This is a genomic window from Leptospira ryugenii (assembly GCF_003114855.1).
Taxonomy (GTDB): domain Bacteria; phylum Spirochaetota; class Leptospiria; order Leptospirales; family Leptospiraceae; genus Leptospira_A; species Leptospira_A ryugenii.
This window is the reverse complement of record NZ_BFBB01000008.1, coordinates 633,770-691,440: the sequence shown is the minus strand read 5'-3', so window position 1 is coordinate 691,440 and position 57,671 is coordinate 633,770. Positions and strand designations below refer to the sequence as shown.

Annotated in this window: 50 protein-coding genes (2 of these 50 running past the window's edge); 26 read left to right on the top strand and 24 right to left on the bottom strand. The window is 39.4% G+C overall.

Annotation, left to right across the window (positions count from 1 at the left end; genetic code table 11):
- The 3 genes from DI060_RS16000 to omp85 form a co-directional block, all read left to right on the top strand.
- Positions 1-991 carry the 3' portion of a hypothetical protein gene (locus tag DI060_RS16000; RefSeq protein ID WP_108977923.1) on the top strand. The gene continues 626 nt to the left of window position 1, outside the view, so the window shows 991 of its 1,617 coding nt (coding positions 627-1,617); its start codon lies off the left edge, out of view; it ends in the stop codon at positions 989-991.
- A gap of 86 nt (positions 992-1,077) precedes the next feature.
- On the top strand, positions 1,078-3,042 hold the full coding sequence (locus DI060_RS19085; RefSeq protein WP_209452058.1) for a SpoIIE family protein phosphatase: 1,965 nt from the start codon (positions 1,078-1,080) through the stop codon (positions 3,040-3,042).
- 66 nt (positions 3,043-3,108) lie between these two features.
- Positions 3,109-4,638 carry an Omp85 family outer membrane protein gene (omp85, locus tag DI060_RS15990; protein WP_209452057.1) on the top strand — a complete coding sequence of 510 codons (1,530 nt, stop codon included), beginning with the start codon at positions 3,109-3,111 and terminating at the stop codon, positions 4,636-4,638.
- A gap of 43 nt (positions 4,639-4,681) precedes the next feature.
- On the opposite strand, the gene DI060_RS15985 is transcribed toward omp85, so the two are convergent.
- Entirely contained in the window at positions 4,682-6,760 is a 2,079-nt protein-coding gene (locus DI060_RS15985) for a cellulase family glycosylhydrolase (protein ID WP_108977922.1), read from the bottom strand.
- A gap of 256 nt (positions 6,761-7,016) precedes the next feature.
- Between DI060_RS15985 and DI060_RS15980 the strand changes: the two genes are divergently transcribed.
- The 4 genes from DI060_RS15980 to DI060_RS15960 all read left to right on the top strand — a co-directional run bounded on the left by DI060_RS15980 (position 7,017) and on the right by DI060_RS15960 (position 12,099).
- Entirely contained in the window at positions 7,017-9,176 is a 2,160-nt protein-coding gene (locus DI060_RS15980; protein WP_108977921.1) for a neutral/alkaline ceramidase, read from the top strand.
- A 78-nt stretch (positions 9,177-9,254) separates the two neighbouring features.
- A complete protein-coding gene (locus DI060_RS15975; RefSeq protein WP_108977920.1) occupies positions 9,255-9,899 on the top strand; it encodes a TetR/AcrR family transcriptional regulator in 645 nt (214 codons plus the stop codon).
- Between the two features lie 323 nt (positions 9,900-10,222).
- Positions 10,223-11,173 carry a sensor histidine kinase gene (locus DI060_RS15965; protein WP_108977919.1) on the top strand — a complete coding sequence of 317 codons (951 nt, stop codon included), beginning with the start codon at positions 10,223-10,225 and terminating at the stop codon, positions 11,171-11,173.
- A 107-nt stretch (positions 11,174-11,280) separates the two neighbouring features.
- Entirely contained in the window at positions 11,281-12,099 is an 819-nt protein-coding gene (locus DI060_RS15960; protein WP_108977918.1) for a type 1 glutamine amidotransferase domain-containing protein, read from the top strand.
- On the opposite strand, the gene DI060_RS15955 is transcribed toward DI060_RS15960, so the two are convergent.
- Entirely contained in the window at positions 12,100-13,215 is a 1,116-nt protein-coding gene (locus DI060_RS15955) for a helix-turn-helix domain-containing protein (protein WP_108978184.1), read from the bottom strand.
- Positions 13,216-13,382: 167 nt separating this feature from the next.
- Between DI060_RS15955 and DI060_RS15950 the strand changes: the two genes are divergently transcribed.
- The gene (locus DI060_RS15950; RefSeq protein WP_108977917.1) at positions 13,383-15,107 is read left to right on the top strand and encodes an alpha/beta fold hydrolase; all 1,725 of its coding nucleotides are present in this window, start codon (positions 13,383-13,385) and stop codon (positions 15,105-15,107) included.
- A 78-nt stretch (positions 15,108-15,185) separates the two neighbouring features.
- On the opposite strand, the gene DI060_RS15945 is transcribed toward DI060_RS15950, so the two are convergent.
- On the bottom strand, positions 15,186-15,803 hold the full coding sequence (locus tag DI060_RS15945; protein WP_135355076.1) for a hypothetical protein: 618 nt from the start codon (positions 15,801-15,803) through the stop codon (positions 15,186-15,188).
- 170 nt (positions 15,804-15,973) lie between these two features.
- Here DI060_RS15945 and DI060_RS15940 point away from each other — a divergent pair, with 170 nt between their 5' ends.
- From DI060_RS15940 to DI060_RS15930, 3 genes are read left to right on the top strand one after another with little or no spacing between them, the layout of a single operon-like run.
- Positions 15,974-17,485, top strand: coding sequence for a parallel beta-helix domain-containing protein (locus tag DI060_RS15940; protein WP_108977915.1), 1,512 nt, complete (start codon positions 15,974-15,976; stop codon positions 17,483-17,485).
- Between the two features lie 24 nt (positions 17,486-17,509).
- Entirely contained in the window at positions 17,510-18,598 is a 1,089-nt protein-coding gene (locus tag DI060_RS15935; RefSeq protein WP_108977914.1) for an SO2930 family diheme c-type cytochrome, read from the top strand.
- 52 nt (positions 18,599-18,650) lie between these two features.
- The gene (locus tag DI060_RS15930) at positions 18,651-19,388 is read left to right on the top strand and encodes a lysoplasmalogenase family protein (RefSeq protein WP_108977913.1); all 738 of its coding nucleotides are present in this window, start codon (positions 18,651-18,653) and stop codon (positions 19,386-19,388) included.
- Here the strand turns inward: DI060_RS15930 and DI060_RS15925 are convergent.
- From DI060_RS15925 to DI060_RS15915, 3 genes are all read right to left on the bottom strand, one after another.
- Positions 19,385-19,990 carry an alpha-ketoglutarate-dependent dioxygenase AlkB family protein gene (locus DI060_RS15925; protein ID WP_108977912.1) on the bottom strand — a complete coding sequence of 202 codons (606 nt, stop codon included), beginning with the start codon at positions 19,988-19,990 and terminating at the stop codon, positions 19,385-19,387. The two genes, DI060_RS15930 and DI060_RS15925, sit on opposite strands and share 4 nt — an antisense overlap.
- A gap of 73 nt (positions 19,991-20,063) precedes the next feature.
- Entirely contained in the window at positions 20,064-20,750 is a 687-nt protein-coding gene (locus DI060_RS15920; protein WP_108977911.1) for a 2OG-Fe(II) oxygenase, read from the bottom strand.
- Between the two features lie 4 nt (positions 20,751-20,754).
- On the bottom strand, positions 20,755-21,633 hold the full coding sequence (locus tag DI060_RS15915) for a methylated-DNA--[protein]-cysteine S-methyltransferase (RefSeq protein WP_439956929.1): 879 nt from the start codon (positions 21,631-21,633) through the stop codon (positions 20,755-20,757).
- A gap of 58 nt (positions 21,634-21,691) precedes the next feature.
- Between DI060_RS15915 and DI060_RS15910 the strand changes: the two genes are divergently transcribed.
- Genes DI060_RS15910 through DI060_RS15900 form a run of 3 tightly spaced genes read left to right on the top strand, consistent with a single transcriptional unit; the run spans position 21,692 to position 23,747 of the window.
- Entirely contained in the window at positions 21,692-21,967 is a 276-nt protein-coding gene (locus DI060_RS15910) for a hypothetical protein (protein WP_244594451.1), read from the top strand.
- Positions 21,967-23,109, top strand: coding sequence for a suppressor of fused domain protein (locus DI060_RS15905; RefSeq protein WP_108977909.1), 1,143 nt, complete (start codon positions 21,967-21,969; stop codon positions 23,107-23,109). Before DI060_RS15910 ends, DI060_RS15905 begins: the two co-directional genes overlap by 1 nt.
- 56 nt (positions 23,110-23,165) lie before the next feature.
- Positions 23,166-23,747 (top strand): hypothetical protein, encoded by a 582-nt coding sequence (locus DI060_RS15900; protein WP_108977908.1) that lies wholly within the window; start codon positions 23,166-23,168, stop codon positions 23,745-23,747.
- Positions 23,748-24,065: 318 nt separating this feature from the next.
- On the opposite strand, the gene DI060_RS15890 is transcribed toward DI060_RS15900, so the two are convergent.
- Positions 24,066-25,085 carry a synaptic vesicle VAT-1 family membrane protein gene (locus DI060_RS15890; RefSeq protein ID WP_108977907.1) on the bottom strand — a complete coding sequence of 340 codons (1,020 nt, stop codon included), beginning with the start codon at positions 25,083-25,085 and terminating at the stop codon, positions 24,066-24,068.
- A 48-nt stretch (positions 25,086-25,133) separates the two neighbouring features.
- On the opposite strand from DI060_RS15890, the gene gcvT reads away from it, so the two are divergent.
- From gcvT to DI060_RS15865, 5 genes are read left to right on the top strand one after another with little or no spacing between them, the layout of a single operon-like run.
- The gene (gene gcvT / locus DI060_RS15885) at positions 25,134-26,291 is read left to right on the top strand and encodes a glycine cleavage system aminomethyltransferase GcvT (RefSeq protein ID WP_108978182.1); all 1,158 of its coding nucleotides are present in this window, start codon (positions 25,134-25,136) and stop codon (positions 26,289-26,291) included.
- Positions 26,292-26,308: 17 nt separating this feature from the next.
- Positions 26,309-26,701 carry a glycine cleavage system protein GcvH gene (gene gcvH / locus DI060_RS15880; RefSeq protein WP_108977906.1) on the top strand — a complete coding sequence of 131 codons (393 nt, stop codon included), beginning with the start codon at positions 26,309-26,311 and terminating at the stop codon, positions 26,699-26,701.
- Positions 26,702-26,719: 18 nt separating this feature from the next.
- On the top strand, positions 26,720-29,632 hold the full coding sequence (gene gcvP / locus DI060_RS15875) for an aminomethyl-transferring glycine dehydrogenase (RefSeq protein ID WP_108977905.1): 2,913 nt from the start codon (positions 26,720-26,722) through the stop codon (positions 29,630-29,632).
- Between the two features lie 3 nt (positions 29,633-29,635).
- Positions 29,636-29,971, top strand: a complete 336-nt coding sequence (locus DI060_RS15870) for a (2Fe-2S) ferredoxin domain-containing protein (protein WP_108977904.1) — start codon at positions 29,636-29,638, stop codon at positions 29,969-29,971.
- Between the two features lie 2 nt (positions 29,972-29,973).
- Positions 29,974-31,242: an adenylate/guanylate cyclase domain-containing protein gene (locus tag DI060_RS15865; protein WP_108977903.1), complete on the top strand. Its 1,269-nt coding sequence runs from the start codon at positions 29,974-29,976 to the stop codon at positions 31,240-31,242.
- Here the strand turns inward: DI060_RS15865 and DI060_RS15860 are convergent.
- From DI060_RS15860 to DI060_RS15850, 3 genes are all read right to left on the bottom strand, one after another.
- Complete coding sequence (locus tag DI060_RS15860; RefSeq protein ID WP_108977902.1) at positions 31,235-32,935, bottom strand: hypothetical protein; 1,701 nt, start codon at positions 32,933-32,935, stop codon at positions 31,235-31,237. The genes DI060_RS15865 and DI060_RS15860 overlap by 8 nt on opposite strands.
- Before the next feature lie 11 nt (positions 32,936-32,946).
- Positions 32,947-36,315, bottom strand: a complete 3,369-nt coding sequence (locus tag DI060_RS15855) for a methylmalonyl-CoA mutase family protein (RefSeq protein WP_209452075.1) — start codon at positions 36,313-36,315, stop codon at positions 32,947-32,949.
- A 96-nt stretch (positions 36,316-36,411) separates the two neighbouring features.
- The gene (locus DI060_RS15850) at positions 36,412-37,224 is read right to left on the bottom strand and encodes a lysophospholipid acyltransferase family protein (protein ID WP_108977900.1); all 813 of its coding nucleotides are present in this window, start codon (positions 37,222-37,224) and stop codon (positions 36,412-36,414) included.
- Positions 37,225-37,299: 75 nt separating this feature from the next.
- On the opposite strand from DI060_RS15850, the gene DI060_RS15845 reads away from it, so the two are divergent.
- Together DI060_RS15845 and DI060_RS15840 are read left to right on the top strand one after the other, a co-directional pair.
- The gene (locus DI060_RS15845) at positions 37,300-38,301 is read left to right on the top strand and encodes a phosphatase PAP2 family protein (RefSeq protein WP_244594450.1); all 1,002 of its coding nucleotides are present in this window, start codon (positions 37,300-37,302) and stop codon (positions 38,299-38,301) included.
- Positions 38,288-39,565, top strand: coding sequence for an oligosaccharide flippase family protein (locus DI060_RS15840; RefSeq protein WP_108977898.1), 1,278 nt, complete (start codon positions 38,288-38,290; stop codon positions 39,563-39,565). Before DI060_RS15845 ends, DI060_RS15840 begins: the two co-directional genes overlap by 14 nt.
- Here DI060_RS15840 and DI060_RS15835 read toward each other — a convergent pair whose 3' ends face one another.
- Positions 39,566-40,192, bottom strand: a complete 627-nt coding sequence (locus tag DI060_RS15835) for a hypothetical protein (RefSeq protein WP_108977897.1) — start codon at positions 40,190-40,192, stop codon at positions 39,566-39,568. It abuts the gene before it with no gap.
- On the opposite strand from DI060_RS15835, the gene DI060_RS15830 reads away from it, so the two are divergent.
- A complete protein-coding gene (locus tag DI060_RS15830; RefSeq protein WP_135355075.1) occupies positions 40,152-41,624 on the top strand; it encodes a hypothetical protein in 1,473 nt (490 codons plus the stop codon). The genes DI060_RS15835 and DI060_RS15830 overlap by 41 nt on opposite strands.
- A gap of 2 nt (positions 41,625-41,626) precedes the next feature.
- On the opposite strand, the gene DI060_RS15825 is transcribed toward DI060_RS15830, so the two are convergent.
- The 4 genes from DI060_RS15825 to DI060_RS15810 all read right to left on the bottom strand — a co-directional run bounded on the left by DI060_RS15825 (position 41,627) and on the right by DI060_RS15810 (position 46,228).
- On the bottom strand, positions 41,627-42,505 hold the full coding sequence (locus tag DI060_RS15825; RefSeq protein ID WP_108977895.1) for an ATP-binding response regulator: 879 nt from the start codon (positions 42,503-42,505) through the stop codon (positions 41,627-41,629).
- Positions 42,506-42,575: 70 nt separating this feature from the next.
- Positions 42,576-43,946, bottom strand: coding sequence for a PDZ domain-containing protein (locus DI060_RS15820; RefSeq protein ID WP_244594449.1), 1,371 nt, complete (start codon positions 43,944-43,946; stop codon positions 42,576-42,578).
- Positions 43,933-45,384, bottom strand: a complete 1,452-nt coding sequence (locus DI060_RS15815) for a S1C family serine protease (RefSeq protein ID WP_108978180.1) — start codon at positions 45,382-45,384, stop codon at positions 43,933-43,935. Before DI060_RS15815 ends, DI060_RS15820 begins: the two co-directional genes overlap by 14 nt.
- The gene (locus DI060_RS15810; protein WP_135355074.1) at positions 45,377-46,228 is read right to left on the bottom strand and encodes an LIC11113 family protein; all 852 of its coding nucleotides are present in this window, start codon (positions 46,226-46,228) and stop codon (positions 45,377-45,379) included. Before DI060_RS15810 ends, DI060_RS15815 begins: the two co-directional genes overlap by 8 nt.
- A 154-nt stretch (positions 46,229-46,382) precedes the next feature.
- On the opposite strand from DI060_RS15810, the gene DI060_RS15805 reads away from it, so the two are divergent.
- From DI060_RS15805 to DI060_RS15795, 3 genes are read left to right on the top strand one after another with little or no spacing between them, the layout of a single operon-like run.
- Complete coding sequence (locus DI060_RS15805) at positions 46,383-47,252, top strand: sulfurtransferase (RefSeq protein WP_167837025.1); 870 nt, start codon at positions 46,383-46,385, stop codon at positions 47,250-47,252.
- Between the two features lie 60 nt (positions 47,253-47,312).
- Positions 47,313-49,571 (top strand): alpha-glucosidase, encoded by a 2,259-nt coding sequence (locus tag DI060_RS15800; RefSeq protein ID WP_244594448.1) that lies wholly within the window; start codon positions 47,313-47,315, stop codon positions 49,569-49,571.
- Positions 49,568-50,416, top strand: coding sequence for a metallophosphoesterase (locus DI060_RS15795; RefSeq protein WP_108977893.1), 849 nt, complete (start codon positions 49,568-49,570; stop codon positions 50,414-50,416). Before DI060_RS15800 ends, DI060_RS15795 begins: the two co-directional genes overlap by 4 nt.
- On the opposite strand, the gene DI060_RS15790 is transcribed toward DI060_RS15795, so the two are convergent.
- From DI060_RS15790 to flgN, 8 genes are read right to left on the bottom strand one after another with little or no spacing between them, the layout of a single operon-like run.
- Positions 50,413-51,654, bottom strand: a complete 1,242-nt coding sequence (locus DI060_RS15790; protein ID WP_108977892.1) for an adenylate/guanylate cyclase domain-containing protein — start codon at positions 51,652-51,654, stop codon at positions 50,413-50,415. The two genes, DI060_RS15795 and DI060_RS15790, sit on opposite strands and share 4 nt — an antisense overlap.
- Positions 51,655-51,660: 6 nt before the next feature.
- Complete coding sequence (locus tag DI060_RS15785) at positions 51,661-52,068, bottom strand: OsmC family protein (protein WP_108978177.1); 408 nt, start codon at positions 52,066-52,068, stop codon at positions 51,661-51,663.
- A gap of 36 nt (positions 52,069-52,104) precedes the next feature.
- Complete coding sequence (locus DI060_RS15780) at positions 52,105-52,776, bottom strand: lysophospholipid acyltransferase family protein (protein ID WP_108977891.1); 672 nt, start codon at positions 52,774-52,776, stop codon at positions 52,105-52,107.
- Positions 52,777-52,804: 28 nt separating this feature from the next.
- Positions 52,805-53,053 (bottom strand): carbon storage regulator CsrA, encoded by a 249-nt coding sequence (csrA, locus tag DI060_RS15775; RefSeq protein ID WP_108977890.1) that lies wholly within the window; start codon positions 53,051-53,053, stop codon positions 52,805-52,807.
- A 3-nt stretch (positions 53,054-53,056) separates the two neighbouring features.
- Positions 53,057-53,518: a flagellar assembly protein FliW gene (gene fliW, locus DI060_RS15770; protein WP_108977889.1), complete on the bottom strand. Its 462-nt coding sequence runs from the start codon at positions 53,516-53,518 to the stop codon at positions 53,057-53,059.
- A gap of 8 nt (positions 53,519-53,526) precedes the next feature.
- Positions 53,527-54,792, bottom strand: a complete 1,266-nt coding sequence (locus tag DI060_RS15765) for a flagellar hook-associated protein 3 (protein WP_244594476.1) — start codon at positions 54,790-54,792, stop codon at positions 53,527-53,529.
- Between the two features lie 5 nt (positions 54,793-54,797).
- Positions 54,798-56,711 (bottom strand): flagellar hook-associated protein FlgK, encoded by a 1,914-nt coding sequence (gene flgK / locus DI060_RS15760; RefSeq protein ID WP_108977887.1) that lies wholly within the window; start codon positions 56,709-56,711, stop codon positions 54,798-54,800.
- A gap of 10 nt (positions 56,712-56,721) precedes the next feature.
- Positions 56,722-57,234, bottom strand: a complete 513-nt coding sequence (flgN, locus tag DI060_RS15755) for a flagellar export chaperone FlgN (RefSeq protein WP_108977886.1) — start codon at positions 57,232-57,234, stop codon at positions 56,722-56,724.
- 85 nt (positions 57,235-57,319) lie between these two features.
- Here flgN and DI060_RS15750 point away from each other — a divergent pair, with 85 nt between their 5' ends.
- The gene (locus DI060_RS15750; protein ID WP_108977885.1) at positions 57,320-57,493 is read left to right on the top strand and encodes a DUF1289 domain-containing protein; all 174 of its coding nucleotides are present in this window, start codon (positions 57,320-57,322) and stop codon (positions 57,491-57,493) included.
- Between the two features lie 32 nt (positions 57,494-57,525).
- Here the strand turns inward: DI060_RS15750 and DI060_RS15745 are convergent, their stop codons facing one another.
- Positions 57,526-57,671: the 3' portion of an LIC10235 family protein gene (locus tag DI060_RS15745; protein ID WP_108977884.1), read on the bottom strand. 139 nt of this gene lie beyond the right edge of the window; the window shows 146 of its 285 coding nt (coding positions 140-285); its start codon lies beyond the right edge, outside the window — the gene reads right to left on this strand; its stop codon occupies positions 57,526-57,528.

The window sequence follows — 57,671 nt, the reverse complement described above, 5'->3', positions numbered from 1 at the left end:
CGATGCTATCTACCACGAGTATGCACATTTAATTACAGGAAAGTATATGGGAGAAAACTCTATCGGCAGATCATTGAGTGAAGGCCTTTCCGATTATTTTGCTGCGAGTTTTTTGGATTACCCTAGCCTATATGATGCACGTACCTGTCCTGAAGTGAAACGCCAACTCTTTGTTAGAGGTTTTCAACTACAAAACGCACTGGGTCTATACAATCCAAATATAGAATCCAATTTTAAATCTGACTTCCACTTTATTCCAAGTCTACTTTGGAAGTACCGATTATTTGTAGGAAAGGAGATGGCTGACAAAACAATCCTTAAAGCCGTCCAGAAATCTGATCCAAGCACAAGATTTTATCCAGAATTTGTAGACAATCTCAGCAAATCACTGTTTGAGGAAATGATCAAAACAAAAGGTGAGAGTTTCACAAAAGAATACATATCTTTTATCGAGCGTGATCTCTTCATTCCACATGGTCTAATCACTCAGGTAAGTTATGAGAATTCTGTATTTTCCCAAACGCCAAATCAAACGATTCACTTACCTAACATTGATGACAGATCAAAATCAATATGTAAAGGACCCAATGAGTGGGAAATCCATACAGAGGATTTTTCTACAAAAGATCCAAGCGTACGACTGAAATGGAAATGTGATTCTGTTTCGATCGCATTGATCGTTGATTTTTCAAATAATGTACCAACGCAATTTTTGTTAGACCAACCCCAAACATTCTTAACTGGGAACCTGAAATTTGCAAGTATCAGTCCCAATGTCCCACCAACTGGTTATTCCCATGCAGAAAAGACTCAGTATGGAAAGATGTTTCAGTTTATAAAAAGTAAATATCTTTTTTACAGAACCCAAGAGCAGGATATGAGATTGTACTACAAAAGAGATCCTATACTAGACCGTTATCAACTCTCCTTAGAGTTTGCCTACCCTGGCATTGGCAATCGAGAATTTGCCATTCCGCTGTCTGGTTTTTAAGAACTCATTTTTAATCGAAATTCAAAAATTTATGCATAAATTTTTTTCTTTCCAAAGAACTGAGAGATCGTGTAGAGTCTTTGCCTATGAAATGGCTTTTTTTCCTATGCCTTACCCTTATCTGCTCCTGTCATGCGGAGTCAGAATTCCAGCAGGCAAAGGCTGTTCGTGGACGTTTTGACCTATCACAATTCGATTTAAATTCCCTGGTATCGCTAGATGGTGAATGGATCTTTCGCTGGAATTCAAAACTCTCTACCCAAGAGACAGAGAGCCTGAGTTATATGTTTGTTCCTGGAACCTGGACGGAACGTTACCCTTTGGCGGGACGAGCGCTCTACTCCTTACAGCTCCACTCCCTTCCAAAGACAGGTATCTATGGAATCAAAGTTTTTGAGTTCCCACAAGCTTACCGCTTATATGTTGATGGTATTTTGGTCCATGAAAACGGGCGTTATGGGGAAGATCTAAATGATACAACAAGATCTCTCGTTCGTCCTACTCTATTCTTCGCTATCGATAAAAATGAATTTGAAATCGCCATAGAGGTGGCAAACAAAGATGAAATCAAACCAGGACCAAGAAAGTCGATTCTTTTTGGCACATCAGAGAGTATCCTCAGCCTCCAATCGAGACAACATTTTACAGACTTTGTTTCTCTAGGTATCCTTGGTATCATGTTTCTTTACCATTTGGTATTATTTCTCCAAAGAAAAAAAGAACTGGGTAGCCTAATATTCGCTATTTTTTGCGCTGTCATGTTTTCTAGAATTTTAGTCACTGAAGAACATTATCTTTTGAAATTAATTCCAAATTTTCCAGTCACCTTGGAGTGGTACTTAGATGTGGGTTCCTTTATGGTTTTGACCCCCATCCTTGCTAGTTTATTTTATTTTAACTTTACACATCTATTTCGAAAGAAGATTCACCAAAGCATTTATCTATTTTTCAGTTTCTTCTCATTATCCTATTTCATTTTTAAGATAGAATGGATTTTTAACTTATTACTTGTTGGCTCTTTTTTGTCAGGAGTTTATTTTTTCCTCGTCCTAATCAAAGCTGTATTTATTCAAATGCCTGGTGCGAGGATTTTCCTAACGGGATGGACACTCTTTTTGATCACTTCTGCTTTTGATATGTTAGCCTACAATCAAATCTTTAGAACAAACTACATCAGTCATTTAGGGTTTATTTTTTATATCTTTAGCCAAGCATACTTTCTTTCGATCAAATTCAATAGAGCATTGCAAGTCTCCGAAGATTTATCAGAATCTTTAGAGCTAAAAGTTGCTGAAAGAACAGAACAATTGAATGACTCTTTAAATCTAATCCATGCTGATCTAAACCTTGCTAAGAAATTGCAAGAATCCCTTATCATGACACAAAACAAAGAGTATACTGGTTTACTCTTTGATTACCTCTACCTTCCGCAGGCTGAAGTCGGTGGAGACTTTTTTGATTATCGGAGGATCTCTGATGATAAGTACCGTGTCTTTCTAGCTGATGCGACCGGACATGGTGTACAAGCAGCGATGGTAACGATGATCATGAAAAGTGAATGTGATCGTTTTTTATCCCGAAGTCAGTCAATTTCAGATATCATGTTCCAAATCAATCAACTGTTTGTGCAAAGGTATTTGAGCGTAAGAATGTTATTCTCTGCTATTTTAGTTGAAATTGACCTGACAGAAAATCGGATTAGTTTCGTTTCCGCTGGCCACCCTGCTCAATTTTTGATTAGAAATTCCAAAGTAGAAAGCATCAAACCAAAGGGAAGAATCATTGGATGGGCAAGTAACGAAACCTTTCAGGAGGAAACAAGAGCCTTTGCAAAAGGAGATAAAGTCTGCCTATTCAGTGACGGAGTCTATGAAGATTTCAATCAAGGATCTGAAATGTATGGTGAAGAAAGATGGATACAATCAGTACAAAAGTCTTATTCTTTGTCCCCAAAAGAGATGATTGATAGGCTTTGGAAAGAAAGATTCGAATTCACCAAAAAGGAAGCAGTAGACGATGATTCCACTTTAATCGTGATGGAACGCACCTAAAAAAATGAGTGACTGCTCATTTTTGGCTTGACGACTTTTTGTCCCGACTTAGTTTCCTGAGAGCCTATGCGACGCCAAAGGAAACGTACATTCCGAACTCTTTTTACTTTTGTATTTTTTTCTATTACCTTATTCATACAATCGCTACAAGCACAGGAATTCTCTCCCCAATCTGGATGTGAAAAAGACCCACCTCCCAAATTCCTCCCCTTCCCCATGGATCCCTCCAAACAACTTTGCAAAAAGGACATCGAAGATAAAAAGGAAGGGTATTACCTCACTGGTCTCCCATTGGTAAATTCTGACCCAAATGAAGGCATAGGATATGGAGCACGTGCTTATTTGTACAATAACGGACCCAAAACGGACGGTTTGTACTTCTTTACTCCGTATCGCACTCGTCTATTTGGACAATACTTCAACACAAACAAAAATGCACAATACCACCAGATTAGTTTGGATATGCCATTTGTAGCAGATACGCAATGGAGACTCAGAGCAGATGCTTTTTTGACCATTACTCCGACTACATTGTACTTCGGAATTGGGGAGAATAGTATGTCTCCCTTGAGTTATCTTGATAGAAATCAACCTGATGGAAGAAAATTCTCAAATTCCAAGTACATTGACCAGGAAACAAATTTAACCTATTACAGACCTGGTACCTCAGCTGATCCCATTTATTTTGGAGGACAAACTCTTACTGGTCTACAATCAGGCCCAGGTTTTGTTACAACTGACCGTATGTACAATCGTTATACGATTGAAACTCCGATGGCTACTGTTAGTGGAGAACGGTCATATGTAGGAGGGACTGTCCGTCTAGTAGCAGGACTGAAAATTTCAGACAATATCATTCGAACTTACGATGGGAGAAAGGTTCGCGGCACAGATCCCCTGTATGACCAACTGACAGCCGATGTTCCAAACGCGAAAACAAGGCTCACAGAAGATAATGAGGCCGGGAAAATTTTAGGTTACCACGGTGGATATGTTAACTCTCTTCGATTGGGATTTGTGTATGATACAAGAGATTTTGAGCCAGATCCTAATTCCGGAATTTTTGCTGAAGTGACGTATGAAAAACATGCGAGAACCTTAGGTTCCGATTTCGAATTCAACAAATACTTTGCACAAATCAAACATTTCTGGAGTCCTTTCCCTAAGATCTTTGATAAGTTAGTCGTAGCCAATCGATTTGGATTGGGTCTAACAGATGGTGAGGCTCCCTTCTTCGAATACCGCAATCTCTGGGGAACAGAAGGTTTGGTTGGAGGTCTGGGAGGACTTCGGACTTTACGAGGATACAAACAGGATCGTTTTGTAGGTCGGACTATGGGATGGGGCAATACAGAAATCCGCTGGAAATTCGCCGAAGCAAAGTTAGGTTCCGAGTTTTTTACGTTTAATTTGGTTCCATTTTTAGATTATGGAAGAGTTTGGGATGATGAGCATAAGCTTAATCTAAAAAATTATTTTTACTCACAAGGGCTTGGGCTTAGAATTGCATGGAACCAAGCAACTATCATTATGATTGATTATGCCAAATCCCGTGAAGATGAGCAGCTATTTGTAAATTTTAGCCATGTGTTTTAATCTTCAGAGCCCTATACCTTTTATCAAGATATAGGGCACCAGATTACTGTGCAGGATATCCAGAGGGAGTCATTTTTCCGATCAAATAGACGGGACTCTTTTTTTCTAAAATGATTCTTTGTGTTAATTTAGTCTGCAAGGTACTTAATTGAGCATCTGAGAGGTTCAGTCCATTTCCATCCACTAACAAGGCATAATGGATAGAATCTCCTGTTTCAAGTTCATTTGGGTCATCCCAGATAAATACTAAATTTCCAGAGTCGGCAACACGATTTGGTTCAACTGACCATATAGCTTCATCCACCTTTTGTTGTATGGTTGAACCAAGTGTTTTATTATATACCTGGTTCTCCGTAAGTAGAATCAGTTGGTTTGGATTTATATGAGGTGGAAGGTAAACTTCGGTAGGTAAACTGGAATTTCTACCTCTCCAAATAATGATCAAAAATCTACGGTCTCCAAAATATTGGCTCTCTGAATTGCCAGGTTTAATTGCTCCCCAAGAAAAAACTTTATTCCAGGAATCGGACCCTACTGCATTATAATAGGTGCTCATTATTCTTCCTTGCGACTTTCTTACATATGCTCTTTGGATGACATACTTATCCAAGTTAAACTCTGTTCCATAATTTCCAACAACTGAAAAGTCCTCTCCGTTCCAAGCATCCTTACCTGTGATGAGCTTCGAGGGATTCCCATTCATATATTCTGAATGTTTATCATAATAAAAATCCCAGTGCCATTGTGTTGCCGAAACAGGGTTCGAATAAAAATCAACAAACCTTGATTTTGGATTTTCGCCTATGTCTGAAACTTCTAAAGCTTGGTATACGGCATTGATCATTCTCGCTGTATCTTTTGCGCCCGTTCCTTTCAGCCACATTCCAAACTCACTCAAAAAAGCAGGAATTTGCATAAATCGGGATTCTTTGCGTATATCATCCAGATAACGGAAATAAGTTGCATTGTCAATTCCTGTTAGATCGATACCCATCCTAGCGGCATCATAAAAATGCGAGTTAAAAACAAATTTCTGCCCTGGAGGATATTCTAAATACCCTCCTCCAGTCGCAGGAGTTATCGCTTGGCCAATATTTGTATTCCAGTAAACAAGAGGTTCTGCAAAGATCTTCTTATTTTGCCACCCATTTTGATCTAAGCTGATTCGCAATTTTTGGTAGAGTGGCCATAATTTTTGATTGTCCCACTGTGCAGGCGTTAATCCTTCCATACCTCCATCAACAGGTTCATTGATTGGATCTAAACCCAATACAAAGGAAAACTCTTCATCACTTAACTTTGATTTTATGTAGGATACAGATTTTCCAATTTGCCATATAAACTCGTCTTGCATACGTCTTGTTCCAGCTTGCGTACTAAGCGGTGCATTGTTCCAAAAATTTCGGAATGCCCTTCTGATTGCCTCATTTGTTAATGCATTCTGACTCCAGTTGGCACATACAATTCCGCAATACTCCTTTGGATAAGTCCCACCTTGTGTAATCCATTTGGGCGCACCATTACCTGTATGCCACGAATCTTTGTTAAATAAATGCCGAGAGAATAGATCTTGGTGATAATCGAGAAGTATATAGAATCGATTGTTAATCGCTTTTTTTAATTGAGATACTACTGAATCTAGATAATTATAATCAATAGTGTCTACTGCGGGATGAACTCCCTCCCAGGCTATCGTGTAACGGATGATATTTGAACCTGTCGTCTTGCCTAATCTTTGAAAAGCTAACTCAGCGTCCGATTCATTTGCAAAAGGTTTATAACCATGTTGAGCCAATTTGACATTTCCAGATATGTTAAACCCTCTGAATAGAAATTCTCTGCCAGTTCCATCTACAAAGATCCTATCATTTGTCTGGAGATAGGATTTCGCCGTATCAAAAACCTCTCTTTCCGCCAAACTGTTTCCATTTGGTAGCTCATGAAAGATTGAGCCGGCGGTCGACCGATGGTTAGCGTTCTCGGCAGAGTTGAGATCGATCGTTGTTTGAGTACCCTCTATGAGACCAAGGAAGGGAGCGGGACTTCGATTCGCTTGGCAGGAAAAAAATAGTAGAAAGCCGAGAAAAAACGCAAGTTTCCTTCGGAAAAAAATTAAAGCCATGTCAATTCACCTCAAATTTTGTGCTTTTTCCTTCGGAAAATCAAGAAAATGAATCCAATTTCCCAAGGAAGCTCCAAACACGGGAAAATATTCGGCATTTGTCGATTATTTTTTTCTAAATTAATAAACGGCGTTCAATAAAAACTCGACAGAAGTCGATAAATTTGCTTGTCAATATTTTCACTACGGGAAAGCTCTAGCCGTTTCCTTCATTTAGACATAAAATTCTCAAGCGGAGGGAAAAGGGGAAAATAGTATGATAGAGAAATTCAAACAAGACTTCTGTCGGCTGGGATTTTTAGTTCTCTGCTTAAGTCTGTTCACATGCGGAAAAAAAGAAACAAATTCAGCACCTATTTTAAGTTTGGTGGGAATTGAAAATTCAAATGCAAATATTGTTTCGAATGATGAATGGACTGAAAGCTCTGTCAGATCTACGGAGAGTCCTAGCTTAGGAAATTCTCCTTATCTTGTCGGTGCTGGAATCTTTGATATCACAGGTCCTGCTGCTGAAGTGGGCATGATGGGATTTGCAGACCCTGACCAAAAAACAGAAGGAATATATATGCGACTTTGGTCTAGGGCTTTTATCGTTGGCAATTCACAACAGCGTGTTGTATTTGTCAGCGCAGATTTAGGACAAGTCTTTCAGTCAGTCAAACAAGGTGTATCAAAAAAAATAGCATCTGATCCGAATTTGGCGCCATACTACAACGATCGTAATGTTTTGATCTCTGCAACCCACACCCATAGCGGTCCAGGAGGTTCTTCCCATTATTTTCTCTACAATGCTACGACGGCAGGATTCATAAAAGAAAATTACGATATTATTGTAGATGGTATTTATCAATCTATCAAACGTGCGCATCAAAATTTAGTTCCTGGAAAAATTTTGATCAACGAAGGTGATTTAACTAATGCAAGTATGAATCGCTCAATTGTCGCATATGAAAAAAACCCAATCTCAGAGCGGAACTTTTATAATTCAAGCGTAGATACCAAAATGACTCTTTTGAAATTTGTGGCTGAAGATGGTCGCGAATTAGGGACAATCAACTGGTTTGCAGTTCACCCAACAAGTATAGGCCCTACGAATAAGTTAATTGGTGGCGACCATAAAGGCTTAGCATCTTATCTCTTCGAAAAAAGTAAAAGTACAAATTATTCTGCTACCTCTACTTTTGTTGCTGCATTTGCCCAATCAAATGCAGGGGATGTTACCCCTAATCTTTGGGGACCAGCAGATGGTATCAATGACTACCCGAGACAAAACCTAATTGCTGATCGCCAATTGCAAAGAGCGCAAAGCCTATACCAAAATGCAACGACCCCAATTTTAGGTTCTGTCGATTTTCGTCATACTTACGTTAACTTCTCAAACTTATTTGTGAGTAGCGTGGGTAAGGCAACATGTCCTGCTGGAATGGGCGCTTCCTTTGCTGCAGGCAGTACGGAAGACAATTCAGTAATCGTTGATTTTTTTAACGAAGGAGTCACAGTTAACTCATTGGATTGGAATGACAATGCACGTGAGACATTTATTTCTAGCTTTTTTGGTGGCGTATTGGGTGTTTTTTGGCCTTCTTCGGTAAGCGAGGCATACAAACTATGCCATGAAGAGAAACCTGTCTTAATTCCTACCGGTGTTGCAAGTTTTGATGGAAATCCTTGGACTCCTCCGATTGTCCCATTACAAATTTTCAAAATTGGAAATTTGGCGATTGTTGCTGTGCCAGCAGAGGTCTCAACAATGGCGGGACGAAGGCTTCGCGCTATCGTGAAAAATATTCTCCAAACTGACTATATTGTTCTTTCCTCTTTAGCAAATACATACACATCCTATGTGACAACAAAAGAAGAGTACTCTTCTCAACAATACGAAGGTGCCTCGACCCAATTTGGACCGAACACTTTGTTAGCGTATGAACAAGAGTTTTCGAAACTTGCCATATCATTGAAGAATGGCTCGAATGTCTCGACAGGACCCATTCCACCAGATTTGAGTAAGTTCCAAGCGACCTTCCAAACAGGTGTGGTTTTTGATGATGTGCCTTGGTTCAAAAGTTTTGGATCCGTAGAAACACAACCGGCGGCTACTTATGCAGTAGGTGCACCTGTTTCCGTAGTTTTTTGGGGAGCCCATCCAAAAAACAATGCCTTAATTGGGAGCTCTTATTTGGATGTGGAACAGTGGACTGGTAGCAATTGGAAAGTGGTTGCACGTGATTTTGATCCTTCTACAACTTATCATTGGAAACGTGATGGAATCGCCTACTCAAAGATAACCATCAAGTGGGATACACAATCGTTTCCGAAGGGGACATACCGCATTCGTCATAGGGGACATTGGAAATCGGGTTGGACTGGTGCCATCAGTTCGTACCAAGGGCTAAGCAACTCATTCGTTCTCAATTAACTGATTCAACTAAGAATGTCCTTCATTTGGTAAGGACATCTGGATTGACTTTTGTTCGATTCATGCCACATTCGCTGTATGAATCGAATTGTAGATGCCTCCTTATCACCCGACCTTTCGCCTCGCCAATTCAAATTCACTAGCAAACAAGGCCGAAACAGAAGGACAAAATTATTAACAGTGACTTTGGAAGCCTTACGCTCCCGTCCCCCGGAAGAGATTAAATTCATTGAAATCTGTAAATTGGCAAACATACCGAGAGCATCTGCCTACCATTTTTTTCCAAATATCGAAGCCATCTTTCATGGCATCCGACTTCTACATGCGGAAACCATCATTGAGCGATTCGAAGCCTTGCAAGAGGAAAAGCTTATCTCTTGGAAGGAGTTCATTGAAAGGTTTATAGATGTAGCTGTGGAGGTGACAAAGTCAGAACCAGCCTTTCCTCGATTGATCTATGAATACCGAGTAACAAATCCTGAGATTAGAACAGTCGGAAGAGAACTAGATGCAAAACTTTCCAAACTAGCTTTAAAAGGGATTCAAGATCGCTTTTCATTGCCAAAAGGAGAGAATTGGGAACAAATCTTTGGATTTGCTTTCACAATCGCCGATGCACTTTTAAAGTTTGCCCAAAGAAATTTTGGAGATTTTACCCCTGAGCTCGTGCAAGAAAGTAAAAAAGCTACCATTGCATACCTCAGTCTCTATTTAAAGAACTAGAATCAATTTATTTCTTATTTTATGCTTTCAAAATTCCTTTTTGAAGTTTAGAAAGATTCTCGTGGTGCAAAATATTGAAATCAGTGAAATATTGAATTTATTTTTCAGCTTTATAGGTTCACTTATCTTATTTCGATTTTTAAAGCGAAAATACTTCCCTAAATTTAAATTTTTCCTCTTAAGTTTCTTCTTTGTTTTTTTAAGTACAATTTGTACTGTTACAGAAGGATTTTTTTTCCACGACCTGTTCAACGTTGCTGAACATCTTTTCTTAATGTTATCGGTTGTTTCTTTGTATCTAAGCATTAAAAGGGAAATTCTCAGTGCAAACCTTCCAAATTAATGAGATTTCCATAATAGATTTGATTGGGCTCGTTTTTTGTACTTTAGCTCTCATTGAAATAGTTTCCTATATCTTTCAAAAAAAACTACAGAATGTTGATTTCGTTATTCTGTCCGCCTATACATTTTCGATAACATTCGTATTTATATCGAATATATTTGAACATGGTTTTCTTTGGAATTTTTTAGACGAATACGAGGGTTTTTTTAAAGATCTACATACGTTATTCTTTTTAGTGTTTTTATATATCCAAACTATGAATCGAATTCAATCGGAAAGGATTCAACATGAAAAGCTAATCCAAGAAGGTCTTGAAATCAAAACAAAACTTTTAATGGAAATTCACCATAGAGTCAATAACAACCTTCAGATGATTTCCGGCTTAATCACTCTTCAAAAAAATTCTATCCAGGATCAAAAAATTATCAAAGCATTTGAATTTATCTATAACAGAATTTTTACGATCGCCTCCGTACATCGCCTTGTTTACCAATCCAAAGACATTCTGCGATGCCATTTAAGACCAATCATTGAATCTATACTTGAACAATTAAAAATGACATTTATGTTCCAACAAAACATTATTTCTTTGCATATGGATGTTGATGCTGATTTAACGATTGATTTGGATAGAGCCATTATTCTCGGCCTAATCTTAAATGAGTTAATTTGTAATTCTTTCCAACATGCCTTTGCTCCTGAACAGGAGGGAATCGTGGAGGTTCGATTGCAAATCAGTGCAGAAATATATGAATTAAATGTGTATGACAATGGAATTGGCTGGAGAGCAGATTCCGAATCAACTTCTGGAATCGGTCTGGTATTGGTATCAAACCTTGTTTCTCAATTAAATGGAAACTTAGAAACAACTTTTGAAAATGGAACAAATATCAAAATAATATTTCCTTCTAGAAATATAGTTACTGTTTAGTTAGTATATTACCTAAGCATGATGTATATCCTTTTTCGGTAGATCCTGACTGGAGAATGTCTTGTTACAGAATGATTATTCTGTAAAAGGTATCTAGGAGAAAAAGTATGAAAACAAAGTTCATCTTAACATCTATTTTCATTTTTAGCATTCTATCGTGTTCAGGAAAGGTTGAAGAGATTACCGAATATGTCCATCCACACGGATCAAATCCGAAAGGAAAAATACTGATGGTTGTGAGTTCACCTTCGGTATCTCAGCAGACAGGATGGCCTATAGGCTTTTGGGCTGCAGAACTCACGCATCCTTTATTTGTTTTCCAAGAAGCTGGTTATGCTGTAGAAGTTGTTTCGACGGAAGGTGGCAAACTATATATGGATGCCTATTCTGACCCAACAGATAAGAGTGGTTATTCGGCTCATGATATCATCTCACTTGGATACTTGCAGAAAAAATCATTCCAAGAACTTTTACAAAATACTAAAAAATTTACAGATGTAAACCCGTCAGAATATGATGCGATTTTTTTAGTGGGAGGACAAGGTCCTATGTATACCTTTAAAGGAAATGTTGCATTACAAAATCTATTTGCTTCTTTTTATGAAGCAGGGAAACCGTCTGCTGCTGTCTGCCATTCCACCACTTTACTGTTGGAAACCAAATTGAAAAATGGAGACCTCCTCGTAAAAGGAAAAACATGGACCGGTTTCGCAGATGCAGAAGAAGAATATGCAGACAAAGCTGTAGGCCAAAAGATCCAACCCTACCGAATTGAAACAGAGGCAAAGAAAATTGCTGGCACAAACTTTAAGGTTGCCGCTCCTTTTTCTTCTTATGCGATCAAAGACGGAAATTTGATTACTGGACAACAGCAAAATTCAGGGGCATCTGCTGCGAAACTATTGGTTCATTCCCTAAAAAAATAATCACTTTCTCTTAGCCACTTTAACAGATGTAAGTGGCTTTTTTATTCCCTTTGCATATTCACTTGGAGTCATTTTCTTAACTGACTTAAATGCAATATTAAAATTTGCTTTCGAATTGAAACCAACTTGGTAAGCCAGATGTAACAAATTTACCTTTGGTTGCTCCTCTATTTTTTTACAAACTTCTTCAATTCGGTACTCATTTAAAAATCGATTAAAGTTCATTCCCAAATAGGCATTGATGTATTCACTCAATTGGTAATCTTTTATCCTTAGCCGCTCAGCAAAATTAGCTAGGTTTAAATTTTCTTCCTGGTAGACTTTTTCTTCCACCATAAGTCTCTGGATCTTTGTATGTAGCTCGTCTAGGTCTAAGTTCAAAATCCTGGATGTTTGGTAGGATTGCCGCAGGCCTGGTAGTATTTCACTAAATAAGTTGGGTTGTGCTTGTGAACGTAAAAAGGCAATCACTGCCATTAAAGTTGCAAGGAAAGCCGCGGAATACAAGCCTTCTGTCCAGCGAAAGAGGATGCTTACCAAGATCAAAACAGCAAACACAATATTTCCGTTGATGATCATACTCAATATCCGTACACCCATTGCGGCTGCTGGATTGGGATTATGAAAGAGGATCTTTCTGTAGGAATGGATCATCTTTAGAAATGTAAAAATCCAATAGAGACAGCCAAGTGTAGCAAAGTACTCTGGTAAAGAAAGAAAACCATTATTGAAATTTGTGTGCAGTGGACTTGATCCAATATTTGGATCGATTGTTTGCAACCCAAGGAAGACAATCAGTGAGAGAAAGAAGGGTAAGAATCGATACCATTTCTTGAAATCCACAAACTCATTCGATAGGAATTGTTCGATCGTATATTGCATGCTAGCTGGGATCAGGAAGATTGCAAAGAGATAGCCATGATTTAGAAATGCATTTCCCAGAGATAATTTTTTAAAGACCAAGTATGCATAAACGATCAGAATAGACGCTGCAATGGCAGAAATAGAGGCAAAGGGAAATCCCTTAGATTTACCATGTTTTGTATACAGGTGTAAGGCAAGGAGCAGGTGAAACCAAGCACCGAACAACAACCAAGATCCTAAGAATTCAAGCATTGCCTTACCCAACAAAATGGCTTACAGTGCGAAAGCCTTTACGGACTTTTTGTACGGAAAAAAGGGAAAAAATGATCATTTTGGACTCAAAAAAACGACTAAAATTCTCATTTTAGACGCATGCAAGCCATATTTATGATAAATAGGAGGCAAAGCGGAGACAATTTATGAAAAACTACCAAACAAAAATTGCTTTGAGCTGCCTGGCGATTTCCCTAACACTTGCCTGCGGACCAAGCGAAAACAAAAACCCTTCTTCAGTTCCCATATTGGGCTTACTTGGTTCTGTCCAAGAAACAGGAACCTCGTCCAGTGCCGAACAGTTAGCACTCTCAAATGCTTCGCAAAGAAGTCAAATCGATGCTGCCTTTGCAGCTGAAAACGACGGGAGCTTTACCTTTAATGACCAAGTTTCCTTCACATCCTATGATGGCACGAAGATAACAGGAAATATCTTTCAACCAAAATCGGGTGTAGGACCGTATCCAGCGATCATCTTTGTCAATAGCTGGGCCTTAAACGAATATGAATACATTGTGCCGGCGGCAAAATTAGCGAAAAAAGGATATGTAGTACTTAGCTATAACACAAGAGGATTTGGTACTTCTGAAGGAAAGATCAATGTAGCGGGTCCCAAGGATATGGAAGATCTTTCCAGTGCGATTGATTATCTGCAAAGAGTTTCCCCAGTGAATGAAAACATTGGGATTGCTGGTATCTCCTATGGCGCAGGTATCTCCCTTCTCGGTGCCACCAAAGAACCAAGAATTAAAACTGCAGTAGCTATGAGTGGATGGGGAAGTTTGCCAGACTCGTTGTATGGCAACCAGACCCCAAGACTTGTTTGGGGATTGCTTTTGATAGCTTCTGGATATCTCACAGGAAGAATGGATCCCATTATTGCAGAAAATTTTCAAAAACTTTTGGATAACCGAGATGTACAATCCGTTCTCAATTGGGCAGGAGATCGTTCACCTAGCAGCTTTGTTTCAGCATTGAACGCAACAGGTAAACCAGTATATATATCTAGTAACTCCCAAGACAATCTTTTCCAGCCAAATCAAATTTTGGATTATTTTCAAAGGTTAACAGTTCCGAAAAAATTAGACCTCAACAATGGTATCCATGCGACGGCAGAGATTGGAGGAGTACTAGGCTTACAAAACTATGTTTGGACAAATGCATATGATTGGTTTGATTATTGGTTAAAAGGAATTCCCAATGGGATCATGTCAAAACCAAGAGTCAGTATCCAAAAAAGACATGTTAGTGAACGTGTTTTTTATAGCAATTGGCCAATCCAAAACCAAGTGAGTCGCATTTACCATCTTAGACCTATGGGTATGTTTAACTTAACACCTGGTTCAATCAGTACCTCTAACAATACAAGTAACACATCAAATACGATCATTGCGGGAGCGACAGCGGCCACTACAGGGGTGCCCTTGGTATCTGAGATTTTAGATGGTGCAGTCTCTGTTCCAGTCAAAACAAATGTAAACTTAATTGACCGAAGCAATGCCATGGTGTATTTATCAGACTCCTTACCGAGTATCTTAAAAGTAAGAGGAAAGATAACCTATAAAGCTAGAATTAATTCTGCAGTCAGTCGTCCTCACTCTGTTGTTTACTTATATGAAGTTGATTCTTGGGGAACTGGAACACTGATAACCCACGGAACCAGTACACTGGCTACTAGCAGCGGTCGGGATACAGATCTTGTTTTGGATTTACAAGCTGTAGCGCACGATTTCCCTAAAGGCACTCGTCTTGGGCTTGCCATCGACAACGTCGATCCAATGTATGCAAATCCATACCCACTCTTAACCTATGTAAATCAATTTAGACATAGCTCACAAACAAGCTCAACCTTGACCATCCAATCAGAGTGATTGGATGATGGTTTGGGGGCATGGCCCCCTTTTTTTTGAAACTTAATTTGTTTACTAACCTAAAGAACAGCTAAATAGCTATTCAGACCAGGCATAGGATTCGCGATCGGGGTCATACAATACCGCACGTCCGTTGATGAATCCTTTATGAAATATGAAGTCTTGTTTTGAATCGTCGTAACGTAAGACAAGCTTGCTTGTATCAATGGCTTCGGTGATGGAAGATTCAATTTTGATTAACTTGGAACTTTGGTTAGCGATTAACTCTTTATTATCTCCAGAGCAGTTCAGATTTCCCGAATTGACAATGATGTAATTTGCTCCTGACATCTTACCGATTTGTGCAGTTTGACCAGAAGTTAATCCAGATTTTTGTATTTTGATTTCTTCCAGTAAATAGGAAAAACTATCCCGATCCACCAAATGAAAGTTAGTATTTTTACCATGAAACTTTAAGAGCTGAGATTCCATTTGGATGTTCGACTGTTTTAGCACACCCAAAAATACTTCCTCAGAAAAGGAACAATTCGTAGAAGAAAGTTCTCGAGGAACCAGAACCAAAAGATTCACAGTCTCCCTTTTCATGATTTCATTTAATTTTGAATCAATATTTGTATCTTGAACACCCAGATATTGTTTTGGGGTAGAGAGGCAGGACAAGAGGACAAAAACCAACGAAACTATAGCTTTATTCACAAATTCACCCGCTCCATCCCAGCACAAAATCTTTCCCTTTTCTAGCCAAAAAGACCTATTTTGGTGGTTTCACGATCGACACCTGTCCACAATTTTACCTTGCCAGGCGGTAGAATCTTCTCTATTCTGGTCACGTTTCTCCTCGGTTCACGAGGGAACTGAGGATTGGTATGGCAAAAATAAATCGATTGGTCTTGGTCGTTCTGGTAGTGTTTCTTCTACCTCTATTCTATTTGGGTTTTCTGTATATTTCTAGGCAGGAAAAAAGAACCAATCCTGTTTTCCCCTCGCAGTTTGTTGATTCCGAAACCTACTGCCAAGGCAAAGAACAAAAACGTTATGCGTTTACACCAGGGGACACACAAAAACTCCAAACAAAATTAAACTCTCTCGAAGAATGCACAACGATTGAACTCTCTGCCGGCAAGTTTATCTTTAACAACTCACTTTCTATTTCAGGAACAAATGGGATTGTGCTCAGAGGAGCAGGGAAAAAGAAAACAACCATCCAATTTGTAAATGCAGGAAATGTCAATGGCGTAGACATTGAAGCTTCTCACAACTTTACCATTCGAGACCTACAAATTCTAGATAGCCCAAAGAATGGCTTGGAAATCAGGCTTTCCGAAAATATCCTTATAGATTCCATTGAAGTTACTTGGTCGGCTCGGTTTGGCGAAGATAAAAAGAAAAACGGTGCCTATGGAGTTTATCCTGTAAATGTTGTAAATGTTTTATTACAAAATACGGACACTTCGTACGCATCTGACGCTGGTCTCTACGTAGGCCAATGTATCAACGCTCTCGTAAGAAACAACCGTGCCGAACATAATGTGATGGGTTTAGAAATTGAAAACACTGTGAATGCAGATGTTTATGACAACATAGTTACAAATAATACGGGTGGCTTTTTGGCTTATGACCTAAACAAAAATACCATTGTTTCTCGAAACATCCGAGTCCACCGAAACCAAATCTTTGGAAATAACAATCCCAACTTCGCAAGCACAGGAATCGTAAAAACGGTGCCTGCGGGTGTTGGTATGGTTCTTACTTCCATTCGCGATATTGAAATCTTTGATAATACCTTTGGTGATAACAATACAGCAGATATCGGAATCATGAATGGTCTCGTTTCTGAGACGCCAAATTTCTCCGAATGGCCAATGAACAATTGGAGAGCACATAATATCTACTTACACGACAATATATTCCAAGATGGATCAGGGAAGGCTGTTGACAATGGGCAAACAGATGAAAAGAGTAGACCCTTGGGTTTGCTCGTTAAACTAGTTGCCGATGCACTCAATGAATTCCAAGTAAGCCAAGGAAAAGCGGCAGAACCTGTTCCGAACATTGTGTATGATGGTGTCGAACCAGGTTTTACAATCCTTGTCATGACAACTTGGTTTGGAAACCAAGCAGGCAATGCGAATCACATTTGTTTAAAAAATAATAATAAAGGAAAGATCCAACCAAGTTTACTTGATCTAAATTTGCCTGCCTTACTCAACAATTCTGAAGACCCAACCAAAGATTCGATCAAGAATGCTGTCACAAGGGGTGAAACAAAAATTTACCGCGCCTCCGACTCCCCATCTTATGGTGGGAGTCCTGAAGCAGGATTTGATTGTGAAGGCTTTCAGTTTGAAGGTCTACCCGTACAATTCCCAAAAAGCTAATGCATAGAAAATGAGGGACATGACATGAGAATCTTTTCCTTTAGTTGTTTACTATTTACCGTATGTTCATTTGCCTTTTGTTCAAAAAAAGCAAATCTAAACTCGGAAGGAACAGAGGTAAAGATCCAAGAGTCTCTTTCTCAATACAAAATTTTTGCTTCCATCAAAAATGAAGGACTAGTCCCGATTCCAAATGGATTTCGTTATGATTTGAATACGGCACTATTTTCAGATTATGCAACGAAAGATAGAGTGATCTTCCTACCGGACGGAACCAATATGGAATATGACTCTGAAAAGGAGTTCAAATTTCCTATTGGTAGTATCATTTCCAAAACGTTCTCACTTCCTGCAAACTTTAGTACTTCTTCAGGGCAAAGTGGCAAACGAATCGAGACAAGACTTTTGATTCATCAACCCAAAGGTTGGTTTGCTGTGTCATATGTTTGGAATGAGGATAATACTGAGGCTTTCATTTCATACGCGGGTGAGTCTATCCCAGTTACCTTTCAAAATGAAAAAGGGGAAAAGGATTCATTTTTTTATACCGTTCCTTCCCGAAACCAATGTGCCTCTTGCCACCAAGCCTATGAAGGTAGAACCCAGACTATTGTACCAATTGGAATCAAAGCAAGGCATTTAAACAAAACCTATTCATTTGAAGGTAGTACTGAAAACCAGCTAAAGCTTATGGAAACAAAAGGTCTATTAGTTGGCTTGCCAATGTTTGGTGTTCCCAAAGTAGCCAATGCTTTTGATCCAAAAGAGACTATTGAAGATCGGGCACGTGCCTACTTGGATATCAATTGTGCCCATTGCCACCAAACAAGAGCAGCTGGTGGTATAAATTCCAAACTCATTTTATCTTACGATGAGACTGATCGCTCTCACTTCGGTGTATGTAAAACGCCAGGTTCTGCCGGCAAGGGTGGTGGTGGATTGCGCTATGACGTAGTGCCAGGCCATCCAGAAGATTCGATCTTACATTACCGTATGGCGACAAAAGATCCAGGTGCTATGATGCCACAAATCGGAAGAGCACTCGTCCATAAAGAGGGAGTTCAATTGATCTATGATTGGATTCGAGAAATGCCTTCCCAAGATTGCCCTTAATCTAAGAAATTTCGTATTGTCAGAGGAGACAAATGAACGAATGTAGTGGCTTATGAGTTACTATGCAGTTTTGGTTTGTATCCCTCTCTCCATTTGTGTCGCTTTTTTAATCCATTGGTATACCTTACGACCCATCCAAAACTCAAAAAATAGATTGGAGGTTTCGCGAGGAACCTACCTTGGTTTCTCTATACAAATATTGTTATTTGCATTTTTACTTTTCTATCTAGGCGGATCCGTATTTTTAGCACCAGTATTTGCAATCATCTTTTCTTTCTTAGGTGATTGGTTTAACCTGCAATTCCCTATCGCTCTTAAAAATAATGGCGAACCATTGATTGGAGGTATTGTTAGTTTTGCGATGGCTCAGCTCTTTTACATATCTGCCTTTTTTCAGATTCTGCCTTGGTCAATGCTATATTCAGGAATCGTGCCATATTTACTTAGTCTAAGTTTTTTAATTTTAACTGGCGTTATCTTTTATTTTAGAGTATATGAACCTAAACGATCAAAACCTATAATGATATCTGCTCTTATCTACGGATTGCTTTTGTCATTTTTTGTCTCTCTAACGGCAAATGCATACATTCAATTCGGTGGTGTTTGGTTGTTTCTTTTGCTGGGTGGTCTATTTTTTATTGCATCCGATGCTATTATGGGTGAGACAACAATCAATGGAACAAGACACCCTGTTTGGGAATACCAAGTTCCTTGGATTACTTATCTTTTGGCTCAAGGATTATTATTGATCGGTTTCTTTTTGGTTTCGCATACAAAGATGGTTCATTAATTTAACTTAAATTGTCGGTAAGTAAGATTGATTCTGGGAGTTTGTATCCTTTTCATTTTTGGCAATGCATGTAGCCAATTAGTTTGCGTTTCTCCTCTCATCAAGAGTAAACTACCTGGTTCCAAATCAATTGCGATTGTCTCTTTCGTTTTTTTGTGTCTAAAATAAAATTTTCTCTCTGTTCCTAAACTGACTGAAGCGATGGTTGTTCTCTCCCCCAATGACTTTTCATCATCCGAATGCCAGGCCATACCTTCGTTACCTGAATGGTATAAATTCAATAGACATGAATTGAATTTTGCTCGTGACTTTTCTTCCACGAGTGTCTTCATCGAATATAAAACATCAGTCCATGGAAGTGCCTTCTTTGCTGTGCCAGAGTATATATATTCAAAGTCATCATCACCATACCAGGCAACTTTTCTTTTTGTAATGATGTGCTTTGCAAATATCTTTGCTTCATCGTGTTTCCAAGCAGAGGAGGAGAATATAGCGTCAAAGTAGTCACTCGCCTCCTTAGGCTTCAGAAAGGGACCTAAGTATTCTACAATCCCATCATAAGGCAAAAGATTTTCTCTTTCGTTTCGTTTAAATAAATCCATTTTTCTATTTTAAGTATTCAGATAGCATACAATGTCCACATATTGGAAAGCCTAGCTCTTTGTGAAAAATAAATTAGCTGACTGCGTCATGAAAGATAATCCCTAAACTAAATCTCTCTCCAGCATGTATAGTACTTACACCATGTTTTACCGTTGACATTGAATATCCTTTTTTTCCTAAAATTGGTCGAAAGTTTGTTGTGATTACCAAAAGGTCTCCTTTATCCGCAGAGATAACCTTAGCTCTTGATTGTGCTCTGTATTGGCTTTCTGTAATAACAAATTCTCCACCAGAAAAATCTTGGTTTACCTTGCTTAAGCAAAGAACGATTTGGAATGGAAAAAAGATTTTACCATAAATATCTTGATGTAAGGTATTGAATCCACCTCTTTCATATCTTAAAATCAATGCTGTAGGCAATGTTTGGTTTACTTCTTTACATTGCTTAGTGAAGTCATCAAGTGAATTAGGATAAACTATATCTTTTTTAAGAATCAGCATCCAATGATTTGCGATATTTACCAAATAAGGATAAATTTCTTGTTTTATCTTTTCAATAGCTTTCGGCAAAGGATAGTGGAAATATTTATAGTCGCCTTTGCCAAAACGGTATCTTTCCATTGAAACTACCTTTCGAAAAAGAGATTCTTTTTCAAATAGTTCTTTGATTTCATCACATTCAATTGGAGTTCGATAGTTTTTTATTAAACTATAGCCATCTCGATTTAGGTCCTCTTCTAACATTGATATATTAATCATAGTCTTACCTACTAAGGGCAAGTTGGGATGCTTCCCATCCAATCATCGCAATCTTTCGCGTTTCTCCCCAATGGTATTGCCCGAATGTTCCTCCAGATTGGATCACTCGATGGCATGGAATCAAGTAAGCAACAGGGTTGTCACCTACAGCCGAGCCTACAGCACGCGCTGCTTTCGGGAGAGAGAGTTGTTCGGCAATGTTTCCATAACTCGTCAATCCTCCACTGGGAATTTTCAATAAGGCTTCCCACACCTTCAATTGAAAGTGAGTTCCTTTTAAATGAAGTTTGATTTGGTCCAACTGATTCCACTTTTGATAAAAAATCTGAAGGGCACTCTCCTGCAAGGGATCCATAGCCTGGCGGTACTTTGCATTTGGAAATGTGTCCATTAAAGAAGAAAGTGCAATTGTTTCCTCTTCCACAAAACTTAGATGGCAGATTCCTTTTTTCGTAGAAGCACAAAGCACATTGCCAAAGGGACTTTCTGAAAAACTATATTGAATCTCTAATTGTTCCCCACCATTTTTATATTCACCGGGGGTCATTCCTTCTATTTGAATGAATAGGTCGTGTAATCTACCCGTACCTGAGAGTCCCACATCCATTGCTGCACCAAACAAAGTTACATTTCTCGTTTTCAATCTTTCCTTAGCATATGTAATGGTTGTGTATTGTAAAAATTTTTTGGGGCTCACACCAGCCCATTCCGTAAAGAGTTTTTGGAAATGGAAAGGGCTTAGGTTTACTTGCTCTGCCACTTGGTCTAAATCGGGCTGCCATTGGAAGTTCTCTCGGATATAGCGAATGGCAGTTTCGATTCTTTTGAAATTTTCTGATTTGGCTAGGTCCATAGGAAAAATGATACTCTGCTTGGAATCCATAGAAAACCCGATTCTTGCGATCCCTATCAATTTTATCTGATTTGGCTTGAATTTTTTGTTGGAAGAGATCAAAAGCTCACAAAACCTATACGTTAGTATGACACCCACTCGCACAGTACAATCATTTTTGGATGCTAAGAAGAAGGGATCGCCGATCCCTGAAGAGGTTTGGAAATCCTTACACGGCTATCGAAAATGGGATGAACCAGATTTGATTGGATTGCGAAATGCATCTGCCTATGCTCCTGAAATTCTCTTTGAAGAAGGTATGGACGCAGAAATCGAAAGGTTGCTTGCGGAGTTTAAAAAGAAAATCGTACCGCATAAATTTTAATGAATTCTCAACCAGCACAAGTTCTCTACCAAGAAACAAACCCCTACGGTTCTTTTACAGCCTTCCTAGAGGATGATGGTAGAACCATTTATCTATACCTACAGTCACATAACAACCCTGATTGGAAGATGAAATCCTTATGGATTCGCAATTTAATTGATGCACCGAAGGAAAGGGATCCAGAAGATTTTGAAAGAGGCCTTGCGCCGGTTCTCACCGAATCGGAAGTGGTGAATCCGAAGGCAATGCCAAAGCTATCGGAAAGTGAAATCCATTTCATCTGGTCCGAAGAAGGTGATTCCCTCGCTCTCTTTGTAAACGAAGAATTGTATGCATACCTCCCACCTTGGTCAGGTATCAAAGGGATCCAAGGTTACCACAAAGAAGCAAAAGAAGAAGCGATCACTGCCTCCCCACTAGGTGATCCCGAGAATGGAGTTATCGCCGAACGAGTCAAAGCCGCTCGTGCATTCTGGGAAAGTGTTGCACAAAAAGGTCACTGGAAAGCGGCGCAATCACTTCGATTGCAATTTTTGGAAGAAAAACTAGGAAAACATGACAAGTATTGGTCTGCAGATGGCGGCAAATACCCTTCCTTAGGCATTGCTTCTTTTTATCCGAAAGAATTTCCTGGGATCAAAGTATTTTCAACGATTGGTATGAGTGTTCAAAACCAACCCAGTGTTGAACTGTATCACAAAGATTTTGAAAATTTTGCGCGGATTGAACTCGTTTTTGCTCTCAAACTTTTGCCAGATGTAGAAGACCATTCCGAACAATGGGTACAACATGTTCTAGGCGAAATGATTAAGTTTCCATGGAATACAGGCATCTGGTTTGGACATTCCCACAGCATCCAAAATCCTAGAAAGGACCCAGACCAACTCTATTTGGACTTCTCTTGGTTTGTATTGCGAAACATCACAGATGAATTGGACCATGATTCCACATTGGAGCTTCCTAAATTGCATGGGCTCATCTCGGAAAACGGAAAACGAGTGAACTATCTAGTGCTTACCCCAATTTCTATTGAGGAACGTATTTGTTTTATGAGAGAGGGATCACAAAAATTTTGGGAGACTTGGAAGAAGGAAGGCTATTCATTTTTCCATGATTCGGAACGAAGGATGTTAGAATTCTGAGTTTTTAACTAATTTTTCCATCCTATTTTCTTCATCTGTCCGTTACTATAAATGATATGGCAGATACATATACCAAGTACTTCAATGTTGAGTTTGATCCTTTTGATATGGATCACATCCTCCAAGAGCGAAAGGACTCCACCGGTTTCTTTTTAGCCACAGTGTTCCAAAAAAGATTCTCTGAAGAAGTGAATCTGAAACGCCATGAGGACTTAAAGTTGTGGATGCAGTCCAAAAATTTGCGTTACATAGTCCTTGATGGAATCCAAAAACTGCCAGATGATTCAGGAAAGTTAGAGCCAGTCTCTATTCTCTATCTACTTACGTTCTTTGAAGACACAAAAATCACTGAAGTTGGCTTTGAAGATACCTGCCATATCCTCATGAAACGTTATGATCTTCCCTCTCTCATTGTAAAATTAGCAGATTCTGATCATCTAGAGATCTGGAATAAGGATGGAGTGAGGAAGGAATACAAACAAGTCTCGCATTCAAGTCTGGATTCTCTCTTAAAGGCTGTCTTTGCCTCCATCAATAAGAAGGATCATTTCCAATTTGTAGGGATTGAAAGATCCCAATCGGATAAAAAATCGGGGTATTTTGCAACTAGAAGGGGATTTGTACGCGCAATTGCGTAAAAATATCTGCCTATAAATGAAAAAACCCGCAATTTCTGCGGGTTCACACAATCTTTCTCCGAAAAAATTCGAAGTAAGAAACTTGCTAAGACTATTTCTTAGCTTTTTTCTTTGCAGCCTTTTTCTTAGCAGCTTTCTTTTTTGCAGCTTTCTTTTTAGCAACCATTGTGATCGTCCTTATCTTTAATTTCAAACAACCAAATCCTTGGCGTATCTAGCTGTTTGATACGACATAATTAAATGATATCATTTTAAATGTAAAGAAATTTTATTTTTTGTAAGAATTTATTTTAATTTTTTTGGAAACTAATACTGATTCTACGAAACATCGATGATGATTTTACCAATTGTGTTCCCATTTTTAAATTTTTTCAATGCTTCAGGTAGATTTTCAAATGAAAATGTATCTCCTATCACTTGTTGATACAGTTTTAAGGCATTCAATGCGTTAAAATGTTTCTGTAAGACATCAATTTCGTTCCATAACCATATCAAATTGAATCCCATCACTGATTTATTCGCTGAAATCATCGCTAATGGATCAATTTTGGGTCGATTGAGATACTGAAATGCTAAGTGAATCCAATTTCGACTCGATGATCTAGGCGTAAAGTTTGCACTTCCATACGTAATCAGCCTACCCATTGGTGATAGTAAGTCAAAAGAATCAGAAAAATATCTGCCTCCAGTACATTCCAATACCAAATCCAATCGTTTTCCATTTAGTTTTTCTTCTAAATCCTTACGAAAATTCGGCCCACGAATGATAAAATCATCATAACCTGCATCTTGAATGGTCTTTATCTTTGCTTCAGAGCCTATCAATGCTATCGTATATGCATTTTGTTTCTTTGCGATTTGGTTTGCATACAATCCGACTCCGCCTGCAGCACTATGAACGAGAATGGTTTGCTTTGATTGGAGATCTCCTAAGACATGAAGAGCATAGTATGCAGTCAAAGCTTGCACTGGGTAGGCAGCTCCAGCTCTATGTGACCAATCCTTTGGTAGAGGAAATACATAGCGCTCATCGATATTGATATGTGTAGCATACGCACCAAAGCGAGTGGTTCCAAATATTTCATCGCCTTTTCGAAATGTTTTACAGTCATTACCTACTTCAATTACCGTACCCGCAAACTCTAAGCCTGGAATGAATGGTTCCTTCGGAGTTGCGGAATACATTCCATAAACGGAAAACACATCTGCGAAATTTAATCCAATTGCCCGAATACGGACACTTATCTCATTATCTTTTGGCTGCTCGAATGACTCACTTCTTCGTTTAAGACCTGAGAGGGAACCTGGTTGGATGACTCGATATACTTCTCTTTGCACCCTATTTATGTAAAAAATCGAATTCCACTGCCAAGAAAATATTTTTCCATGGTATTACGTCGCTTAGATTGGAAGGAAAGGAAAGAGAGTTTGGACTTACAAAAAACGGCATTGAATGAAAAACACCGCCAATTGGGCGCAAAAATGGTGCCTTTCGGCGGTTGGGACATGCCAGTACAGTATACTGGAATCATCCAAGAGCATCTATCCACTCGAACCGATGCCGGATTGTTTGACGTTTCTCACATGGGTGAGATCTTCATCACTGGTGCTTCGGAAGATATCTTGTCACTCCTCGAAACCCTTACCTGCAATACAGTCTCTACGATGAAAGATGGACAAGTCCAATACAATGCAGTCTTAAATGAGACTGGTGGATTGGTGGATGATGTCACTATTTACAAATTTTCGGCTGAAAAGTACATGATCTGTTCCAATGCATCCAATTACCCAGCAGTCACCAAACATCTGCAAAAATACCAAAAAGGTACATGCCGTGTAGAAGACCAAAGCCATATCTGGCACCAATTGGCTTTGCAAGGACCAAAGGCCAATGCTATTTTAGAAAGCGTACTGAAACAATCTTTAGATCCGATTGCCTACTACCACTTCCAAGAAATTACATACAAAAGTGAAACCATCATCGTATCTCGCACAGGTTATACTGGTGAAGATGGTTTTGAGATTTATACATCAGTACCTCTCGGTCTGCAACTTTGGGATACTTTATTGCAAGAAGGAAAATCATCTGGTCTAGTACCTGTCGGTCTTGGTGCAAGAGATACCTTACGATTAGAAGCAAAGTATCCACTTTATGGACATGAACTCAATGAAGAATGGTCACCGGTAGAATCAGGGATTGGTTTTATCGTAAAAGAAAAAACTCTGCCATACTTTGGATATGAGCGCATCCTTTCCGACAAAAAGAATTCTCCCAAACGAAAAATTGTAGGAATCCAATTAGAAGAGCCGGGTGTAATGAGAGAAAACTATCCCATCTTCGCTGCAGATGAAACACCGATCGGTAAAACAACCTCCGGAACCCATTCTCCTTCCTGTAAGGTATCTTTGGGACTTGCGATTTTGGATTTTGACTACACCAAAGACCAAACAGAAGTCTTCGTTGAAATTAGAGGACAAAAGAAAAAAGCAAAAGTACATCTTTCCCCTTTTATAAAAGGGAGTGTTCGCAATCATAAAGGATAAAGTAAGGGAGAATCGAAATGGCAGAGACAAATGCAGTTGAAGGATACTATTACACAGAAAAACATGAATGGGTAAAGATTGAAGGCGATACCGCACTCATTGGCATCACTGATTATGCTCAGAATGCGTTAGGGGATATCGTTTTTATCGATCTACCAAAACCTGGGAAAAAAATTAACCAGAAAGATAGTTTAGGTACTATTGAGTCCGTTAAGGCTGCTGAAGATTTATATTCCCCGATTTCGGGAGAAGTTTTGGAAACCAATCCAAGTCTTAGCTCCAATCCAGCCTCTGTGAATGCTGAACCTTTTCAAACCTGGATGGTCAAATTAAAGGGAGTCAATTCTAGTGAATTGTCCTCACTCTTAAACGCAAGCCAATACAAGGAATTTGTTTCAAAACTCGATTAATCTGCGGAGTATACACCGGTGAATCCATCATTAAAAGACCAAACCAAATCTGAACATTCTTACGAAGAGACACTTTCTCCCAGCGACACATTTTTACGACGCCATGTCGGTTCAGACCATGAGAAAATCCAGGAAATGCTATCAGTTGTTGGTTACGATAGTCTGGAAACTCTCATAGATGATGCGGTTCCAAAAAATATCCGACTGAAAAAAGAATTGGATCTACCGAATCCGCTCGGTGAGTTTGCTCTTCAGAAAGAGTTAAAAAAGATAGTCTCCAAAAACAAAATCTTTCGATCATATTTAGGCTTGGGATATTCTGCTTGTATTACTCCACCAGTTATCCAGAGAAATATTCTGGAAAATCCTGGCTGGTACACTGCGTACACTCCGTACCAAGCAGAGATAGCGCAAGGCAGAATGGAAGCCTTGATCAATTTTCAAACAATGATTACAGATCTTACGGGAATGGAAATTGCCAATGCCTCCCTATTAGATGAAGGTACGGCAGCAGCCGAAGCCATGACGATGCTCTATAGCCTTAAGGAGGAAAGCCAAGGCAAATCCTTTTTTGTCTCGCAATCTGTCCATCCACAAACATTGGATGTGATCCGAACAAGGGCCCTACCATTAGGCATTCATGTAGTTGTTGGTTCATTCAAAAAAATGACTCCATCTGCTGATTTCTTTGGTGCAATCGTTCAGTATCCATCTTCCGACGGAACGATCTATGATTTTTCTGATTTTATCCAAAGCTTACACGCTGTAGGCGCAAAAGCAATCGTTGCAGCCGACCTACTCTCACTCACAATTTTAAAGCCACCAGGCGAGATGGGAGCTGATGTTGTGGTAGGAAGCACGCAAAGGTTTGGCCTCCCACTTGGATTTGGTGGTCCACATGCTGGTTTTTTTGCAACACGGGAAGATTTTAAAAGAAGTATGCCTGGTCGTCTAATAGGCGTTTCTCGAGATTCACAAGGCAAACCAGGCTATAGGCTTTCCCTCCAAACACGTGAACAGCACATCCGTAGGGACAAAGCAACTTCCAATATTTGTACTGCACAAGTTTTGTTAGCTGTGCTTTCCTCAATGTATGCTGTCTATCATGGCCCAAAAGGTTTAAAACAAATTGCCTTACGAGTCCATAGAATGACGACCTTACTCGTAACAGGATTGGAAAAATTAGGGTATAAAATTGTCTCTAAACCTTACTTTGATACTATCCGAGTCGAGCTTAGTAAAGTCACTTCATCCGAAATTATCCATTATGCAGAGGAGAGAGAAATCAACCTTCGATCTGTTTCCCAACATGTGATCAGTATTTCACTAGATGAAACAACCACTTTAGAAGATGTTTCAGATCTACTTCTGATCTTCAATGAAAACAAACCTTTGCACTTCTCTCTCGAAGAATTGGCAAAAAAAGAAGAGTATGCGATTCCAGAAATTTTGGAAAGAAAATCCTCATATCTAAGCCATGCCGTTTTTAATAGTTACCATACCGAAACTGAGATGCTTCGTTATATCCGAAGGTTAGAAGCAAAGGATCTTTCTCTAACTACATCCATGATCGCACTTGGTTCCTGTACGATGAAACTCAATGCCAGCACCGAAATGTATCCCGTTACATGGCCTGAGTTAGCAAACATCCATCCCTTCGTTCCCAATAACCAAACAGAGGGATACCGAATCTTATTCGGCCAATTGGAAAAGTGGCTTTGTGAAATCACAGGTTTTGCTGAAGTTTCACTTCAACCTAACGCAGGTTCACAGGGAGAATACGCTGGCCTCTTAGCGATACGTAACTACCACCAGAGCCGAAATGAAAGCCATAGAAATATTTGCCTCATCCCAATTTCGGCACACGGAACCAATCCAGCCTCGGCCGTAATGGCGGGCTTCCAAGTGGTAGTTGTCGCATGCGATGAAAATGGGAACATTGATGTTGAGGACCTAAAGAAAAAAGCAATTGAGCACAAACATGATCTAGGTGCCTTAATGGTAACCTATCCATCTACTCACGGTGTATTTGAAGAGTCTATCCAAGACATTTGCCAAATTATACATGAAAATGGTGGCCAAGTTTACATGGATGGAGCCAATATGAATGCTCAGGTGGGATTGACTCGCCCTGGAGATATAGGTGCTGATGTATGTCACCTAAACCTACATAAAACATTTTGTATCCCCCACGGAGGTGGCGGCCCTGGTGTTGGTCCGATCGGTGTTGCTGAACATTTAGCGCCCTTTTTACCAGGGCATAGCATCATTGAGAACGGCTCCAACAATAGCCAAGGTGCTGTAAGTGCTGCGCCTTGGGGCAGTGCTTCCATTATCGTTATCTCTTGGGCCTATATACACATGTTAGGCTTTGATGGATTGCGCCATGCCACTAAACTTGCCATCCTCAATGCTAATTATATTGCGAAACGTCTAGTTGGTGCATATCCAGTTCTATACAAAGGAAATCGAGATTTAGTAGCGCATGAATGTATACTCGACATTAGAGGTTTCAAAAAAGGATCTGGAGTGGAAGTAGAAGATATTGCGAAAAGACTTATGGACTATGGATTCCATTCTCCTACAATGTCATTTCCTGTACCTGGCACCTTGATGGTCGAACCAACAGAGTCTGAATCTAAGGAAGAGTTAGATAGATTCATAGATGCAATGTTATCAATTGCAGAGGAAATTGCAGACATTGAAAAAGGTAGTTTGGACAAAACCGACAACCCACTCAAGAATGCTCCACACACTGCAGAAATGGTTATTTCAGACCAATGGAACCATAAGTATTCAAGGGAAAGAGCAGCATACCCGCTACCTTGGCTCAGACTGAGAAAGTTTTGGCCGAGTGTGGGTAGAGTGGACAATGTGTACGGTGATCGAAATCTGGTTTGTTCCTGTATTCCAGTAGAGAGTTATACTTAATTTATGGCAAAGGAACAATTTTACGAAAAGCATATCTTTGTTTGTGACAACACTCGACCTCCTGGTGAAAGAGTGTCTTGTGGAAACCAAGGATCTGCAGAGCTTTTAAAGCTTTTTAAAATGAAGGCGGCAAAAGCAGGCATCGATTATAAGTTTAGAATCCAAAGATCAGGCTGCCTAGATCGATGTGAACTTGGTCCAGTTCAAGTTGCGTATCCTGAAGGTACTTGGTTTAAATTGCGAACTGAAGCAGACGTAGATTTGTTAATAGAATCCTATCTTAAAAAGGATGATGCTTCCATTTACGCTCATCTCATCCTTCACAATGATGAGAAGTGAACATGCATCCACAACTCCAAAGAGAGATTTTAAAATCGGAATTTAAAAGAGCCAAAATCTTGTTTTGGCTCTTTTTATTTGGAGCTGGGATACTTTATTTCGAACTCTTTTTTTTACGTCTAGAGCTACATCTGGAATCCAAACAAAAATTTCCACTTTGGTTTCCCCCCACGTATGGATTGTTTAACGCAGTATATGCTTTTAGTTTTGCTTCTTATCTTAAATACATCATAAAAAAAAATGGCCAAGTAAATCCTATTCTCATTTATATATCAGCATTTTTAGAAACACTAATACCTACATTTTCTATCTATTTCATGGGTTCAAGAATGAGCGAGCCAGTTTGGTCCCTCTTTTCGCCTCCGGAATTTCTCTATTTTATCTTCCTAATCTTAGTCACACTTCGATTGGATGGAAAGGTTGCCATCTTTTCTGGATTTCTTTCTGCAATTCAATATTTTTTGCTCTCCTATTTTTTCTTAAAGGATGGAAGTACGAGTAGTTTACCATTTATCTTTAGCCAGATTCCTTTCTATGTCGTGAAGTCAAATATCATATTCACTGCCGGACTTTTATCTGCCTACGTAACATCTCAAATCAAAAATTCTATCCAGTCCACCTTACAAAAAGAAGATGAAAAACGACAGATCAAACAACTATTTGGGCAGCATGTGTCTCCTGAAGTTGTGAATCGGCTATTAGACCAATCAGAAGGTTGGCTCGGGGACATCAAACATGTGTGCATCTTATTCTTCGATATTCGTGACTTTACAAAACTTTCTGAAAAGACCGAGCCTACTGTATTGATCCAACTTTTGAATCGTATCTTTACAGTTTCCATTGAGGCAGTCAATGCCAATGGAGGCATTGTTAATAAGTTTCTTGGAGATGGATTTATGGCTGTCTTCGGTGCACCGATCTCAACAGGCGACGATCGGGAGCGTGTGATCCAAACTTCTTTGGACATTCGACAAAAAATTCAAAGTCTAATTGAAAGCGGTGCGATTCCGCAAATTCGGATCGGGATGGGCATACACTCAGGTGAGGCTATCACAGGAAACGTTGGTTCCGAAGAAAGAAAGGAGTACACAGTGATCGGAGACGTAGTGAATACTGCTTCGAGAATTGAACAGCTCACCAAAGAATTTTCCGTTGATATTCTGATCTCGGAGGAAACCATCGATTCAAAAGATAAAAATAGATTTCGTTTTGTTGGGAAAACAAAACCACGTGGCAAAGAAAATGAAGTTAATCTCTATACGATCAACTAGTTTCGATTTCCGATTTTAACCACTTCTTCTCACTAATCGCTTTCTTCATATTCTCGATAAGAGCAACCGTTATGTTGGTATTCAATTTGATCATATCGGGGTCTTGCGCAAATAAAATCATCTCATCAATCAGATAATCAATGAGTTTTTCGATGGATTTTTGTCCCATAGGATCTTGAGACAAGGCAACCGCTGATTTTGACAATGCTTGGTATAAAGTGTTGCTGATTTGTCTTGAAAGATTGACCTGGAATTCTTTGGGTAAGAAATTGACACCTTTCATTTGTGATGCGGTAGATTCTGTAATCTCTGCCACGATATTTTGGATAAGTAGTCGTAAATTTTCGTTTTGTGCGGATTTGACGATATTTTTTAAGGCAACTCGTTTCAATTCTTCTCGATTTTGATCGATGGCATTTACAAATTGATCCAAAGAATTTCCAGACTTCACTTCATTTTGTGCTTCGGTTAAAATCTGAATCGTCACCAAATCAGAAATCTCTTCTTTGATGATATTGCTGTAGTATCGTATCGTACGACTGATCAAGTCATTTCCCAAGATTCGAGTGAATTGGTTGGTCTGTAGAAGTAGATAAATTTTATATACCCTTACGAGCCTAAAGAATCGAAATTCAACAATTGGGATCAGACCAAGAACATCATACCAATGGTAGACTGGATATAAAAACCAGGCAATGTAGACTTTATTTTTGATTGCAAGTAGCCAACTAAGGATAAATTCAGCCAAAAAGAAAAACAAAAACGGAGCATCTAACATTAAGTAATGATTTACCGGATTGCCGTCACTTCCGATAGCTCTGTAATAATTCAAGCTAAAATCATCTCTAAACGTTTCATTGAAATATTGTATTTTATCTTCTAAAGAACGATCAGCATCCCTCCAGAACCAATAAAATGCAACTACAGTAGAGGGAATACGATCTCGATTCAATACTAGGTCTAATTCTTGCCTAATTTTAATATCTTTCGCTTTTGTTTTATGGACTTGGTATTCTGATTTAATCTTTTCTTGGATTTCTAAAAAAAGTTCAGTTTGTCCGGACATTGCAAAAGGATTGGTTTCTACCAACTCCAACATTTTTTTGTCCATTCCTGTCAGAATTTTTTGTAACTCGGCATTCTCTTTTCCAGGCTGTCCTACTCTTCCAATGAAACTGTATTTTTCTGATAAATCGATAAGCTCGTTAATTTGATCAGTTTCTTCCAATACACTAAAAAAATCATTAAGCTGGACTAGTACGGACTCAAGGATAAGTCTTCTTTTTTCCGTGTCGTTGACGAGGAGACCTGCCTCAAATTCTGCAAACAGTTTATCGAACCTTTCGCTGGTTACTGTAGACTTTAATTGGATAAGGACTTCATGGATCGCTTCTCGTGTTTTCTTTCTTTGCGATTCTCTAAATTCTTCATCGCGTAATTTTGTGAGATACTGCAAATCATCCACATAATCTATATAGGATTGAGTAGTTCTATGTGGTTCTATACCTAAAATAGGTTTATCATAGATTTCTAATACTCTTGGAAAATTCTTAAAATAAAAAGGACGTAAAGTTAAGTATGATAAATCAAAAATGATCAAAGCCAAGTTTCCCAATACGACAAAAACCATAACGATATCCCATAATAAAGGGATACCCAGTTTATGTTTTTTGATAAACTCCCAAGAATTCATCGATTCACCTCTTACATATTCCTTCGGTACTGACCTCCCACTTCATACAATGCATGGGAAATTTGCCCAAGAGATGCCACTTTGACAGTTTCTAATAGTTCCGTAAATACATTCTCTTTATTTCGGCAAACTTGTTTCAGTTGAATGAGGCTCTGGTTCATTTTTTCCCCATTTCGTTTCTTAAATTGCAATAAGTTTTCGATCTGCTGGTTCTTTTCTTCTTCTGTGGATCGAATGACTTCGCCTGGTATCACCGTCGGCGATCCATTTTTACTTAAGAAGGTATTTACACCAATGATAGGGTATTCACCTGTATGCTTCAAAGTTTCATAATGTAAAGATTCTTCCTGGATCTTATTTCTCTGGTACATCCTTTCCATGGCACCGAGTACACCTCCTCTCTCACTGATTCTATGAAATTCAGTTAAGATTGCCTCTTCTACCAAGTTTGTGAGTTCCTCGATGATGAAAGACCCTTGCAGGGGATTTTCATTTTTCGCAAGCCCCAATTCTCTGTTGATAATCAATTGGATCGCAACAGCTCGTCGAACCGATTCTTCCGTAGGTGTTGTGATCGCTTCATCATATGCATTTGTATGTAAAGAGTTACAATTGTCATAGATGGCATACAATGCCTGCAAAGTAGTACGAATATCATTAAAATCAATTTCTTGTGAGTGTAATGATCTACCCGAAGTCTGAATGTGGTATTTCAACATTTGAGACCTCTCGTTCGCTCCGTACTTTTTCTTTAGGGCTTTTGCCCAAATTCTCCTCGCAACTCTTCCAATTACGGAATATTCTGGGTCGATACCATTGGAGAAAAAGAAAGATAAGTTTGGGGCAAAGTCATCTATCTTCATACCTCGGCTTAGATAATATTCTACATATGTAAAACCATTTGCCAAAGTAAAAGCGACCTGAGTGATTGGATTGGCCCCTGCTTCTGCGATATGGTAACCGCTTATCGACACAGAATAAAAATTTCGGACATTTCGTTCGATAAAATACCCTTGGATGTCCCCCATCATTTTCAAGGCAAACTCTGTTGAAAAAATGCAGGTATTTTGAGCTTGGTCTTCCTTTAGGATATCTGCTTGAACAGTTCCCCTAACCTGTGTAAGTGCCTCTGCTTTGATCTTTTCATAGGTCTCTTTGGGAAGAACCTGGTCTCCGGTTACGCCAAGCAAAAGTAATCCAAGTCCCTGGTTCCCGTCTGGAAGTCCCCCTAAGAAGTTTGGTCTTGACTGGGACAATTTGTTATAGATTTCATTTATTTTGTTTTGTGTTTCCGTAACCAATCCATTGGCATGTATGTACTTTTCACATGCTTGGTCAATAGCCGCATTCAAAAAGAATGCAAGCACCATAGGTGCTGGTCCATTGATAGTCATAGATACTGACGTGCTTGGATCACATAAATCGAAACCAGAATACAATTTTTTAGCATCGTCTAAGGTAGCAACATTTACACCAGAGTTTCCTATCTTACCATAGATGTCGGGTCTTTGGTCAGGGTCTTCTCCATAGAGAGTCACGGAATCAAAAGCGGTTGATAAACGTTTTGCAGGCATTCCCGAGCTAAGGTAATGAAATCTACGGTTTGTTCTCTCTGGGCCGCCTTCTCCTGCAAACATTCGGGTAGGATCCTCACCGCTGCGTTTGTATGGATAAACACCAGCCGTAAAAGGAAAAAAACCAGGAAAGTTTTCTTGGTAGGACCAGCTAACTATCTCTCCCCAATCTTGGAACTTGGGAGTAGCGATCTTTGGAATCATCAAATGACTTAAAGACACAGTATAATTCGCTACTTTGATTTCCTTCCCTCGAACAAAATATGAATAGGTCTCTTTGCGAAAGGATTCGACTCTTTCTTTCCAATCTTCTATTAAAGATTTTGTCTCTGCATTGAGATTGTTCCAAACTAGCTGAAACTCTTCCTCTAAGGCTCGGATTTCTTTGCCTTTTTGTGCCAATGTATTGATTGCACCTTTCAGCTGATAAGCGGTTCTTGCTTTTTCTTCTTCTTGCTTAACGAACTGGTCAAATCGTTCGATCTCTTCTTTGATCTCGGCTAAATAACGGATTCGATCTGGAGGTAAAACAATTGAAGCTTGGTGTTTAGCTCTCAATTGATCGAATTTGGAAGTCCAATCTAGATTGGTTTTTTGGATGATGGCATCCATCAGATGTATGTACAGTTCGTCAGTACCCGCATCCTGGAATTGAGAAGCAATGGTTCCAAATACAGGCATTTCATCTATTGTCTTTTCAAACAACTGGCGAGACCTCTGGAACTGTTTTTTAACATCTCGGAGTGAATCAAGTGCACCTGGTTTGTCGAATTTATTGATAGCGATGATATCTGCATAATCAATCATATCGATTTTTTCCAGTTGAGTAGCCGCTCCATACTCTGGTGTCATCACATACAAGGAAAGATCACTCACCTCAGTAATTTCTGAATCACTTTGTCCAATACCTGCAGTTTCAACGATGATCATATCATAACCGGCAGATTTCAGGATTTGGATGGCGCCTTTCACACTTCGGTTCAAGGCAATATTTGCTTCTCTCGTTGCAAAGGATCGCATATACACGCGCTTATTGAAGATAGAATTCATTCGAATCCTATCACCCAGAAGTGCTCCCCCTGTTTTTCGTTTGGAAGGATCTACAGATAAAATGGCAATCGTCTTTTCTGGAAAGTCCGCGAGATAACGCCGAACCAATTCATCCGTTAAGGAGGATTTTCCAGCACCACCAGTGCCTGTGATCCCGAGGACAGGAATGGTTTTTGAAGCAGGAGGGAATTCTAATTTTAATTGAATATTGGGAGACTCATTCAGAAGGACAAATTCCATCTGAGTAATCGCCTGCGCCAAAGCCAAAGGATTTTTACTTTGCACCTGGGACTTTAGATCGCCATTGAAAGAAAGTGGTGTCAAAAAATCAGAACGTTTAACTACATCATTGATCATTCCTTGTAAACCAAGAGATCTGCCTTCGTCTGGGCTATAAATATGTGTAACACCATACTTATGCAGTTCATCGATTTCCGAGGGTAAAATAGTCCCGCCTCCGCCACCAAACACCTGTATATGTCCTGCACCATACTCCTTTAATAGATCGATCATGTATTTAAAATACTCAACATGACCACCTTGGTAGCTTGTCATTGCAATGCCTTGGACATCTTCCTGTATGGCACATTCCACAACTTCTTGGACACTTCGATTGTGACCAAGGTGGATGACTTCTACACCACTCTGTTGTAGAATCCGGCGCATGATATTGATTGAAGCATCATGGCCATCAAATAGAGATGCCGCAGTTACAAATCGAATTTTATGTTTGGGAGTATAGGCGATGGATTCCACTGTCATAACTTCTCCATATACGACAGCGAAAGTATTGAATCAATAGTAAATTGAGACCTTCAAAAAGACTTTCAGAACCAGATCGGGTAGGATTCGTTAATTGGATTCGGGTGCTGACATAAGTTGGCGAACTCTTTGCTCGCACATTTCAGTCAGCTCCTTTGCCGCTTTTTTTTCAGGACCTCCAGGAAATTCTGAAGGTAGAATTGGCTTTCCAATGTTATAGCGTATCTTGGCTTTGAAGGCTTCACCAGTTAAAAAAGCCATCGGTTTGGACATATTGGTCGCACCTGATATTCCTGAGGGAATAATAGGCACCTGGGCTCGGATGGCGAGTTTTGCTGCCATCGCTTTGAAGGGCGCCATTTCCCCTGTTTCTGAGCGCGTGCCCTCCGGGTAGATCGAGAGAACTTCTCCGGCAAGCATCAAACTGACCATATAGTCTTCCAGTTTCGCATAGTATTCCATGGCTTGTTTCTTATCCATGTCAGATTCATTGGCCGCATTCCGTATGATAGGAGTGCCCCCCCAACTCAAGAGATTTGCCTTATAGATTTCACCGAGTGATGCAAGAGTAATCTCAATGAGAGGTTTGGTCAGGCTGAGTGGTGGGAAGCGAAATGGTGAGTTTTTATGGTTTAAATACCTAAGTATATCTTCTTGTGGGTGGAAAAGCTCGTACTTCCCTAAGTAAACGATCTTACGATCTGTATACGTACCTTGTACCGGTATATCCAAGTAATCGGTATGGTTTGATATGATAAGTGCTCCACCCTCTTTCGGGATGTACTGAGAGCCCGTTACTTGCACGTCATAAATCAATTCGAGCAAATTGCGGAGGATGGTTTTGGGCACCTCACGCGGTATGATAAACAAACTTTCTAGGCTAGGGGTCTCTTTTTCGGTCATGGAACCACTTCATAAGAAAATAAAACTTTATGAAATCAAGTTGGATTTTCATGCTAGATGGAAAATCCTATGTTCATGGAATCCTCTTTTTCCCAAACTCTATGGTTTTCAAGTGCCTTTCTGGACCACCTCCATGCTTGGGACGCAAGGCTCGGTGGCCTTTTTTATACGATTTCTGTCATTTGCCACTATTTAGGCGGAAGTGGATTTTTTCTAGGTCTCATCTCTTTTCTCTACGCTTTCTATCGACCCAAGCTTGCTCTTGAAGTTTCCGTTTCTCTTCTGACTGCTGGGATCATTGTCTCCTTGGCTAAATTTTATTTCGAAAGTCCAAGACCTTTCCCTTACCCAGAAGCCTTCGACGAAAAGTCATTTGGTCTTCCCTCTGGTCATACCTATACATCCGTTGTTGTCTGGGGCTTACTTTTCTTTCGTATCCCCTCACTCTGGCTTAGGGTACCTGCTGCACTGATCATACTCTCTACTCCCTTTTCCAGGATGTATTTGAAGGTACATTTTTTGGCAGATGTGAGCCTCGGTTTTGGTATGGGACTCGTCCACCTAATCGCTGTTCTATTCTTTTTGCGCTATCTTGATCAAAAAACATTGAAAACCTACTTTTTTCATACCAAGAGTTACAGGACCTATACTCTTTTGGGAATAATCCTTACTCTATCTCCGATCGTGTTTGATTCCCCATTTCTTTCGGAAGAGCACCATTATAGCTTAGCAAGTGTATTAACGGCTTCCGGAGCGCTGGCAGGTTTTTGGATTGGCTTCTTGTTTTATCCAAGATTTTCAAAGGCACATTTTTTGGATTGGGGGCTTCCTTTTGTTGAGGGAAAATTTTCAATACAAGGTCTTTTGCTTCGAATCTCCACACTTCTCATTATCATTCTATGCTTTTATGTTTTGCCCGGACAATTTGTTAAAAACTCAATTTGGAAAGAAGATCTTTTTTTACGCTACTTACGGTATCTTTTGATAGGATTTGCTTTGGTTTTTTTATATCCACTGAGTCTACAAACGATTTTCAATGGAAAGTACTTGTTAAAGTCAGAGAATGAAACGACTTAAAGATCTTGCTTTCTTATTAAAAGCGGAACTCAAGAGAGAAGGAGTCCTAAAAAACTCTTTCTTTGTGAGTGTTTCCAAAGCCTTTTCCTCCATCATGAATTTGGCTTTTATGATTTATTCTGTAAATCTTCTCAGCAAAACAGAAAATGGAAAATTTCAATATTACCTGAGTTTGTTGCCTCTTGTCTTAGCCATAGCTGAGTTTGGACTACCGAATGCCCTCATAAAGTACATTTCCCCACTGGCTGCCAGTAAGGAAGATCCGGGAAGTTACCTAAGAGCATCTCTCTATATAAAATTCTATTCCTTTCTCATCTTGATCGTGACAGCACTGTTTACATTTCTGTTTACAGAGGAGAATTATCTCATGCTCACCGTGCTTGTTTGTGGTGGGATTATTGTTTCGTTTTTGTCGTATTTTGAAGCTATTTTTGTATCTTATCGAAAGTACATAGCTCTCTCGCTATGGAGCCCATTGCCAAATTTATTGAGACTACTCATTTTATTTTATTTTGCTCAAACAACAACAAGCCCACTAAGGTACTTCGACATCTTTGTTATCTTTGCTTTTTCTCCCATTTTCCTTTTGTTTTTATTTTTCTTTTTATTTGGAGGAAAAGAAATCACTTGGTCCGCTCCAAAGGAAAAAGTGACCGAGAGCCAAAAAAAGCTACTTTTATTCAATTTGTGGGCATTTGTTGCTTCTATATTTGCGATTCTGTCAGATCGTTTAGAAATATTCTTTTTAAATCAATACCATTCTGCCGAGGTTGTTGCTGATTATGGCACAGCCTTACAGCTATTCAGTGGATTTGTGATCATACTTTCCACGTTTAATTCTATCATCTATCCAAAGATGTCGCGCTTAGCGGATACTCCTGAATTCCCTATCTTTGTAAAAAAATCAGTCTTGTTAGGTGCTGGGATTGCCATTTTGCTCTTGCCTGGGATCATACTCGCTGAGCCTATATTGAATCTTTTGTTTGGTGCAAAATATACAAATTCGATCTCTGTTTTTAAGATACTGTATCCAAACTTTTTATTGCAACTGGTGTTTGCGCCATTGGGAACTGCACTCTTCTCACTTGGATTGCCGAGAATGTTGGCAGGATTAGCACTATTAAGATTGGTATTTGGGACTCTATTTGATTTTTGGATCATTCCTGAATACGCTGCTAACGGTGCCGCGATCTCTCTATTTCTCGGACAGATTGTATCCTGGTTGATATTAACAGGTTATTTTTTGGCTTATTTTAGAAAGTAATTACAAATTTTTTGGAATTATTTTCTCGTGGTATTTGATATAAGTAGACTCCAAGTTTTTCCACTCGGTTGAATTTTCTGGCAATGCAAACAATTGATTGTAAGCCTTTTCAGCGCTAAGGCCTTTGGAGAGATAGTCTTTAAATAAGATCAAAAAAACTCTATATTGAATCGAATACTGGTAGACATCAAATTTACGATCAATCTTTGCATTGAATTTTGTTTCGATCTCTGCTATCTGTCGGTCGGGCAATCCTAAAATTCCATATCTTCCATTTTCTTTTAAATAGGTTTGAAATCCAGTTCTCGTTTGCGCAATACAATGGAGAAATAAAAATTCAATTGGTTTTTCACCTGAAAAGAGTAAATCATCAGGTAAGAGAAGTCGTTCAGAGGATGCTACAATGGCTCGGGCAAATTCTTTTTTTTGTCTTTCGGAAAGCTGATTCCTACTTTCTTCCTTTAAGAGAGACAATAATGTATTTATTTTGGCTAGGGATTGTTTTTTTGGAAAATAACTTTGAACGGTACGAAATGTGTCCTCTTCCTCTTGGGTCAAAGCAAAGATAAAGAGTAAAATCGGAAATATGAGAATTCCAAAATATTTGTACCTGAGGAATCGTTTCATACTCCCTATAAAGATCGGAGCTTTTCTCAGTCTACTACTCGCTTTTTCTTCTCTAGAATCCCAATCCTATTCGGGAAACTTCTTAGATGATTGGACTGCAAACCAAAACCATGGAGCAGTCAGTGCGCCCTTCCAATCGAGAAGACAGGGGCTAGCCAATCCCATAGCATTAGGTCTTCAATCCCAATCGGAAATTTACCTAGGGTCCACTTTTCGATCACAAAAGGGAGGCAATCAATCGGACCAAGCCGCAAATAACCAAATCACTGCATTGAGTTCCGCAGCCACTGCCATTGGCTACCATTTCGAAAACCAATCCTTTGGTGTCTTTCTTGGGCCGAGACTCTCCGCCTACCGTGATGAGTCTTTTTCAACGCGGAAATCATCCTCTTGGGACGCAGAAGGATTGTTAGACTATCAATTCAAGAAAGGAAATTTTAAAATCTCCATAGAAGGGGGCAGAGCCTGGCAGAGATTGGACCAGTTTGGTTTTGTATTTGTGGGTATGGCCAACTATTCACAGGTTCTCTTTGCATTCGGGAACTATGCATCCATCTCTTTGGTTTCACAAAGATTCAAACCAGAAGAAGAATCTCTAAGTCCCAGTGCCTGGAATTCGAAGGCAAATCAAATCTACGGCGGAAATATACAAATACCCAATCTCATCTTTTGGGAGTCGATCTCATTGTTCCATTACCAATACCGAGAACCCGAACGAACTGCGGAAGACACGGGCTTATCTAGGCCGAGGACTTTCGGTTTTTTTAGATACTACGGTTTAGAGTTACGATCTGTCTCTTTTTGGGAAAAAACTCGTGTAGATCTAGCTATGATTCGTTTGGTGGGGGAAAGAGTTCAATCAACTAGTCCAGTATCCTTCGTAGAACAAAGTACAAATGCATACTTGGCCTATACATCCCTTCATACCGAATGGGATGCCTTCTTCTTTTCTTTGGCTGGACTCATCACCTCAAAAGACAGAAACCAAAGAAGGGATAGAGAAAGTAACGGCTATGCAGCTCCTTTGGGAGAACCTAGAGTCTTGGGAGGATATTCTTCATTCTTATTGTTCCAATCGGTTCAATTCAGTAATGATAGAATTTTTTATGATCGTTTTTCGCAGAGGCAAGCCGGTTTTGAAAACCGAGGCATACAAATGTTTGGTTTGCAGATCGGCAAAGAATGGTCATTTGGCTACCGAACAGATTTTTTTCTGAATCGTTCTCAATCCGAATTGGGTCTTGGCCATGAAATGATTTTCAAACTAGGACGCAATATCAGCTGGTTCCAAAATGGTTTTGTATCAGCTTCTGCTTGTTATGCGTGGGTTGATCCACAGAGAACGATTACTTGGCTCATTGAACCTTTTACAACTCAAGAAGCAAAAAAGGAGTTTGTTCGATTTTATGTAAGTGTTGGATTTGCACTATAATTCTAACAGATTTTTTTATGAAAAGTAACCTCGTTTCCTTTTTCATTGTAATATAAGTTATCTACATTCATTCTCACCAAGAAAATTCCGCGACCGTTGACCAAATTTGCATCGGGATTTTCGATAGGACTAGGAATATCAGCAGGATTGAATCCATCCCCTTCATCGGCAATGCTTAGGATCAATTCATCTGCATCATATTTCAATACTACATGGATATGACTGTCGTTCTCTTTGCACTTGTTGTCTACTAATCCGAAATAGTCCTGGTTTGCCTGGAGTATGCTTTGTTTTTCCTTGTAACTGATGCCAGCACATCCATGCTCAATGGCATTAGACAAGAGTTCGTATAGGACGATCTTAATATTGAGAAGGTCATCTTCCTTAATTTTTGGATTCGGGGAAATTTGATTGAGAATCAAGCCAACATATTTGTTTATATTTTTGATTCTTGCTAGGAATGTCATTTTTAAGTGGAGTTGGTCATATACAATTTCATGGTTTTGGAACAAACAATAGGTATCTGTATCTGCAGATTCATATTTTTGGATCCGAAGGCGTAGAGCCTCCATCCGAAAGGGTTTGAGAAAAAAGTCGACGGCACCTAGCCGGAATAAATCGATCGCCAATTGGATGTCACTATCACCCGTTATCACAATAAAGGGTGTCGCTTTCCCTTCAAATCGAAGTTTTTTGATGAATTGTATCCCGTTGATTTTTGGTAAGCTTATGTCAGAAATGATGAGATCAAAAGTTTGTGATAACGATATATCTAAGGCCTCTTGCCCGTTCTCTGCGAGTGTAATCTCATAATCCTTTTTAAAATACTCTTGGAAGAGCTCCCGAATATTTTCCTCATCATCAACAAAAAGAATTTTCATATCATTCTAGTGAGCTGAGACCTTACTCAGGTGAGATTGACTTGTAAATTACATTTTCTAAGAATGCGTACTATTCCGATAAATTTTGCAATCGATCGATTTTATAGACGGTTTGCAATTCCGTTTTTAAATCCACAATATCCCTTAAGGTAAAAATGGCGATCTTTCCTCCAGAAAACTCAAAGGCGAAGTATCCCCTTTGTTCATTCTCTAACACCTTCCTTAAGGTATCGAGGGATGTTATGCGGACACCGTTCACTGTTTCTAGAATTAAATCTTGGAATTCTTGATAGCCAACATTTCCCTCCAAAGGGAATACTCGGCTCAAAATGACGATCCGCTCACGTACAGGATGGTTTTTTTTCTGATAAAAATCTGCGAGGTATACAAGCTTCTTTTCAGATTTGAGGCGATACTCATTTCCAAATTCCTTTAAGTAAGAAGTTGTCAATTCGGTAAAGAAAAAGCCCCCAACAATCAAATAAAGTGGATTACGTCCAGGGGCTTGGTCGGGAATTAAAAAATGATCTGTCTTATAACCTGACAACCGATAGCTGATTTCTCTTGTTTGGTGATTTCGGAACACCTTTAATTTGGTCACTGCCCCTATAGGTTTCAAATCACCTTTTCCATCTCTGAGGATTAAATCCATAATCCGGTCATAACGATCCCAATCATTCATGTCTTGGATAGACTTTCCATTGATCGCAATAATGATGTCTCCCACAAACAAATTGTATGCAGGTCCGATTCCAGGAAATGTATCCGTCACTAAGACGCCCCTGCTAATTTCTTTGGAATAATATTTCTTTTCTGAATTGGTTAATAAGACGTCAAATGTCCAACCAGGATGTGGAAAAGGTCTTTGGAATCCCTTTGCATTCAAAAATTCATAAATATATTCGGCAGGAATTAAATGCTCCTGGAAAACGATGCCACAAACAGCCTTATTGTGAAAGGAAAAACCAATGTCTTCACTCTCTTTCTTTTCCAATTGGAATGCTTTGATGGGTGTCTTCGAAAATGGCAATTGGATGTATTTTGTTTTTCCCGTTTTGCATACTTTTCTCGTTTCTCTTGGTTGAACTTTCGCTGTTATAGGATAAGGTTGGGATCCCTTAGCTTGCAATAAGAGAAATCCTGTTTCTTGGTCATACGCAACGATCTGCATTTTAGGTACAGAATAATCTGTTGAATCCATTTCTGCATAAAGTGGTTCTTGAGCAGATAGTGACATGGTAAAAAATTTGCCATCACCGAGGTGGATTGCCTTACTCTTTCTTGAAAATGGTTCTCCAACGAGCCAAGGATTTTGGTGGCTAACTTTTTGGTAACTCACAGAAACATCAACGGTAAGTTCACTCTCAATGTTATAAGCGAGTAAAGAAGAGAATGCGCCAAACAAACATACCAATAGGAAATAAAGTTTACTTTTCATCATCTACACCATATCTCTTTTTTACTCGAATGTTGATTTGGCGAATGGCTTCCGACTCTAATACAATCGGCAGTTCCATACCTCGAAATTTCAAAACGATAAAACCATTCTTTTCTTCTTCCCAAATTTTTTGAAGGTCATTTAAATCTTTAGGGACTCTCTGATTGATCGATTCCAAAATTTTGTATTTATATTTTTTGTATTTAGAAAGATCCGGATCATCAAACAAAAAACTTAAAACCAAATCCCTATTTGTATATCGATAAAGAAGATCTTGGATAAAGTAACTATAATGGTATTTAATGGAACTATCTAAATCTCCTTCCTCACCATTAAAAAATGAACGTGAGATGGGAAGAAATACGAGGCCTGCTCCTAAAAAGTATTGGTCGCTAGTCTCTCGATACAAATCCAAAGAGAAATTTTTTTGCAAACTAGCTTCGGTAGCATATTTTTTCCCAGCACGATATAATTCTAATTGGACTGTCTCTCCAATGTATTTACTTTCCAGATAGTCGATGAGTGAAACTTTAGCTCCTGTTTGGACCAACTCTCCTTCGTTGGAAACCGGGAATCCATCCATTGAGATGATGAAATCCTTTTCATGGAGCACTTTCGAAAATGTTGATTTAGGGTAGATGCGATTGACAAAGATGCCTGTAGCCTCAGCTGGGATCTTCATCACTGCTTTTAAGCTATTTGGGTGCCCACTTTGGAAGGTAAATCCAGGATTCGGAAATCCATCATACCTCCCATCCTGTATATCTTTCAAAAAATGACGGATGATTTCATTTGGAATCAGATATGCTAAGTCTTTGCCGGTTTTCGATATCTGGAAAGTTAGTCCAATCATCTTTCCATTCTGAATGGCAGGACCACCTGAATTGCCTGGCTGGACATTAGCGTTGATTTTGATTACATTTCGAAAGTCCAAACCAGAGTAGCTATAGCGACTTTTTTCATAACGTAGGACAGATCCTTTTTCGACTGTTAAACGATCCTGTCCATTTGGGAAACCTAATACCAGAATATCATCGCCCAAAAGTGGATTGGTTTCGGACATTTTTAAAATTTTACTATTCTCAGCAAAGCTTTCATCCATGATCTCTAATAATGCAAGATCACAATCGTATCCAACAAACACAACTTTTGCTGGATAGTCAGTTTGGCTTCCATTCAAACGAACATTGATACGATTTGAATCCATGACAACGTGGGCATTCGTGAGAATCAAATTTTTACCTAAGACGACACCAGAACCAAGACCAGTACTCAAATTTTTCTTTGTCCATGGTAAAATTTTATTCTCTGCTACATAGCTATCATTTCTGACTAGTACAACAGACTGGTAGATATCAGTAACTTCGTTTTCGCTATTTTCCTGCGAGAGGATAGGAAAGCAAAATAGGAACAGAAAAAAAATCGCAATTCGTTTATTCATAGTATAATTTAAAATCATCCCAGTATGCCTGTTCATCTGTGATCTTTCGCATTCGAAGCATTGCATAGAACGTTTCTCCTTTCTGAGGGATTGGCATGGCTTTATTTGATACATTCAACTTACCATCTCGACCGCCCGGAATCTTTACGAGGGAATACGAAGTATCCTTTACGCAAGAAATTTCGAATGTATAAGCGATTGTCTTGTCCCAATAAAAACTCTGGTCTACTTCTTTAAATACCAGAGGACAAGTTTTATCGAAAAAAATTTCTAAATCTGTTACTGCTTCTTTTCTACGTTTCGAATTGTAAGCCAAAGATTTAAAGTATTGGAGGTTTTCATTTATATCCTTTGTAAAATCTTTTTCTTTTTGTTTTTTTTGGCGCAAAGCGATAGGAACGATGTCCTTGCTTTCTTTCGTAATAGAGCCTACCTGCGATTCAAATCCGTGAACACGGATCCTCAGATATTTTTGATTGCCAATCTTTTCCCAAGCGACCAATTGAAATCCAGATAGTTTGGTTTTCAGCTTTTTTTGGTCTGAGGCATAGTTGATAAGGCCCTCAACTTCATTTGATCCACATTGCAATGTAAAGTAACGAACTAGTCCATCGTCGTTCTTTGTTTTAATAGAACATTCTGCATCTTCAAGGGGAAAGATATGCTTTGTATGTTTTTTTAAAAAACTTTGCCTAGTTTTGTTTTGTCCGGAGGACTTTAACATATCATATAACGTTTGCAAATCGGAGGATTCACGAACTCTATTTGTTTGAGCAAAAAGCATAGATGCACATAGAATGCAGACAAAGAGCAAGCCTCTCAGTGAAACTTTGCGCGGAATCATTGCGTGCAGATACCATTTCATCTTTAAGAGTATCGGAATCTGAGACCACTAGAATTGAAGGTCCTTGCATGAAATCCCAGAAGATTATGTCCCGATTCAAAAGAGATTTTTTTTTTGGTTTTCAGGCTTTCAAAAAAGAGAGGGGGTTTTAGGAATGGAAGACGAGGAGATACGATTGAACTGGAGTTTTTTAAAATCAGAGATAAATGCAGGAGATTTCTTAATTGATTGTAGGTCTCAATCAGCATATGAAGAGGAAACCCTGGAAGGTGCTTACTACTATCCCTTCATCAAAAAGGCTTTTGGATCTGATCCTGAATCACATAAAAAACTCTATGGCCCAATGGTCGGTGTCCTCCAAGAAATCCAAAAAAGCAAAAAAACGCGAGTCGTAGTTTTTGATGAGGGCATGGGAATGTTCTCAACTCGTATGGTGTTTTTACTTCGTGCAATGGGCTTTGCTGAAAGTTATGTTTTAGCGAAGAAATGGCCCATAGATGGAAATAAAAAGCCTGGAACTTTGAAAGTAGAGTTCGAACCAGCTGACAAGACTAAGGTGATTGAAGGTGTTGTCGACAAAGCCTTCATGGAAAAAAACCTTACAAAACTCCAAATCTTTGATGCTCGTACTATGGAAGAGTATGAAGGCCGACTCCCTAGATTAACTGCTCCTGAAGAGGGCACACTCTGTGGAAGGCTACCAGGCGCATTTTTATGGGATTGGAGAAACCTCTACGATGCTGAGGCAAATCTCATTGACCGTTCCGTTTTCAAAAAGCGTTTGAATGGTTTCCCTTTTATGCCAGAAAGGCCAACAGTCATATATGATTACAATGGCGCAAGATCTTGCCTCCTTGCCTTAATGCTGAGAGAAACAGGCTATAGTGATGTTAGCACCTACCAAGGCTCATGGTTTGAATGGAGAAAGTCCAGCCTACCAAAACAAGCCGTGTCTGTCTTTGGACAGAAGGCTGTGAGTGCGGCAGCCCCACGTGTTGGTGGCTTAGACCGAAAGAAAGTGTAAAAAAAGATTTACGAAATAAGCAAGGTATCAGCGAATCAGAGGACTCTCTAGGAGGATACCTTGTTTCTCACCACCCTACGCAAATCTCTTTTTGGCCTCTGTGCTCTTTACTCTCTGTCGTTTGCTCTCGTTAGTTGTGCATCCGGCCAAATCCAATTCGCAAAAGAAACAATTTCCCCTGTTCAAGTGGGCAATCTCCTTGTAAGCCAGAGTGAGAACAAACTTTCCTTTGTTTCCAAAGGGAACCAAAAAGTATTTTTTTCAGTCTCACTCTCCAAAGCTTTTTTGCAAGCCGGTCGCGTAGATGCAAAAGCAAAGTACCGGATGGCATCTTTTAAATTTGTTGAGAAGCCTGTCGTATTCTGCACAGAGCAGAGCCTCGACTCTCTTGTCCCTGAAGGAAAGAGCCTAATCATCCGAGGAAAGGTATCTGGAAAAGATTGCCAATCAGACTACAAAATCACAGTCCAATCCTCGCAAGCAGATCAGCTTGATTTGCAAATCCAATTCTCTGATCCTTCCCTGAACCGTATTTGGTTGGCAATCGAGAGCAAGTCCTCGGAAAAATTCTTTGGCTTTGGTGAGCAGTTTACCCACGACCAGATGAAAGGAAAAACTCCATTCCTATTTACAGAAGAGCAAGGGATCGGTCGGGGAGATCAGCCGATTACCGCAGGTGCAAACTTACTTGCTGGTGCTGGCGGCAATGAATACACAACCTACGCACCAATTCCGCATTTCATCAGCTCGGAGAATCGATCACTTTTTGTAGAAAATTCTGGTTATTCTCGTTTCGACCTCTCCCAAGCAGACGAACTCAAAATCGAATACTGGGATACAAATGTCCAAAATCATTTCCGTGCAAACATTTGGCTCGGCAAAGATGCAAGAGAATTATTAAATAGTTATACAAAGAAAACAGGCCGTTATACTGCCTTGCCAGATTGGGCATACGGTACTTGGTTAGGTGTCCAAGGTGGAACGGAAAAAGTAAATTTCATAGTCGACCAGGCAAAAGCAAAAGGAAATCCAATAACGGCGCTTTGGATCCAAGATTGGTGTGGAAGACGTGTAACCAATTTTGGTGACCAATTGAAATGGCGATGGTATGCCGATGAAAAACTCTACCCTGATTTTAAAAACTTTGTGAAGGGTATGAATCAAAAGAACGTTCAAGTTCTAGGTTATATCAATTCCTTTCTTGCTGATACAGATCCCAAAAAACCAGGTGATGATTTCACAAATCCTTTGTTAGCGGAAGCAAAATCAAAAGGTTATCTAGTGAAAAACCAGGCAGGAGAAGATTATCTCATCCAAACCGTGGGCTTTCCTGCCTATCTGATCGATTTAACCAATCCTCAGGCAGTGCAATGGACAAAATCAATCATCAAAAAGAATATGATAGATGTTGGTTTGAGTGGTTGGATGGCGGACTTTGGCGAATGGCTTCCCTTTGATGCCAAATTGTATTCGGGTATCGATGCTAAGGTTTACCACAATATCTATCCCGTGGATTGGGCCAGAATCAATCGAGAGGCAATCAAAGAGGCTGGAAAAGAAGGAAAGATTGTTTTCTTTACGAGAGCTGGTTATTCTTACTCAAACCAATATAGCACACTTTTCTGGGAGGGTGACCAAATGGTCAGCTGGGGGAAAAATGATGGTCTTCCTTCCGCTATCATCGGACTCACATCTGGCGGTATGAGCGGGATTGCTTTGAACCATAGTGATATCGGTGGTTATACAACCATATCCAATCCTCTCAGAAATTACCATCGACCCAAAGAACTCCTTTTGCGATGGGCAGAACTTTCTGCCTTTACTCCTGTATTCCGAACTCATGAAGGCAATCGTCCTCTCAAGAACTGGCAGGTCTATACTTACACAGACAAAAATGGTGTATCTTCTCTATCGGATGAGGATACCGTCACTTTGTTCGCAGAAATCGGTAAAATACATTATGCACTAAAAGACTATCTAAAAGATTTAGTCTCTGAAAGTACAAAAACTGGACTACCTGTCGTACGTCACAACTTTTTAGTTGAACCAAACGATGAACAATTGTTAGAATTTCCTTACCAATTTTTTCTAGGAGATGATCTGCTTGTGGCTCCTATCATCAAGTCTGGAAAGACGGATATCGATGTCTACCTTCCAGAAGGATCGTGGGAACACATTTGGACTGGTAAGAAATTCAATGGAAAATCGGAAGTCAATGTTGAGGCTCCTATTGGAAAACCAGCTGTATTCTTAAGAGTGGGTGGAAAAAAAGAGACTTTGCTTAGAAAGGCATTCCAACAAATCCTTACACAAAAATGAAATTCGCGTTGATCGGCGACATCCACGGATTTTGGTCTGAGAAGGATACTGAATACTTCAACCAAAGTGAGTATTCAGCACTCTTCTTTACAGGGGATTTGGGCTGGTTTCGTTGGAATGGAAATCTATCCCCGAAATTTAAATTCCAAAATTTAAAAAAAAGAGCCTTTCTCATTCCGGGAAACTGGGATGGGACCAATTTGATCGGAATCCTCGGTGAGGTCTTCAATCACTCTTTTTTAAAAAGATGGGGAAGCATTGGATACCAAAAGCGAATGAAGCACCTATCAGAGATTTGCCGGCCTGTCCCAGTTTTAGGATATAGCTCGATCGTTCTCTCAGAAGAAGCAGATTTAGCACTCATAGTAACCCGACCACATGCAATGGGTGGTGGGTTTAGTTTCAATCGGAATATTTCTCAATACCATCTCGTTGCAAATATGGAAGAATCTTTGATCAAACTAAAGAAAATCATAGATACAACAAAACAAAAGAATCTTTTCTTTTTATCACATAACGGACCAAAAGGTCTTGGATCTGCCCGCACTTCAATGTATGGTGCTGATTTCAAAAAGGAAGGTGGTGATTTTGGTGACGAGGATTTAAGTTTTGCTATCCAATATGCTAAAGAAATTGGGAAAAAAGTCCCCGCAGTTCTTTCTGGTCATATGCACCATGGCATTCCTTCACTCCAAAAAGAAAGGGAGTCCTTGTTATACAAAGAAGGCACATTTTATATAAATGGAGCCAAAGTACCTAGAATCAAAGGAAACCAACATTTTCACACAAAGATTGAATGGAATGGTAGTTCTGTTACAGCAATTCCAACTTGGCTTGAGCTTTAGAGAAAATAAGTTTGAACTGGTTCTTTTTTACCTCTCACATTCACTTTTGATTCTGCAGGTTTCCAATCAAATTCTTCACTTGTTAAAGAAACGACCGACTCTGTTACCAAAAGATTTTTTTGAAGCTCCTTTGTTAAAGATTCAACCCTAGACGCAAGATTGACTGTATCACCAATTATGGTATGCTCCTTTCTTTGGTCTGAGCCAATATCGCCTAGCACGACTTCACCTGAGTTTAGCCCGATTCCGATTTGTAGCTCAGCTTCATTCCGAGCTCGCCTGACAATATTTAGTTCTTCAACCGCTCGTAGCATATCTCTAGCAGTTCTTACCGCCCGTAGAGCATGGTCTTCTTGGTCTATCGGTGCTCCAAAATAGGCCATAATTCCATCGCCTATAAATTTATCGAGAGTTCCGCCATTCTTAAAAATGACGTGAACCATAATGGTTAAGTATTCATTTAAGAATTCTACTATTTCTTCGCTTTGCATACTCTCTGAAAGAGAAGTAAACCCGCGAATGTCAGAAAACAAAACAGTCACATAACGCTTTTCTACCTTGTCGAGAACATCAGGAGTACTCAGAATTTTTGACGCCACAGATGGTGAAAAGTATCTTGCCAATTCATCTCGTTTTTCTTTTTCGCCTGCATATTGTGAAGCAACACGAATAGGTCTGCGTGCAATGTGTATACAAATAAAAAAAGCAATGACAAATACGATGGCCAGACTCCCTAACCAAACTGGAAATGGAAGAAGACTTTCATACATGAGTACAGATTGTAATATGATTGCTTCAATGGAACCTATCAACGCAGGCCAAGGAGAATTTCCAGTTGTCGCAGGAATTAGGAAAAGTAAAAACAAGGCACTTGTAAAACCAATGCCGAACAAAGGATACGGTGCTGTCGCTAAAGACAATTTCATCGTAATAAAAATAAATGGAATATCAGCTACAACACTTGTCCAGTGCAAAAGTTGTTTGCGTTTAACGCCCGTTTTTGCCAAAAACAAAATCACAGCACTCAATACCATATAAACGCTCAGATAAGGAAGAGATACAGCCCAATCCTTTTGTTCTAGGAATACTCCAATCACAAGAGATAATAAGAGCCAAAAGGAAATGCCTGCCAAACGTATGTAGGCAAAGGCCTCAGCATTTCGCACAGTTTCTTCTTCCAGTGTCTGCAAGATCGCCAGATCAATTTTTTGGTGAAAGAGGTTAGAAAAATATTTCATAAAAAATTATTCAGTTAAAGCTGATTGAATTTCAATCTTTCCAGATAAAATTTTATGTATAGGGCAAGCATTTGCTACTTGTAATAATCTTTCCTTTTCTTCTGGTTTGAGTTCTCCTATTAATTGGATGTTTCTTACAAACTTGGTTTGGTCAGCAGCTGGTTTTTCTAAATTCACATGAACTTCCACTGAGGTTAGAGGTAATTTCTTACGGTCAGCATACATTCGTAAAGTGATGCTCGTGCAAGCTGCCAAACTTGCCGCTAATAGTTGGTAAGGTGTGGGTCCAAGATTTGAACCATTTTGATCGGTTGGTTCATCTGCAATTAAAGAATGATCGCCTAGTGTAATATCAGTTCTGTACTGAGCTTCTCGGATAATTGCTACAACATCATTGGGAATTAAATTTGCCATACCCAAAATCTTTGTCTTGTTTCGAATCAGACAAGCCTATTTTCTTAGTTCTTCTGCCTTTTCTATAGCTCTTTGTCGATTTGCAAGCATCGCCTCTTCCACTTTTTTTCTCTCTTGTTCAAACTGATCTTCATTAGTTGTTCTTGGAATATAAATTGGTTCACCATAACTGATGATAAAGGTGGTGAATGGCTTCGGCACTCTATGTTTATCCCAGGCTTTTTCTAGGATCCATTGTTTGGTGCATTCATAGTGAAATGGAATGATAGGTGCTCCCGTCACTTGAGCCGCAGCAATCAATCCTGGCTGAACGATCAATGCGGGACCACGCGGACCATCAGGAGTAAAGGCCACCGGTAAACCCTTTTTCAAATGCAGGATGATAGCCTTCAATGCTTTGCCACCACCTCTTGAAGAGCTTCCTCGGATGCTTAAATTTCCAAATCGATGTACGACTTGGTTAATGAAATCCCCATCCTTTGACTCTGAAATAAGAACAGCAACTTGTTTGCCTCGGTGGAGATATGGAGAATAGAGAACATTGGTATGCCAGATGGAGAGTATGTGAGGTAACTTGCCTTGCCTTAATTTCTCATACGAATCCCCACCTAAGACTACATTTTTTGATGTGGCTCCAATGAGCTTTTGTAATTGGACAACTAAGAATGGAATCAACCAAACTAAAAATTTACGTTTCCATTGCTTCATAGAAATCGATCACCTAAAAAGAATACGATTAGTCCTTTTTAGGTTTCTTTTTAAAAATGTCGCCCAGTTTTCCTAAGTCCTCAGGTTTGATTGTGGCCTCTGCAGCTTTTTTGTTCTCTTCCTGAATTTCTTTATAAACCTCTGCGCGGTGAACGGAAACAGATTTGGGTGCCTTAACACCAATTTTTACCTGATCTCCTTTAATATCGACAATAACAATTTCAATATCATCGCCGATCATGATTGACTGATTGCTTCTTCTTGCAAGAACTAACACTGTCTAAACCTTTTGTGCAGATGGTTCTTCCATCATTTCTATGATGTTTTTCCGAATGGGGTGATTTTCATCTCGCGAAATCAATTGTTTGCCTTTACCATTCTTTCCGTTGATGATTACTGGGCCCTGTAAATTAGCTGTCATACCTCGTGGGTTCTCATGAGGTATGGTAACAATCAAAAAGATAATTCCTTCACTTAAGGACGAGAGTCCTATCTCAACCAATTCCTCTTCAGAGACCAATGGAACATATGAATTCAAAAATAATTCAGGTTGGATTAAGATAAAGGCAAGACCAGGTTCTTTTGTTGATTGGAGCCATTTGAAGGGACTTTCTTCATTTTCCTCTATCAATGCATACTCAGTATACTTTTCAAAGCCAAGTAAACCTTGAGGAAAATTAAGAATCTGTCTATCTTCTACTTGGATGGTTCCAAATGGTTTTGTATGTAAAGTGACTGGCATACTCTATCCTATCTTAAAAAATCCATCAATGTTGGTTTGATAATTTTTGAACCTACATTCAAAGCATAACTATGTATTGTTTCTAACCATTTGAGATTCATAATGGTTTCAGGGAAGTCTATACCTTCATTTTTTGCTAACAATTCGGTCATATACATCTTGTCATAAGAAACTCTTTCTTCATGCTCTTCCATCCGATTCATTCTAGCACCAACAGTAGCTCTGTGTCTCAGAATGTTTTCTAAGGCAAGGTCCAAATCTCCCAAGTCCCGCCCACCAATTCTCTCTTGGTCTTTCTGGATTAAATCGTTTCGCAATTGGATTAAAACATCAAATACGGAAAGTCCTGTGACAGTGGCGGATTTAGAGTAGTTGTTTGGTGGTTCACTGGCGTTTGGATCGATCAAACCTATATCTCGTAAGACAGTACCTCCACCAACATCTTCTAACCAAATCTGATGCGGAGAAGTAGAAGAGATAGAAATATTATCCTGAGCTAATTTACTCGCCTTTACCTCAAGTGGTGCATTGTTAATTTTATCGATGATATCATCAATAGTATCTCCAACCGAGATATGTATCTCCACATTGTCGATCTTAAACATTTGATCTGAGGTTGCTTGGTAAGCCGAGTTATCTACTTTACTCGTAACACTTACGTTGGTTCCCCAAAAAACTTTATTACCAGGAATCGTTACAGGTATGTACTCTCCCTTTTCGATTTCTCGCAATTGTTCGCCAATGTCTCCCCTATATTCAACACCAACGTACTGATTTTTTAACTCTAGACCTTGAAGACCTTTGATTTTGGATTCGATTGGCTCAAAAGGAGGACGTTCTGTAACATATCCACCAAATAAAGGCTGTCCTGTAGCATCCCTTGCATTTGCTAGATCAACGATCGCCCTTAAGTGTTGGTCTATCTCTTTGCCGATAGCAACTTCTAATTCGAATCCTTTGTCACCTTGGTAGATACCATTCCCTGCTTGAACTGTCAATACTCGCACACGTTGGAAGATTTCTCCCATTTTATCCAAAACACCGTCGATCTGTTTTAATCTTTGGTATCCGTCCGCAATGTTTTCATCATATTGAGTCAATTCATTGATTCTCGATCGAAAAAACATTTGGTTTGTTGCGGCACTTGGATCATCAGATGGTTTTCGAATCTTGAGCCCGGTTCCCAACTGATTTTGAGTTTCATCCAAAGCAATTTGGTGTCGATTTAAGTTTCGCACCAAGGAATTATTTTGCATCATATTTGTGATACGAATCATGATTATGCACCTAACCTATTTATGATGGTATCTAACATATCGTTCATTGTTGAGATCATTCTAGCAGCCGCGTTATAGGACTGCTGGAATTGAACCATATTCGCCATTTCTTCGTCCAAGTTAACACCCATTACAGATTGACGCATATTCTCTAGTTCTGTCATCAATTCCGTTTGAGTGGTGTATTCCTGATTGGCCTCTCTAGCTTGTGTTCCAATTTTTGATATGAGTGAGTTGTAAAAATCATCTGTCGTTTTGGAATAATCAAACATCACAGGCTTTTCTCGGAGAGCAGCTGCGATGAGTAAGGCATTGGTTCCATCTTTATGTCCATGAGGCGTATTGTAATCGCCTGTCCCACCTACATCTTTACCGCGAGCAGCTGCAATATTTGCCGGATTGTTTTTCACATCGGCAGACATTTTAAAGAAAGCAGAAGGATGGTACATGGGAGTGAGTGTCACATCTTGTGCATTTGCCTGGAACTTATTGATCTCACCTAATCTACGATAATCAAAAGAACCTGCAGGACCAGATGTAGATAAAATTCCTGTTAATCCAACTAGTAACTCGCCTGAGTCCTCTAAATGCCGGATCATGAAGTTTTCTTTCTTATCAAATGTGTTTGTAGTAGCTTTGAGTGCCAATTGATTGTCATGAGACATGTATGCAACAACACCAGTTTCAGCACGGTTGATACGTTTGATGACTGCATTTAAGGTGTCATCTTTTGAATAAGGCACCAATACTTCCTCCTCGCCGGAAGCAGTTGGCTTGAGAAAACGAATGGTTCCAGTAATCCCCAAAGGACGGTCTGGATCAAGTGAGGTTCTACCAGTCACTCGGAAAAGTGCAGTTTTATCATTTAAGCCATCACCGTCCGTATCTATTTCACCAAATGTGTTGGTAGCTAAACTTCTTTCTTCAAAAAAAGAAAGATTGGTTTTTCCATTCAGACCAAACCCGTCTTTATGTATCTCATTGATCACATCCATAGCATTGATTGCTAAGGCATCGACTTGGTTGATCTTCTCTACGAGGATCTGGTCTCTAATCTCATACAATGCCTGGATACTACCTGTTCTTAGTAGCACATTCTTTCCAGTCTCAGACCATTTCATATCTAAAAGACCATCATTATCAGGATTTCCAACCAAATCTATTTTGTGTACTTTTTGTCCTTGGACAAGTATTTGTTGGCCGATGAAGACCATGAGTTCATCTTCATCATTTCTTCCCACAGTGATATCAACCAATCCAGCTAATTCTTGTAAAAGTTGATCTCTTCTATCCAAAAGGTCATTTGGATTATCACCTAATGCCTGCGATTTTGTAATTTTTTCATTTAACGATTTTATATTTTCAGCTATCGTATTGAGATGGTTGACTCGCGATTCTATCTCTCGATTGGATTGGTCTCTGAGTTGAGTCAGTTTTTTAAAAACATCTTCCATCCTACTTCCAAGACCTTCTGCTTTTTCTTGAACCACTGCTCGATGAGCAGTTTCTTCCGGATAACTTGCTAAGTCTTCCCAAGAAGACCAGAAACTATCCATCAAGGACCGCAGTGTAGTTCCAGAGGGTTCATTAAACACTGTTTCAACTTGATATAGGTAGTCGTTCTTTTTTCCCCAGTAGTCTTTTAAGGAAGAATTTTCTACGATTCGATCATCTAAGAAACTATCTCTGACCCTTTCAATTTCAGATACTTTAACACCTTGGCCAATTTGACCAGCAACTTGAGCTCTATTAAGCGATGGATCATATAAAGGATCCATACTGCTCATCACAACTCTTTGTCTTGCGTAATGCTTATTGTCAGCATTTGAAATGTTGTGCCCAGTAGTTTGAATCGCTTGCTGGTGTGCGGATAGCCCTCTTTTGCTTGTCTCTATTCCTTGAAATGTTGAACCCATATTCTGTCTCCTACACCGAAGCGTTCAAAATGACCGCACTCTTTTGATTTTGTGTTCTTCTGGCTGGTTGGTGAGAAGAGGTATAAACTTTTTCTTTCCCACTCTCACGGATTGTATCTAAGGTTTTTTGTAAAAAATCATTTCGTGTTCGTAAAAGTTTTTCATTTACAACGATTGCTTCTTTTAAATCTAAAACGACTGTGCGGAGTTCTTGAGCAAAACCTTTCAGTTTGTAATTTGACTCCCGATCCATTTGGTTCATAAAGTGAGTTAGAGTAAGGGAATCTTTTCCATTTTCAAAATTTTCTTTGGTATAAACATCTTGTATTGTTTTCATGCGAATCCTTTCCCATTCGCTAGCTTCCACCATAAGGTGATAGCTTTCCTTTACACAAGATTCCAGGGTTTTGCCGTCCGCCTCGTGGATTGCCTTTCTTTTTTTGCCTTCCCAATCTAAAAGGCGTTTGTAACAATCGATCTCTTTTGTAAAAAGGTCTCTAAGTGATTCTACCCAATCCGACATGTATGCCCCTTTCCCTCATTTGAAGGATCGACGGAATTCAAAACATGCTTAGGAAAATTTATAAAAATTTACTCTTTTGAGGCTTATGTCGCGAAATTCTCCTTGTATAAAGGTGTGTATGATGGACCCAGATACAGGTTTGTGTGCTGGTTGTTTCCGAACCATTGAAGAAATCGGAACTTGGTCCAAACTATCGGAGGAGGAGAAACAGGTGTTGTACCAGAAGTTAGAGCGGAGGAAGAGAGGAGAATTGCCCTAAAGCCTTGGTTACTTTAGGGATAGAGGGATGGCTTAAGAATTTTTATCGATTTTGTTTCTGTGGATTTCACATAGTCGGTATAACTTTCCAGTTGCTGGGTTTTTCTTTGATACCTTGGTTCCGCATACAATGCAGAGACCTTGTGCTCTTCGTCTTTTGTAGAGCAACTGGACTCTTT

Excerpts from the sequence above, each read along its gene's own strand:
- DI060_RS15840 (WP_108977898.1), top strand. The coding sequence starts at position 38,288 with ATGAAACGACTTAAAGATCTTGCTTTCTTATTAAAAGCGGAACTCAAG.
- DI060_RS15830 (WP_135355075.1), top strand. The coding sequence starts at position 40,152 with ATGAGAATTCCAAAATATTTGTACCTGAGGAATCGTTTCATACTCCCT.
- DI060_RS15790 (WP_108977892.1), bottom strand. The coding sequence starts at position 51,654 with ATGAAATATTTTTCTAACCTCTTTCACCAAAAAATTGATCTGGCGATC.
- DI060_RS15860 (WP_108977902.1), bottom strand. The coding sequence starts at position 32,935 with ATGAATTCTTGGGAGTTTATCAAAAAACATAAACTGGGTATCCCTTTA.
- DI060_RS15980 (WP_108977921.1), top strand. The coding sequence starts at position 7,017 with ATGATAGAGAAATTCAAACAAGACTTCTGTCGGCTGGGATTTTTAGTT.
- flgK (WP_108977887.1), bottom strand. The coding sequence starts at position 56,711 with ATGGGTTCAACATTTCAAGGAATAGAGACAAGCAAAAGAGGGCTATCC.
- DI060_RS15795 (WP_108977893.1), top strand. The coding sequence starts at position 49,568 with ATGAAATTCGCGTTGATCGGCGACATCCACGGATTTTGGTCTGAGAAG.
- DI060_RS15845 (WP_244594450.1), top strand. The coding sequence starts at position 37,300 with ATGGAATCCTCTTTTTCCCAAACTCTATGGTTTTCAAGTGCCTTTCTG.
- DI060_RS15850 (WP_108977900.1), bottom strand. The coding sequence starts at position 37,224 with ATGACCGAAAAAGAGACCCCTAGCCTAGAAAGTTTGTTTATCATACCG.
- DI060_RS15955 (WP_108978184.1), bottom strand. The coding sequence starts at position 13,215 with ATGCTTGAATTCTTAGGATCTTGGTTGTTGTTCGGTGCTTGGTTTCAC.
- DI060_RS15900 (WP_108977908.1), top strand. The coding sequence starts at position 23,166 with ATGGCAGATACATATACCAAGTACTTCAATGTTGAGTTTGATCCTTTT.
- DI060_RS15815 (WP_108978180.1), bottom strand. The coding sequence starts at position 45,384 with ATGAATAAACGAATTGCGATTTTTTTTCTGTTCCTATTTTGCTTTCCT.
- gcvH (WP_108977906.1), top strand. The coding sequence starts at position 26,309 with ATGGCAGAGACAAATGCAGTTGAAGGATACTATTACACAGAAAAACAT.
- DI060_RS15805 (WP_167837025.1), top strand. The coding sequence starts at position 46,383 with ATGGAAGACGAGGAGATACGATTGAACTGGAGTTTTTTAAAATCAGAG.
- DI060_RS15825 (WP_108977895.1), bottom strand. The coding sequence starts at position 42,505 with ATGAAAATTCTTTTTGTTGATGATGAGGAAAATATTCGGGAGCTCTTC.
- DI060_RS15925 (WP_108977912.1), bottom strand. The coding sequence starts at position 19,990 with ATGGATTTATTTAAACGAAACGAAAGAGAAAATCTTTTGCCTTATGAT.
- DI060_RS15915 (WP_439956929.1), bottom strand. The coding sequence starts at position 21,633 with ATGGATTCCAAGCAGAGTATCATTTTTCCTATGGACCTAGCCAAATCA.
- DI060_RS15940 (WP_108977915.1), top strand. The coding sequence starts at position 15,974 with ATGGCAAAAATAAATCGATTGGTCTTGGTCGTTCTGGTAGTGTTTCTT.
- DI060_RS15870 (WP_108977904.1), top strand. The coding sequence starts at position 29,636 with ATGGCAAAGGAACAATTTTACGAAAAGCATATCTTTGTTTGTGACAAC.
- DI060_RS15820 (WP_244594449.1), bottom strand. The coding sequence starts at position 43,946 with ATGATGAAAAGTAAACTTTATTTCCTATTGGTATGTTTGTTTGGCGCA.
- DI060_RS15985 (WP_108977922.1), bottom strand. The coding sequence starts at position 6,760 with ATGGCTTTAATTTTTTTCCGAAGGAAACTTGCGTTTTTTCTCGGCTTT.
- omp85 (WP_209452057.1), top strand. The coding sequence starts at position 3,109 with ATGCGACGCCAAAGGAAACGTACATTCCGAACTCTTTTTACTTTTGTA.
- DI060_RS15905 (WP_108977909.1), top strand. The coding sequence starts at position 21,967 with ATGAATTCTCAACCAGCACAAGTTCTCTACCAAGAAACAAACCCCTAC.
- DI060_RS15935 (WP_108977914.1), top strand. The coding sequence starts at position 17,510 with ATGAGAATCTTTTCCTTTAGTTGTTTACTATTTACCGTATGTTCATTT.
- DI060_RS15750 (WP_108977885.1), top strand. The coding sequence starts at position 57,320 with ATGTCGCGAAATTCTCCTTGTATAAAGGTGTGTATGATGGACCCAGAT.
- DI060_RS15960 (WP_108977918.1), top strand. The coding sequence starts at position 11,281 with ATGAAAACAAAGTTCATCTTAACATCTATTTTCATTTTTAGCATTCTA.
- DI060_RS15950 (WP_108977917.1), top strand. The coding sequence starts at position 13,383 with ATGAAAAACTACCAAACAAAAATTGCTTTGAGCTGCCTGGCGATTTCC.
- gcvT (WP_108978182.1), top strand. The coding sequence starts at position 25,134 with ATGGTATTACGTCGCTTAGATTGGAAGGAAAGGAAAGAGAGTTTGGAC.
- DI060_RS15865 (WP_108977903.1), top strand. The coding sequence starts at position 29,974 with ATGCATCCACAACTCCAAAGAGAGATTTTAAAATCGGAATTTAAAAGA.
- fliW (WP_108977889.1), bottom strand. The coding sequence starts at position 53,518 with ATGCCAGTCACTTTACATACAAAACCATTTGGAACCATCCAAGTAGAA.
- flgN (WP_108977886.1), bottom strand. The coding sequence starts at position 57,234 with ATGTCGGATTGGGTAGAATCACTTAGAGACCTTTTTACAAAAGAGATC.
- DI060_RS15920 (WP_108977911.1), bottom strand. The coding sequence starts at position 20,750 with ATGATTAATATATCAATGTTAGAAGAGGACCTAAATCGAGATGGCTAT.
- DI060_RS15810 (WP_135355074.1), bottom strand. The coding sequence starts at position 46,228 with ATGATTCCGCGCAAAGTTTCACTGAGAGGCTTGCTCTTTGTCTGCATT.
- DI060_RS15930 (WP_108977913.1), top strand. The coding sequence starts at position 18,651 with ATGAGTTACTATGCAGTTTTGGTTTGTATCCCTCTCTCCATTTGTGTC.
- DI060_RS15975 (WP_108977920.1), top strand. The coding sequence starts at position 9,255 with ATGAATCGAATTGTAGATGCCTCCTTATCACCCGACCTTTCGCCTCGC.
- DI060_RS15835 (WP_108977897.1), bottom strand. The coding sequence starts at position 40,192 with ATGAAACGATTCCTCAGGTACAAATATTTTGGAATTCTCATATTTCCG.
- DI060_RS19085 (WP_209452058.1), top strand. The coding sequence starts at position 1,078 with ATGAAATGGCTTTTTTTCCTATGCCTTACCCTTATCTGCTCCTGTCAT.
- DI060_RS15780 (WP_108977891.1), bottom strand. The coding sequence starts at position 52,776 with ATGAAGCAATGGAAACGTAAATTTTTAGTTTGGTTGATTCCATTCTTA.
- DI060_RS15785 (WP_108978177.1), bottom strand. The coding sequence starts at position 52,068 with ATGGCAAATTTAATTCCCAATGATGTTGTAGCAATTATCCGAGAAGCT.